This window comes from Micromonospora sediminicola (assembly GCF_900089585.1).
GTDB lineage: Bacteria > Actinomycetota > Actinomycetes > Mycobacteriales > Micromonosporaceae > Micromonospora > Micromonospora sediminicola.
Window position 1 is genome coordinate 3,910,803 of record NZ_FLRH01000003.1, and the last position, 57,671, is coordinate 3,968,473.

Annotated in this window: 49 protein-coding genes (2 of these 49 cut by a window edge); 25 read left to right on the forward strand and 24 right to left on the reverse strand. The window is 74.4% G+C overall.

What is annotated here, in order from left to right; translation table 11 throughout:
* The 6 genes from GA0070622_RS18705 to GA0070622_RS18730 all read left to right on the forward strand — a co-directional run.
* A protein-coding gene (locus GA0070622_RS18705) for an ABC transporter ATP-binding protein (RefSeq protein WP_091574518.1) crosses the window boundary here: on the forward strand, positions 1–779 show its 3' portion. The gene continues 313 nt to the left of window position 1, outside the view; only the last 779 of its 1,092 coding nucleotides appear in the window; its start codon lies beyond the left edge, outside the window; the stop codon is at positions 777–779.
* Positions 776–1,753: an ABC transporter permease gene (locus tag GA0070622_RS18710; protein ID WP_091574521.1), complete on the forward strand. Its 978-nt coding sequence runs from the start codon at positions 776–778 to the stop codon at positions 1,751–1,753. Before GA0070622_RS18705 ends, GA0070622_RS18710 begins: the two co-directional genes overlap by 4 nt.
* A 3-nt stretch (positions 1,754–1,756) precedes the next feature.
* Positions 1,757–2,812: an ABC transporter permease gene (locus tag GA0070622_RS18715; RefSeq protein ID WP_091574523.1), complete on the forward strand. Its 1,056-nt coding sequence runs from the start codon at positions 1,757–1,759 to the stop codon at positions 2,810–2,812.
* Complete coding sequence (locus tag GA0070622_RS18720) at positions 2,809–3,816, forward strand: ABC transporter ATP-binding protein (RefSeq protein ID WP_091574526.1); 1,008 nt, start codon at positions 2,809–2,811, stop codon at positions 3,814–3,816. Before GA0070622_RS18715 ends, GA0070622_RS18720 begins: the two co-directional genes overlap by 4 nt.
* Before the next feature lie 36 nt (positions 3,817–3,852).
* Positions 3,853–5,262 carry a GH1 family beta-glucosidase gene (locus GA0070622_RS18725; RefSeq protein WP_091574529.1) on the forward strand — a complete coding sequence of 470 codons (1,410 nt, stop codon included), beginning with the start codon at positions 3,853–3,855 and terminating at the stop codon, positions 5,260–5,262.
* A 153-nt stretch (positions 5,263–5,415) separates the two neighbouring features.
* On the forward strand, positions 5,416–7,305 hold the full coding sequence (locus tag GA0070622_RS18730) for an RICIN domain-containing protein (RefSeq protein ID WP_281187022.1): 1,890 nt from the start codon (positions 5,416–5,418) through the stop codon (positions 7,303–7,305).
* 89 nt (positions 7,306–7,394) lie between these two features.
* On the opposite strand, the gene GA0070622_RS18735 is transcribed toward GA0070622_RS18730, so the two are convergent.
* Entirely contained in the window at positions 7,395–8,630 is a 1,236-nt protein-coding gene (locus tag GA0070622_RS18735; RefSeq protein ID WP_091574535.1) for an ROK family transcriptional regulator, read from the reverse strand.
* Between the two features lie 138 nt (positions 8,631–8,768).
* Between GA0070622_RS18735 and GA0070622_RS18740 the strand changes: the two genes are divergently transcribed.
* Complete coding sequence (locus GA0070622_RS18740; protein ID WP_091574537.1) at positions 8,769–10,142, forward strand: glycosyl hydrolase family 18 protein; 1,374 nt, start codon at positions 8,769–8,771, stop codon at positions 10,140–10,142.
* A 50-nt stretch (positions 10,143–10,192) separates the two neighbouring features.
* Here GA0070622_RS18740 and GA0070622_RS18745 read toward each other — a convergent pair whose 3' ends face one another.
* Positions 10,193–11,662 (reverse strand): M1 family metallopeptidase, encoded by a 1,470-nt coding sequence (locus GA0070622_RS18745; RefSeq protein WP_091574539.1) that lies wholly within the window; start codon positions 11,660–11,662, stop codon positions 10,193–10,195.
* Between the two features lie 83 nt (positions 11,663–11,745).
* Between GA0070622_RS18745 and sthA the strand changes: the two genes are divergently transcribed.
* Entirely contained in the window at positions 11,746–13,149 is a 1,404-nt protein-coding gene (gene sthA / locus GA0070622_RS18750) for a Si-specific NAD(P)(+) transhydrogenase (RefSeq protein WP_091574542.1), read from the forward strand.
* Between the two features lie 65 nt (positions 13,150–13,214).
* Positions 13,215–13,850: a class I SAM-dependent methyltransferase gene (locus GA0070622_RS18755; RefSeq protein ID WP_176710557.1), complete on the forward strand. Its 636-nt coding sequence runs from the start codon at positions 13,215–13,217 to the stop codon at positions 13,848–13,850.
* Positions 13,851–14,002: 152 nt separating this feature from the next.
* On the opposite strand, the gene GA0070622_RS18760 is transcribed toward GA0070622_RS18755, so the two are convergent.
* Genes GA0070622_RS18760 through GA0070622_RS18785 form a run of 6 tightly spaced genes read right to left on the reverse strand, consistent with a single transcriptional unit; the run spans position 14,003 to position 21,209 of the window.
* On the reverse strand, positions 14,003–15,793 hold the full coding sequence (locus GA0070622_RS18760; protein WP_091574547.1) for a gamma-glutamyltransferase family protein: 1,791 nt from the start codon (positions 15,791–15,793) through the stop codon (positions 14,003–14,005).
* Between the two features lie 11 nt (positions 15,794–15,804).
* Positions 15,805–16,821 carry an ABC transporter ATP-binding protein gene (locus tag GA0070622_RS18765; RefSeq protein WP_091574551.1) on the reverse strand — a complete coding sequence of 339 codons (1,017 nt, stop codon included), beginning with the start codon at positions 16,819–16,821 and terminating at the stop codon, positions 15,805–15,807.
* Entirely contained in the window at positions 16,818–17,852 is a 1,035-nt protein-coding gene (locus tag GA0070622_RS18770) for an ABC transporter ATP-binding protein (protein WP_091574555.1), read from the reverse strand. Before GA0070622_RS18770 ends, GA0070622_RS18765 begins: the two co-directional genes overlap by 4 nt.
* Entirely contained in the window at positions 17,849–18,730 is an 882-nt protein-coding gene (locus GA0070622_RS18775) for an ABC transporter permease (RefSeq protein ID WP_091574559.1), read from the reverse strand. Before GA0070622_RS18775 ends, GA0070622_RS18770 begins: the two co-directional genes overlap by 4 nt.
* Complete coding sequence (locus tag GA0070622_RS18780; RefSeq protein ID WP_091574562.1) at positions 18,727–19,671, reverse strand: ABC transporter permease; 945 nt, start codon at positions 19,669–19,671, stop codon at positions 18,727–18,729. The genes GA0070622_RS18775 and GA0070622_RS18780 overlap by 4 nt, the downstream gene beginning before the upstream one ends.
* A complete protein-coding gene (locus GA0070622_RS18785; protein ID WP_091574565.1) occupies positions 19,671–21,209 on the reverse strand; it encodes an ABC transporter substrate-binding protein in 1,539 nt (512 codons plus the stop codon). Before GA0070622_RS18785 ends, GA0070622_RS18780 begins: the two co-directional genes overlap by 1 nt.
* 142 nt (positions 21,210–21,351) lie before the next feature.
* Here GA0070622_RS18785 and GA0070622_RS18790 point away from each other — a divergent pair, with 142 nt between their 5' ends.
* The 3 genes from GA0070622_RS18790 to GA0070622_RS18800 are packed head-to-tail and all read left to right on the forward strand — an operon-like array spanning position 21,352 to position 24,407.
* Positions 21,352–21,951 (forward strand): TetR/AcrR family transcriptional regulator, encoded by a 600-nt coding sequence (locus tag GA0070622_RS18790; protein ID WP_091574568.1) that lies wholly within the window; start codon positions 21,352–21,354, stop codon positions 21,949–21,951.
* A complete protein-coding gene (locus tag GA0070622_RS18795) occupies positions 21,948–23,576 on the forward strand; it encodes an acyl-CoA dehydrogenase family protein (protein WP_091574572.1) in 1,629 nt (542 codons plus the stop codon). Before GA0070622_RS18790 ends, GA0070622_RS18795 begins: the two co-directional genes overlap by 4 nt.
* A gap of 9 nt (positions 23,577–23,585) precedes the next feature.
* Entirely contained in the window at positions 23,586–24,407 is an 822-nt protein-coding gene (locus GA0070622_RS18800; RefSeq protein ID WP_091574576.1) for an MOSC domain-containing protein, read from the forward strand.
* A gap of 9 nt (positions 24,408–24,416) precedes the next feature.
* Here GA0070622_RS18800 and GA0070622_RS18805 read toward each other — a convergent pair whose 3' ends face one another.
* On the reverse strand, positions 24,417–24,977 hold the full coding sequence (locus GA0070622_RS18805; RefSeq protein ID WP_091574584.1) for a GNAT family N-acetyltransferase: 561 nt from the start codon (positions 24,975–24,977) through the stop codon (positions 24,417–24,419).
* A 33-nt stretch (positions 24,978–25,010) separates the two neighbouring features.
* On the opposite strand from GA0070622_RS18805, the gene GA0070622_RS18810 reads away from it, so the two are divergent.
* Positions 25,011–26,216 (forward strand): MalY/PatB family protein, encoded by a 1,206-nt coding sequence (locus tag GA0070622_RS18810; RefSeq protein WP_091574588.1) that lies wholly within the window; start codon positions 25,011–25,013, stop codon positions 26,214–26,216.
* Between the two features lie 7 nt (positions 26,217–26,223).
* On the opposite strand, the gene GA0070622_RS18815 is transcribed toward GA0070622_RS18810, so the two are convergent.
* Complete coding sequence (locus GA0070622_RS18815) at positions 26,224–27,321, reverse strand: winged helix DNA-binding domain-containing protein (RefSeq protein ID WP_091574591.1); 1,098 nt, start codon at positions 27,319–27,321, stop codon at positions 26,224–26,226.
* Between the two features lie 37 nt (positions 27,322–27,358).
* Positions 27,359–27,943: a DinB family protein gene (locus GA0070622_RS18820; RefSeq protein ID WP_091574594.1), complete on the reverse strand. Its 585-nt coding sequence runs from the start codon at positions 27,941–27,943 to the stop codon at positions 27,359–27,361.
* A gap of 89 nt (positions 27,944–28,032) precedes the next feature.
* Here GA0070622_RS18820 and GA0070622_RS18825 point away from each other — a divergent pair, with 89 nt between their 5' ends.
* A complete protein-coding gene (locus tag GA0070622_RS18825) occupies positions 28,033–29,031 on the forward strand; it encodes a WYL domain-containing protein (protein ID WP_176710506.1) in 999 nt (332 codons plus the stop codon).
* Positions 29,032–29,047: 16 nt separating this feature from the next.
* On the opposite strand, the gene GA0070622_RS18830 is transcribed toward GA0070622_RS18825, so the two are convergent.
* Positions 29,048–29,359, reverse strand: coding sequence for an NIPSNAP family protein (locus tag GA0070622_RS18830; protein WP_091574604.1), 312 nt, complete (start codon positions 29,357–29,359; stop codon positions 29,048–29,050).
* A 9-nt stretch (positions 29,360–29,368) separates the two neighbouring features.
* Positions 29,369–30,139 (reverse strand): TetR/AcrR family transcriptional regulator, encoded by a 771-nt coding sequence (locus GA0070622_RS18835; RefSeq protein ID WP_091574609.1) that lies wholly within the window; start codon positions 30,137–30,139, stop codon positions 29,369–29,371.
* Between the two features lie 274 nt (positions 30,140–30,413).
* Here GA0070622_RS18835 and helR point away from each other — a divergent pair, with 274 nt between their 5' ends.
* The gene (gene helR / locus GA0070622_RS18840; protein WP_091574613.1) at positions 30,414–32,564 is read left to right on the forward strand and encodes an RNA polymerase recycling motor ATPase HelR; all 2,151 of its coding nucleotides are present in this window, start codon (positions 30,414–30,416) and stop codon (positions 32,562–32,564) included.
* A 10-nt stretch (positions 32,565–32,574) separates the two neighbouring features.
* On the opposite strand, the gene GA0070622_RS18845 is transcribed toward helR, so the two are convergent.
* The 6 genes from GA0070622_RS18845 to GA0070622_RS18870 form a co-directional block, all read right to left on the reverse strand.
* Positions 32,575–33,402, reverse strand: coding sequence for an SWIM zinc finger family protein (locus GA0070622_RS18845; protein ID WP_176710507.1), 828 nt, complete (start codon positions 33,400–33,402; stop codon positions 32,575–32,577).
* Complete coding sequence (locus GA0070622_RS18850) at positions 33,399–36,170, reverse strand: DEAD/DEAH box helicase (protein ID WP_245666401.1); 2,772 nt, start codon at positions 36,168–36,170, stop codon at positions 33,399–33,401. The genes GA0070622_RS18845 and GA0070622_RS18850 overlap by 4 nt, the downstream gene beginning before the upstream one ends.
* A 2-nt stretch (positions 36,171–36,172) precedes the next feature.
* Positions 36,173–37,000, reverse strand: coding sequence for an ABC transporter permease (locus GA0070622_RS18855; RefSeq protein ID WP_245666403.1), 828 nt, complete (start codon positions 36,998–37,000; stop codon positions 36,173–36,175).
* The gene (locus tag GA0070622_RS18860; protein ID WP_091574617.1) at positions 36,997–37,977 is read right to left on the reverse strand and encodes an ATP-binding cassette domain-containing protein; all 981 of its coding nucleotides are present in this window, start codon (positions 37,975–37,977) and stop codon (positions 36,997–36,999) included. The genes GA0070622_RS18855 and GA0070622_RS18860 overlap by 4 nt, the downstream gene beginning before the upstream one ends.
* A gap of 69 nt (positions 37,978–38,046) precedes the next feature.
* Positions 38,047–38,694 (reverse strand): response regulator, encoded by a 648-nt coding sequence (locus GA0070622_RS18865; RefSeq protein WP_091574621.1) that lies wholly within the window; start codon positions 38,692–38,694, stop codon positions 38,047–38,049.
* Positions 38,691–39,812 (reverse strand): sensor histidine kinase, encoded by a 1,122-nt coding sequence (locus tag GA0070622_RS18870; RefSeq protein ID WP_091574626.1) that lies wholly within the window; start codon positions 39,810–39,812, stop codon positions 38,691–38,693. The genes GA0070622_RS18865 and GA0070622_RS18870 overlap by 4 nt, the downstream gene beginning before the upstream one ends.
* A gap of 119 nt (positions 39,813–39,931) precedes the next feature.
* Between GA0070622_RS18870 and GA0070622_RS18875 the strand changes: the two genes are divergently transcribed.
* Positions 39,932–40,780: an ABC transporter ATP-binding protein gene (locus GA0070622_RS18875; RefSeq protein ID WP_091574628.1), complete on the forward strand. Its 849-nt coding sequence runs from the start codon at positions 39,932–39,934 to the stop codon at positions 40,778–40,780.
* Positions 40,777–41,748, forward strand: coding sequence for an ABC transporter permease subunit (locus GA0070622_RS18880; RefSeq protein WP_091574632.1), 972 nt, complete (start codon positions 40,777–40,779; stop codon positions 41,746–41,748). Before GA0070622_RS18875 ends, GA0070622_RS18880 begins: the two co-directional genes overlap by 4 nt.
* Positions 41,749–41,789: 41 nt before the next feature.
* Here GA0070622_RS18880 and GA0070622_RS18885 read toward each other — a convergent pair whose 3' ends face one another.
* Positions 41,790–42,668, reverse strand: coding sequence for an alpha/beta fold hydrolase (locus GA0070622_RS18885; protein WP_091574635.1), 879 nt, complete (start codon positions 42,666–42,668; stop codon positions 41,790–41,792).
* Between the two features lie 73 nt (positions 42,669–42,741).
* On the opposite strand from GA0070622_RS18885, the gene GA0070622_RS18890 reads away from it, so the two are divergent.
* Positions 42,742–44,724 carry an AfsR/SARP family transcriptional regulator gene (locus tag GA0070622_RS18890; RefSeq protein ID WP_245666405.1) on the forward strand — a complete coding sequence of 661 codons (1,983 nt, stop codon included), beginning with the start codon at positions 42,742–42,744 and terminating at the stop codon, positions 44,722–44,724.
* Here GA0070622_RS18890 and GA0070622_RS18895 read toward each other — a convergent pair.
* Entirely contained in the window at positions 44,693–45,622 is a 930-nt protein-coding gene (locus GA0070622_RS18895) for a hypothetical protein (protein ID WP_091574638.1), read from the reverse strand. The two genes, GA0070622_RS18890 and GA0070622_RS18895, sit on opposite strands and share 32 nt — an antisense overlap.
* Before the next feature lie 185 nt (positions 45,623–45,807).
* Between GA0070622_RS18895 and GA0070622_RS18900 the strand changes: the two genes are divergently transcribed.
* From GA0070622_RS18900 to GA0070622_RS18930, 7 genes are all read left to right on the forward strand, one after another.
* Positions 45,808–47,199: a pyridoxal phosphate-dependent decarboxylase family protein gene (locus tag GA0070622_RS18900; RefSeq protein WP_091574642.1), complete on the forward strand. Its 1,392-nt coding sequence runs from the start codon at positions 45,808–45,810 to the stop codon at positions 47,197–47,199.
* A 5-nt stretch (positions 47,200–47,204) separates the two neighbouring features.
* The gene (locus GA0070622_RS18905; RefSeq protein WP_245666407.1) at positions 47,205–47,837 is read left to right on the forward strand and encodes a hypothetical protein; all 633 of its coding nucleotides are present in this window, start codon (positions 47,205–47,207) and stop codon (positions 47,835–47,837) included.
* Positions 47,838–48,000: 163 nt separating this feature from the next.
* Entirely contained in the window at positions 48,001–48,402 is a 402-nt protein-coding gene (locus tag GA0070622_RS18910; protein ID WP_091574645.1) for a YbaB/EbfC family nucleoid-associated protein, read from the forward strand.
* Entirely contained in the window at positions 48,389–48,709 is a 321-nt protein-coding gene (locus GA0070622_RS18915; protein ID WP_091574651.1) for a type VII secretion target, read from the forward strand. Before GA0070622_RS18910 ends, GA0070622_RS18915 begins: the two co-directional genes overlap by 14 nt.
* On the forward strand, positions 48,706–49,860 hold the full coding sequence (locus GA0070622_RS18920) for a WXG100 family type VII secretion target (protein WP_245666409.1): 1,155 nt from the start codon (positions 48,706–48,708) through the stop codon (positions 49,858–49,860). The genes GA0070622_RS18915 and GA0070622_RS18920 overlap by 4 nt, the downstream gene beginning before the upstream one ends.
* Before the next feature lie 8 nt (positions 49,861–49,868).
* Positions 49,869–50,060 (forward strand): DUF4926 domain-containing protein, encoded by a 192-nt coding sequence (locus GA0070622_RS18925; protein ID WP_218060601.1) that lies wholly within the window; start codon positions 49,869–49,871, stop codon positions 50,058–50,060.
* Positions 50,061–50,079: 19 nt separating this feature from the next.
* Entirely contained in the window at positions 50,080–50,310 is a 231-nt protein-coding gene (locus tag GA0070622_RS18930) for a hypothetical protein (protein ID WP_091574661.1), read from the forward strand.
* Between the two features lie 64 nt (positions 50,311–50,374).
* On the opposite strand, the gene GA0070622_RS18935 is transcribed toward GA0070622_RS18930, so the two are convergent.
* The 3 genes from GA0070622_RS18935 to GA0070622_RS18945 form a co-directional block, all read right to left on the reverse strand.
* Complete coding sequence (locus GA0070622_RS18935) at positions 50,375–51,061, reverse strand: hypothetical protein (protein WP_091574666.1); 687 nt, start codon at positions 51,059–51,061, stop codon at positions 50,375–50,377.
* A 162-nt stretch (positions 51,062–51,223) separates the two neighbouring features.
* Positions 51,224–57,154, reverse strand: coding sequence for a DUF4011 domain-containing protein (locus GA0070622_RS18940; RefSeq protein WP_091574669.1), 5,931 nt, complete (start codon positions 57,152–57,154; stop codon positions 51,224–51,226).
* Between the two features lie 154 nt (positions 57,155–57,308).
* Positions 57,309–57,671, reverse strand: the 3' portion of a protein-coding gene (locus GA0070622_RS18945; RefSeq protein ID WP_141684591.1) for a hypothetical protein. The gene runs 252 nt beyond the window's last position; only the last 363 of its 615 coding nucleotides appear in the window; the start codon falls outside the window, past its right edge — the gene reads right to left on this strand; it ends in the stop codon at positions 57,309–57,311.

The following is a 57,671-nucleotide window of genomic DNA, read 5'->3' on the forward strand; positions in this document are numbered from 1 at the left end:
TGCGCCGGGTGCAGTTGATCCTGCAGGACCCGTTCGCCTCGCTGAACCCGGTGCACACGGTCCGCTACCACCTCACCCGCTCGTTGCGCATCCACGGCAACGCGGGCACCGGCCCGGACGGGCTGGAGAGGGCGCTGGCCGACCTGCTCACCCGGGTCAGCCTCACCCCGCCGGAGCGCTACCTCGACGCGTTCCCGCACGAGCTGTCCGGCGGCCAGCGCCAACGCGTCGCCATCGCCCGGGCGCTCGGCGCGAACCCCGAGGTGCTGCTCGCCGACGAGCCGGTGTCGATGCTGGACGTGTCGATCCGCCTGGGCGTGCTCAACCTGTTGCAGGACCTCAAGGACCGGCTCAACCTGGCCATCCTCTACATCACCCACGACATCGCCTCGGCCCGCTACTTCGCCGACGACACGATCGTCATGTACGCGGGACGGATGGTCGAGGGCGGTGACAGCGAGACGGTCACCCAGCGGCCGGCCCACCCGTACACCCGGTTGTTGACCGACTCCGCGCCGGACCCGGAACGGATCACCGGCGCGGGCGCCGACGCCACCGGGGCCGGCGAGCGCGGGCACGGCGAGCCGCCCAGCCTGATCCACCCGCCCGCCGGCTGCCGGTTCCACCCGCGCTGCCCGCACGCCATGGCGCGGTGCGCCAGCGAGCTGCCGCCGGCGATCCCGGTCGACGACCACCCCGGGCACTGGGCGGCGTGCTGGCTGTTCGACCCGGCCACCGTCGCGGCGGAGAACGGCGTGGCCGAGGAGGCGACCCGATGAGGTTCCTGCTGCAACGGCTGGCCTTCTACCTGTTCACCGCGTGGGCGGCGATCACCCTCAACTTCTTCATCCCCCGGATGGTGCCGGGCGACCCGGTGCAGTCGCTGATCTCCCGCAACCAGGGCCGGATCAGCGCCGACGCGATCGCCTCGCTGCGGGTGCTGTTCGGGCTGGACTCCGACCGCAACCTGTGGGAGCAGTACGTCGCCTACTGGGGCCAACTCCTGCACGGCGACCTGGGGCTGTCGTTCACCTTCTTCCCGGCGCCGGTGTCCGAGGTGATCGGGAACAGCCTGCCGTGGACCGTCGGCCTGGTCGGCGTCACCACCATCGTCAGCTTCCTGCTCGGCACCGCGCTCGGCGTGGGCGCCGGCTGGCGGCGCGGCTCGTGGATCGACGGGCTGCTGCCGGCCACCACGTTCCTCTCCTCGATCCCCTACTTCTGGCTGGGCCTGGTGGCGATCGCGGTGTTCGCCGGCCCGGGCAGCTTCTTCCCCTCCTCCGGCGGCTACGAGCCGGGCCTGGTGCCGGCGTTCGACGCGTACTTCATCCCCAGCGCGCTGCAGCACAGCATCCTGCCCGCGGCGACCATCCTGGTCTCGTCGATGAGCGGCTGGATCCTCAGCATGCGCAACATGATGGTCACCGTCTCCAGCGAGGACTACATCACCGTCGCGCACGCCAAGGGGCTCTCCGAGCGCCGGGTGGCGCTCAGCTACGCCGCCCGCAACGCGCTGCTGCCCAACGTCTCCGGCTTCGCGCTGTCGCTGGGCTTCATCGTCGGCGGCACGCTGCTCGTGGAGATCGTCTTCTCCTACCCGGGCCTGGGGTTCCAGCTCTTCCAGGCCGTCGGCAGCAAGGACTACCCGCTCATGCAGGGCATCTTCCTCATCATCACCATCTCGGTGCTGGTGGCGAACCTGCTCGCCGACGTCGCGTACCTGCTCCTCGACCCGCGGACCCGAAAGAGCTGAGCGATGACACTATCCCCGTCGAGCATCGAGCAGGTCATCCCCGGCCAGGGGGCGATGGCGCAGCCGTCGGCCCGGGCCCGGCGCCGCCGGTTCCGCTTCGTCGCCAATGCCAAGGCCGCCACCGGCCTGGCCATCCTGGCGGTGTACGCGCTGCTGGCCGTCATCGGGCCGTGGATCGCGCCGTACGACCCGGACGCGCGCAGCGTCGACGTGCTCCAGGCACCGTCGGCCCGGCACTGGTTCGGCACCACCCACCTCGGGCAGGACATCTTCAGCCAGATCCTGGTCGGCGCGCGCAGCGTGGTCGTGGTCGGGCTGATCGCCGGCGTGCTGGCCACGATCCTGTCCGTCCTCATCGGCGTGACCGCCGGCTACCTGGGCGGCGCGGCCGACGAGAGCCTGTCCGCGCTGTCCAACGTGTTCCTGGTGATCCCCGCGCTGCCACTGATCATCATCGTGGCGTCGCTCGTCGACCAGGCCGGTGAGCTGCTGGTCGCGCTGATCATCGGGCTCACCTCGTGGGCGTGGGGCGCCCGGGTGCTGCGCGCCCAGACGCTGTCGTTGCGCCGCCGCGACTACGTCGAGGCGGCCCGGGCCACCGGCGAGCGGACCTGGCGGATCATCGGGTTCGAGATCCTGCCCAACCTGACCGCGATCATCGCCTCCGGCTTCGTCGGCACCGTGATCTTCGCGGTGATGTCGGAGATCACCCTGGCGTTCATCGGCATCTCGTCGGTCAGCTCCTGGAACTGGGGCACCATCCTGTTCTGGGCACAGGGCCAGCAGGCGCTCGCCCAGGGCGCGTGGTGGTGGTTCGTGCCGGCCGGGCTGGCCATCGCGCTGCTCGGCACCGCGCTCGCGCTGATCAACTTCGGCATCGACGAGTTCGTCAGCCCCCGCCTGCGCACCGGCGGCCGGACCCGGATCCGCACCGCCGACGGCCGCACGGTCCGGATGCGCGTCGGGTTCACGCCGGTGCTGGCCCCGAAGGCGGCCCCCGTGCCGATGCAGAGATCCGCGGACGTGCGGGACACCACCCGAGAGGACCAGACCGCATGAACGACAAGGTGCTGGAGATCCGTGGGTTGTGCGTCGACTACGGCGTCGGCGCGGAGGCGGTGCGGGCGGTCCGCGACGTCGACCTGACGCTGCACCGCGGTGAGGTGCTCGGCCTGGCCGGGGAGAGCGGCAGCGGCAAGTCCACCCTGGCGTACGGGCTGACCCGGCTGCTCCCCCCGCCCGGCGTGGTCAGCGGCGGCCAGGTCGTCTACCACCCGGCCGACGGACCGCCGGTGGACGTGCTGACGCTCAGCCCGGCCCGGCTGCGCGAGTTCCGGTGGGCGGAGACGTCGATCGTGTTCCAGGGCGCGATGAACTCGCTGAACCCGGTGCACAAGGTCTCCACCCAGCTGCTCGACGTGATCCGGGCGCACGAGCCGAAGAGCACCGCGGCGGGCCGGCTGGCCCGCGCGAAGGAGCTGCTGCGCCTGGTCGGCATCTCCGCGGACCGGCTGGACAGCTACCCGCACCAGCTCTCCGGCGGGATGCGGCAGCGCGTCATGATCGCGATGGCGCTGGCGCTGGAGCCGCAGGTGGTCATCATGGACGAGCCGACCACCGCGCTGGACGTGGTGATGCAGCGGCAGATCCTCGGCCAGCTCGCCGAGCTGCGCGACCGGCTCGGCTTCGCGGTGCTGTTCATCACCCACGACCTGTCGCTGCTGGTGGAGTTCTCCGACCGGATCGCCATCATGTACGGCGGCCGGATCGTCGAAGAGGCGCCCGCCGCCCGGCTGTACGCCGAGCCGCTGCACCCGTACACCGAGGGGTTGCTGCACTCGTTCCCGGCGCTGCGCGGGCCGCGCCGGGAGCTGACCGGCATCCCCGGCTCCCCGCCGGACCTGCGCGCCATGCCGTCGGGGTGCGCGTTCCACCCCCGCTGCCCGAAGGCCTTCGACCCGTGCGACGAACGCCTGCCGGTGCTGGGCCCTCCCGGCGTCGACGACCCGACCCGGGCTGTCGCGTGCTGGCTGCACCCGGCCGTCGCGCCCCTGTCCCGCTGACCCGCCCGAGCCCACCCGCTACCCGCGAGGAGAACCATGGACACCGACCTCACCCGTCCCCGTGTCGAACAGGTCGACCCGATCGACACGCTGCCGCCGAGCTTCCGGTGGGGGGTGGCGACGTCGTCGTACCAGATCGAGGGCGCGGTGGCCGAGGACGGCCGCACACCGTCGATCTGGGACACCTTCTGCCGGGTCCCCGGGGCGGTGGCCAACGGCGACCACGGCGACGTGGCCTGCGACCACTACCACCGGATGCCCGAGGACGTCGCGCTCATCGCCGACCTGGGGCTGGACACCTACCGGTTCTCGGTGGCCTGGCCGCGGGTGCAGCCGGGCGGACGCGGTCCGGCCAACCCGGCCGGGCTGGCCTTCTACGACCGGTTGGTGGACGAGCTGCTCGGCCGCGGCGTCGACCCGTGGGTGACGCTCTACCACTGGGACCTGCCGCAGGAGCTGGAGGACGCCGGCGGCTGGCCGAACCGGGACACCGCCCACCGGTTCGCCGACTACGCGGAGCTGGTCTTCGCCGCACTCGGCGACCGGGTCCGCACGTGGACCACGCTGAACGAGCCGTGGTGCTCGGCCATGCTCGGCTACGCCTACGGCGACCACGCCCCCGGCCGACGGAACCTGGGCGACGGCATCGCCGCCGCGCACCACCTGCTGCTCGGGCACGGGCTGGCGACGCGGCGGCTGCGGGCGGCGGCGCAGTCGCCGATCGAGCTGGGCCTGACCGTGAACCTGTCGACGGCCGACCCGGCGAGCGACAGCGCGGCCGACCGGGACGCCGCGCGGGCGGCCGACGGGTTGGGCAACCGGCTCTACCTGGACCCGGTGCTGCGCGGGGAGTACCCGCAGGACGTGGTGGCCGACCTGGCCGCCGAGGGGGTGCGGATCCCGGTGCGGGACGGCGACCTGGAGGTCATCGCCACCCCGATCGACGTGCTCGGGGTGAACTACTACTTCGGGCAGCTGCACTCCGGGGTGGACGAGCAGGGCCGGGAGCGCGACGACGACGGCCGGCCGGTGCGCCGGGTGGTCCGCCGGGACCTGCCGCGCACGGCGATGGACTGGGAGATCGTGCCGGAGTCGTTCACCGACCTGCTGGTGCGGCTGCACCGCGACTATCCGGGCGTGCCCATGGTGATCACCGAGAACGGCGCGGCGTTCGACGACAAGCCGGACGCGGAGGGTTTCGTGGCCGACGACGACCGGGTCGACTACCTGACCGAGCACCTGCGGGCGGTGGCCCGGGCCCGGCAGGCGGGCGCGGACCTGCGCGGCTACTTCGCCTGGTCGCTGCTGGACAACTTCGAGTGGGCGTACGGCTACGACAAGCGGTTCGGCATCGTCCGGGTGGACTACGAGACGCAGCGCCGCACCCCCAAGCGCAGCGCGCTCTGGTATCGCGACACGGTCCGGCGGGTGCGCGGGCAGCGCTGAGCCGACCACTGCGGGCGGTCGCGCGGGAGGTGTCCCGGGCGGCCGCCCCGGCGTGTCCGAAGGCAGGTCGAGCCGCTTTTTTCATGCCTTGACATAAGCCGGTGCGAACGGTTTTCTCATTCGCGGATGTCGATTGATCCGGAAGGAGCATCCGTGTCCCCCACCACCGTCGCACGTCTCGCCGGCCGCGTCGCCCTGACGCTCTGCCTCACCGCCGGCCTCGCCACCGCCGTCCCCGCCGCCCCCGCGCACGCCGCCGGCGAACGGGTCGACGTCTGGCTCACCACCACCTCCGACTCCGGCGGTCGGACGGTCACCCGGGGTCTGCAACAGCAGAGCCCGCTGGCCTTCGCCGCCACCAGCCCCGGCGCCACGCACACCGTCACCGTCGACGAGAACACCCGGTACCAGCCGTTCGAGGGCGCCGGGGCGTCCATCACCGACACCACCGCGTACCTGCTGCGCGGCGGGCCGGTCAGCGCGGCCACCCGGGACGCGGTGATGCGCAAGCTGTTCAGCCCCACCGACGGCATCGGGCTGTCCTTCGTGCGCAACCCGATCGGCGCGTCCGACCTGTCCCGCCCCGGCCACGTCTCGCTCGACGACACCTGCTGCGACCTCGGCGACTTCGGCGCGAACGGGTACGACACCAACGTCGAGCTGCTGACCGCGCAGGCCCGGCAGCTCAACCCGGCGCTGCGGGTGATGGTGGTGCCGTGGAGCGCGCCCGGCTGGATGAAGGACAACGGCCGGATGGACCAGATGGGCTGGCTGAAGTGGGAGCACTACGCCACCTACGCGCAGTACCTGGTCCGCACGATCCAGGCGTACGCGGCGCGCGGCGTCACCGTCGACTACCTGTCGGTGCAGAACGAGCCGAACTGCTGCCAGGCCGGCAACCCCACCGCGATGGACTACCCCGGCATGAGCTGGAACGCCTCCGGCCTGGCCGAGCTGACCAAGAACTTCGTCTACCCGGCGTTCCGGGCCGCCGGGATCACCACCAGGGTGCTGGTGCACGACTGGAACTACGGCGACTACGGCACCATCGGCTCCGGGCTGCTGGCCGACAGCGCGGTACGGACCGACCCGCTCTTCGGCGGCATCGCCTGGCACGGCTACTTCGGTGACCCGGCGGTCGGCAGCCAGGTACGCGGCCAGTATCCGGCGGTGCCGCAGTTCAGCACCGAGCACTCCGGCGGCACCTGGATCACCAACCAGCACAACGAGGACATGACCGACATCGTCACCTACGCGCGGAACTGGAGCCGCAGCGTGGTGAAGTGGAGCCTGGCGGTCAACCAGAACATGGGCCCGCACAACGGCGGCTGCGGCACCTGCACCGGCCTGATCACGGTGCAGGAGGGCGGCGCGCGGGCCGGCCAGGTCGACTACACCATCGAGTACTACACCACCGGGCACCTGACCAAGTTCGTCCGGCCCGGCGCGACCCGGATCGACTCCACCGCCAACGGCACCGTGCCGAACGTCGCCTACCGCAACCCGGACGGCTCCAAGGCGCTGCTCGCGCACAACGGCGGCACGTCGGCGCAGTCGGTGCGCGTGGTGTGGGGCGGGCAGTCGTTCACCTACACGCTGCCGGCCCGCACCACCGCCACGTTCACCTGGTCCGGCACGCAGTCCGGTGGCGGCGGGTCGGCGACCGGCCTGGTCACCGGCATCGGCGGCAAGTGCCTGGACGTGACCGACAACGCCAGCGCCGACGGCACCCCGGTGCAGATCTGGGGCTGCTTCGGCGGGGCCAACCAGCAGTGGACCCGCGCCGCCGACGGCACGCTGCGCGCGCTCGGCAAGTGCCTGGACGTGGCCGGCGGGGGCACCGCCGACGGCACCCGGGTGCAGCTGTGGACCTGCAACGGCAGCGCCGCCCAGCAGTGGACCTGGACCGCCGGCCGGGACCTGGTCAACCCGCAGGCGAACAAGTGCCTCGACGTCACCGGCAACACCTCCGCCGACGGGGCGAAGACGCAGATCTGGAGCTGCACCGGCGGGGCCAACCAGAAGTGGACGCTGCCGTCCTGACCCGAGCGGCCGGGCCGGCGGCAGCGCCGACCCGGCCGCTCGGCGGCGATGCCGACCCGGCCGCTCAGCGGCGATGCCGACCCGGCCGCTCAGCGGCCCCGCGTGACCCGGGCCGGGCGGACCGCCGGCTCGCGGGGCACGCCGCCCTCGCGCAGCAGCCGGGCCATCGGCAGGGTGGCCGCGCCCATCGCGACCGCGTCCGGCCCGAGCCGGCACAGCTCGATCGAGGTCTGGGCGTACGGCTGGCGCAGCGCGTGCCGCGCGGTGGCCTCGCGGATCGCCGGCAGGTGCCGCTCGCCCAGTGCCAGCCCGGCCCAGCCGCCGAGCACCACCCGCTCCGGGTTGAACAGGTTCACCAGGTTCGCCACCCCGGCGCCGAGGTAGCCGACCGTCTCGTCGATCACCGTCGCGGCGGTGCGGCCGGTGGCGCGCAGCAGCTCGCCGAAGGCGGTCTCCTCGTCGCCGCCGGCCGCCGGTCGACCCCGGTTGGCCTGCCGGAACCGGTCGAGCACCCCCTCCGCCCCGACGTACGCCTCGAGGCAGCCGAGGTTGCCGCACCGACAGCGGCGTCCCCCGTACACGATGGTGGTGTGGCCCCACTCGCCGGCGCTGCTGTGCGCGCCGCGGTAGCCGACGCCGTCGGCGACCACGCAGGCACCCACGCCGGAGCCGACCAGGGCGATCACCGCGTGGCGCACGCCCCGGCCGGCGCCGAACCACATCTCGGCCTGCCCGAGCGTCTTCGCGCCGTTGTCCACGTGCACCGGGACGTCGGTGCCGGCGCGCAGCATCGCGCCGAGCGGGACGCCGTCCCAGCCGAGGGTCTGCGCGTGCACCACGGCGTCGGCGGTCCGCTCGACCGTGCCGGCCACGGCGACGCCGAAGCCGAGCACGGCGGCCGGGTCGACGCCGGCCTGCTCGGTCACCGCGGCGAGGCCGTGCAGCAGGTGCGTGGCGACCTGGCGCGGGTCGGGCTCGGCGGCGGCGATCGGGTACTCGGCCTTGGCCAGCGCGGTCATGGCCAGGTCGAACAGCTCGACCTGCACCCGGGTCTCGCCCACGTCGGCGCCGACCAGGTAGCCGTAGCCGGGGGCCACGCGCAGCAGCACCCGGGGACGGCCGCCGTCGGACTCGACCGAGCCGGCCTCCTCGACCAGCCCTTCGGCGATCATCTCGCCGACCAGGTTGCTCACGCTGGCCAGGCTCAGCGCGGTCGACTGGCCCAGCTCGTGCCGGCTGAGCGGGCCGTCCAGCCAGATCCGGGTGAGCAGGACCGACCGGTTGGCCCGGCGCATGTCGCGCACCGTGGTGCGTCTGGCGTCCACGTCCGCCGCCGTCCTTCCCCCGGCCGCCCGCCGGGCGACCTGCATTCACGCCGTGAACCAAGTGGTGACAGACTACTGCGCATTTACATTTAACAAAGTTAACTGATAGCCTCCGGCGCATCGATGAGGAGGTATGTCATGCGACTCGGACGCGGGATGACCGCGCTACTCGGTGGCGTCGCGCTGCTCGCCGCCACCGCCGCCCTGCCGGCCACCGCCGGCGCCACGCCCACCGGCACCCGCAGCGCGCTGGTGGCGTGCGACGCGCCGGCCTGGGCCGAGGGCGTCACCTGGACCGCCGGCAGCCGGGCCAGCTACGGCGGACGGCTCTACCAGGCGCTGGTGACGCACACCCCGCCGGTCGGCGCCGGCTGGACCCCGGCCGCGGTGCCGGCGCTCTGGAGCGATCTCGGCGCCTGCACCGGCAGCACCCCGTCGCCCAGCCCCACCACGCGACCGCCGTCGCCCACCCCCACGCCCACGCCCTCCCCCACCCGGACACCGACCCCCACGCCCACCCCGACCGCCACGCCCAGCCCGACCACGCCGGGCGGTGACACCTGCGCGCTGAAGTCCCGGCCGACCGGCAAGGTGCTGCAGGGCTACTGGGAGAACTGGGACGGTGCGGCCAACGGCGTGCACCCCGGGCTCGGCTGGATCCCGATCACCGACTCCCGGATCCCCGGGCACGGCTACAACGTGCTGACCACGGCGTTCCCGGTGATCCGCGCCGACGGCACCGTGCTCTGGGAGGACGGCATGGACGCCGGGGTGAAGGTGCCCACCCCGGCGCAGGTGTGCCAGGCCAAGGCCGCCGGGCTGACCGTGCTGCTGTCCATCGGCGGGGCCGCCGCCGGCATCGACCTCAGCTCCGCCGCGGTCGCCGACCGATTCGTCGCCACCGTCGTGCCGATCCTCAAGCGCCACAACTTCGACGGCATCGACATCGACATCGAGACCGGGCTGACCGGCAGCGGGACCATCACCCAGCTCTCACCCTCGCAGTCCAACCTGATCCGGATCATCGACGGGGTGCTGGCCCAGATGCCGGCCGGTTTCGGGCTCACCATGGCGCCGGAGACCGCGTACGTCACCGGCGGCAGCGTCACCTACGGCTCGATCTGGGGCGCGTACCTGCCGATCGTGAAGAAGTACGCGGACAACGGCCGGCTCTGGTGGCTGAACATGCAGTACTACAACGGCTCGATGTACGGCTGCGCCGGCGACTCGTACCCGGCCGGCACCGTGGCCGGTTTCGTGGCCCAGACCAACTGCCTCGACGCCGGCCTGGTCGTGCAGGGCACCACCATCCGGGTGCCGCTGGACCGGCAGGTCCCCGGGCTGCCCGCGCAGACCGGCGCCGGCGGCGGCTACCTGAGCCCGGCCCTGGTGGGCCAGGCGTGGAACACCTACCAGGGCCGGCTCAAGGGGCTGATGACCTGGTCGATCAACTGGGACGGCTCGAAGGGCTGGACGTTCGGCGACAACGTCCGCGCGCTGCAGGGCCGCTGAGACGCGACGCGGGGCCCCGTCGACCCCGACGGGGCCCCGCGCGCGGGAGGTCAGCCGACGGCGATCTTCTTCGGCGTGGTCTTCGAGTCCAGCCAGGCGTTGATCAGCTTGGTGAAGTCGCGGCCGGTCTGCTTGTTGACGAAGGCGATGAACGACGCCCGGTCCTGCTGGGTGTTGCGCTGGTCCTGCACCCAGGCGCGGGCCAGGGCGAAGAACGCCTTGTCGCCCAGCTCGCGGTGGATCTCGCGGAGCATGGCCGCCGGGCAGAGGTAGACGTTGCCCTCGGCGAACCGCTTCGGGTCGGGCCGGCCGGGCGGGCCGAGCTTCTTGCGCAGGACGGCGTCGCCCTCGCGCAGGTACCGGTCCAGGCTGGCCTCGCTGAGCTTCAGCGTCTCCTGGGTGTAGAGGTCCTGGGCGTACTTCGCCCAGCCCTCGTTCAACCACAGGTCGGTCCAGGTGGTCGGCGTGATCGAGTTGCCGAACCACTGGTGGGTGTACTCGTGCAGCAGGTCGCTGCCCCAGCGGTCACGGCGGGCCTTCGTGTTCTCGATCTCGCGGCCCATCGTGATCATCTGCTGGGTCTCCATACCCGACGCCGAGTCCACCACCACACCGCCGGAGGGGAACGGGTACGGGCCGAACTTCTTCTCCAGCCACGCCAGGTACTGCGGGGACTTCTTCAGGTACGGCAGCAGCTTGTCGTCGGCGCCCTTGCGGTACCAGAAGGTCAGCGGCACGCCGCGCGGGCCCGTGGCGGTCAGCTTCTGGTACTTCCCGACCGCGAGCGTGGTCAGGTAGGTCGCCACCGGGTCGGCGCTGCGGTAGGTGAACGTGGTGCCGGACTGCCCCGCGGGGGTGCCGCTGGCGATCGCGGACCAGCCCGCCGGCACGGTCACCCGGATGTCGTAGAGCGCCTCGTCGGACGGCTGGTCGTTCGCCGGGTACCAGGTGAACGCGCCGAACGGCTCCTGCATGGTCCAGAGGCCGCCCTCCTTGGTGAGGGTGAGACCCAGGGCCTCGGTGTCCTTGCGGTGCGACGGCATCGGCGTCGTCCGCGGCCTGCCGTGGTAGGTCACCACCAACGTCACCGGCTTGTCCGCGACCACCGGGGCGGACACGGTCAGCTTCTCCTTCGCCACCGCCCCGGGAACCGTCGCGCCGTCCAGCGTCACGCCGTCGAGCTGGTAGGGCATGAAGTCGAGGACCAGGTTCGACGCGTCCTTCACCGGCCGGATCCGCAGGGTGGCGGTGCCGGTGAGGGTGGTGCTCGACGGGGCCCACTCCAGGGCCAGGTCGTAGTGCAGGACGTCCACCGCGTCGGTGCCCCGGGCGGGATAGACCGGGTCGGCCACCGGGGTGGAACGCCCGGCCTGCCAGGCGGTGTAGTCGACGGCGGCGACGGTCGGGCTCGGCGTGGCGGCGGGGGCGGACGGGGTCGCGGCCGGGGCGGCGGGATCGGTGGTGCACCCGGCGACGAGCAGCGGTCCGAGGAGCAGGATCAGGGGTACGGGGCGGCGCATCAGCGCACCATACGGCAGTGATCCACTTCCGTGGGGGCGTCGCCGGCTGGCGCCCGGCCGGACATCCTGCGACGCTGGCAGTCGTGTACGACTACGACCTGCTGGTGCTGGGCTCAGGACCGAGTGGACAGAAGGCGGCGATCGCCGCGGCCAAGCTGGGCCGGCGGGTCGCCATCGTCGACCGCCGCGACATGCTCGGCGGCGTCTGCATCAACACCGGCACCGTGCCGTCCAAGACGCTGCGCGAGGCCGTCCTCTACCTGACCGGGCTCAGCCAGCGTGACCTCTACGGCAGCAGCTACCGGGTCAAGGAGGACATCACCGTCGCCGACCTGGCCGCCCGCACCCAGCACGTGATCACCCGGCAGACCGACGTCATCCGCAACCAACTGGCCCGCAACCGGGTCGCGATGATCACCGGCACGGGCCGGTTCGCCGACCCGCACGCGGTCTGGGTCGACGCCGGCTCCGGCCGGGAGACCCGGGTCAGCTTCGACAAGGCGGTCATCGCCGCCGGCACCCGGCCGGCCCGCCCGGACAGCGTCGACTTCGACGACCGGACGATCGTCGACTCCGACGGCGTCATCAACCTCCAGGCCGTGCCCCGCAGCATGGTCGTGGTCGGCGCCGGCGTGATCGGGATGGAGTACGCGTCGCTGTTCGCCGCGCTCGGCACCAAGGTGACGGTGGTGGAACGCCGCGAGCGGATGCTCGACTTCTGCGACGAGGAGATCGTCGAGTCGCTCAAGTACCACCTGCGCGACCTGTCGGTGACCTTCCGCTTCGGCGAGGAGGTGGCCGCCGTGGAGAAGCACCGCACCGCCGCGCTCTGCGTCCTGCGCAGTGGCAAGAAGATCGTGGCCGACACGGTGATGTACTCCGCCGGACGGCAGGGGCAGACCGACGACCTGGCGCTGGAGGCGGCCGGTCTCACCGCCGACCACCGGGGCCGCATCCAGGTCGACGCCAACTACCGCACCGCGGTCGACACCATCTACGCCGTCGGTGACGTGATCGGCTTCCCGGCGCTGGCGTCGACCTCGATGGAGCAGGGCCGGCTGGCCGCGCAGCACGCCTGCGGCGAGCCGGCGCGCACCATGTCGGAGCTGCAACCGATCGGCATCTACACCATCCCGGAGATCAGCTTCGTCGGGAAGACCGAGGACGAGCTGACCGAGGCGTCCACCCCGTTCGAGGTCGGCATCGCCCGCTACCGGGAACTGGCCCGGGGGCAGATCGTCGGCGACTCCTACGGCATGTTGAAGCTGCTCGTCTCGCCGGAGGACGGGCGGCTGCTCGGGGTGCACGTCTTCGGGACCGGCGCCACCGAGATCGTCCACATCGGGCAGGCCGTGATGGGTTGCGGTGGCACCGTCGACTACCTGCTCGACGCGGTGTTCAACTACCCGACGCTGGCCGAGGCGTACAAGGTGGCGGCGCTGGACGCGGCCAACAAGATCCGCAACATCACCCGGATCGACGGCTGACCTCTCGCTCAGGTGTTGGCCACGGTCGCGACGGTCGGCGCCGGCGCCCACCGCGCGCGCGGATAATCATCGACATGAGCGTCCGATACGACGAGGTTCTCGACCCGCTGCGCCAGGCGTACGACGCTCGCGCGGCCTGGCGCGACGGGCTGACCAAGGAACCGTGGAAGGTGGCGGAGCGTCAGGCGTTCCGGGATCGTCTGGCATCAGGTGCGCGGCTGCTGGAGGTCGGCGCGGGCACCGGGCAGGACAGCGTCTTCTTCCACAAGGAGGGCCTTCACGTGGTCGCGGCCGACCTGTCGCCGGTGATGGTCGAGCACTGCCGGGCCAAGGGCATCGAGGCCCACGTGATGGACTTTCTGCACCTGGACTTCCCGCCCGGCTCCTTCGACGCGGTATTCGCGATGAACTGCCTGCTGCATGTGCCCAACCACGACCTACCCGCGGTTCTGGTCGCCATCCGGGCCGTCCTGCGTCCCGGTGGCCTCTTCTTCGTCGGGGTGTACGGCGGTGGCGAGAGCACCGAGGGTCCCATCGAGGCAGACCAGCACGTGCCGCCGCGCTTCTTCTCGTGGCGAACTGACGAACAGCTGCTCGGCTCTGCCGCCGCCGCGCGCTTCGACGTGGTGGACTTCCATCCGGTCGACACCGGTCGCGACCGCTTCCAGTCGTTGACCCTGCGACGCCCCAGCGACGACTGAGACCCCGCGGGGGACCACGCCTCGACACCCGCCCCACGATCACGGCCTCGCCGATCTTGGACGTGTGGCGCCTCGGATGTCTGTCACGTGGCCTTGTTCACGTGCCACCACGCCACGATCGAGGGAGCACGTGCACGTCCGGCCAGGCCGGGTCAGCGGCCGGTGGCGTAGCCCTGGGCGCCCCGGGGGTTGGCGGCGGCCGAGAGGACGCCGGTACGGGGGTCGCGGGCGACGGCGCACAGGCGACCCAGGCTCCACGGGTCGGACCGGCGCACCGTGTGGCCCCGGGCGCCCAGCGCCGCGAGCACGTCCGGGTCGAGACGGTCCTCGACCACCAGCACGCCCGGCTCCACCTCACGCGGGTAGAACGACGCGGGCAGGCTCGTGGTGTGCCACGCCGGCGCGTCGATAGCCTCCTGCAGCTCCTGCCCGCCGACCAGGTGGCGCAGCAGGAACAGCAGCTGCCACTGGTCCTGCTGGTCGCCGCCGGGCGTGCCGCAGGCCAGGACCGGCTCGCCGTCGCGCAGCACCAGGGTCGGGCTCAACGTGGTACGCGGGCGCCGGCCCGGCGTCAGCGTCGAGGCGAGCCCCTCCTCCAGCCAGCACATCTGCAACCGGCTGCCCAGCGGGAAGCCCAGTTCGGGGATGGTGGGCGAACTCTGCAGCCAGCCGCCGCTCGGGGTGGCCGAGATGATGTTGCCCCACCGGTCGACCACGTCGACGTGGCACGTGTCGCCGCGGGTCACGCCGTCGGCGCGGACGGTGGGTTCGCCGGTGCTCGGGTCCTGCGGGCCGGCCCGCCGGGCGCTGTCGGCGTTCAGGTGTGCCGGCAGCCGGGGCGGCGCGCCGGCCGGGCTGCCGGGACGCAGCGCGGTCGAGGCCCGGGCACCGATCAGCGCGGCCCGCTCACGGGAGTACGCCGGAGACAGCAGCGTCGCCGCCGGCGCCCCGCCGGTGTCGCCGTACCAGGCCTCGCGGTCGGCGAAGGCGAGCTTCAGCGCCTCGGCCTGGGCGTGGATCCCGTCCACGGTGGACGGATCGAGCGCCCGGGGATCGTCGAGCGCGTCCAGCACCGACAGCGTCTGCAGCAGCACCGGGCCCTGGCCCCAGAACCCGGTCTTGGCCACCGTGTGACCGCGCCAGTCGAGCCTGACCGGCTCCTCCCAGGTCGCCGACCAGCCGGCCAGGTCGGCGCCGGTGACCAGGCCGGCGTGCGACCGGCCGCTGGAGTCGCGGAACGGCAGCCGGCTGAACCGGTCGATCGCCTCGGCGACGAACCCCTCGCGCCAGGCCCGCCGGGCCGCCTCGATCTGCGCCTCCCGGTCCGCGCCGGCCGCGCCGGCGGCGTCGACGAGGCGGCGCAGCGTCCGCGCGTACGCCGGGTTGGTGACCATCTCCCCCGCCGCCGGCGCCCGGCCGTGCCGCAGCCACAGCTCGGCGGAGGTCGGCCAGTGCTCGGTGAACAGCGACCGGACCCGCTCGACGGTCTGCCCGGCCGCGCCCACGAGCGGATGGCCGGCGGCGGCGTAGCCGATCGCCGGCTCCAGCACCTCGGCCAGGGACCGGGTGCCGTGGTCACGCAGCAACAGCAGCCACGCGTCCACCGCGCCGGGCACCACGGCGGCGAGCGGGCCGGAACCGGGGACGAGGTCCAGCCCGAGCGAGCGGAAGTGCGCGACGGTCGCGCCGGCCGGGGCCGGGCCCTGACCGCAGAGCACCCGCGGGGTCGGGTCGTCCGCGGTCGCCAGGATCGCCGGCACCTCGCCGGCCGGGCCGTTGAGGTGCGGCTCGACCACGTGCAGCACGAAGCCGGCGGCGACCGCCGCGTCGAAGGCGTTCCCGCCCCGCTCCAGCACGCCCATCGCGGACTGACTGGCCAGCCAGTGCGTCGAGGAGACCATGCCGAAGGTGCCGCGCAGCGTCGGCCGGGTGGTGAAGGTCATCGCCGCCGAGCCTACGCCGCCGGCACGTCTTCGCGCGCCGGGCCGCCGTCGCGGTCCGGCTCGCCGTCGAGCGGGAACAGGCAGGCGGCCCGGTGGTCGGGACCGACCTCGGCCAGCGCCGGGTCGGTGCGGGCGCACTCGTCGCGGGCCCGGGGGCAGCGGGTACGGAAGCGGCACCCGGTCGGCGGGTCCACCGGGCTGGGGATGTCGCCGGTGAGCACGATGCGCCGGCGCTCCCGCTCCACCCGGGGATCGGCCACCGGCACCGCCGACAGCAACGCCGCCGTGTAGGGGTGCGCCGGCTGCCGGTAGATCCGCTCCGGCGGGCCGGTCTCGACGATGCGACCCAGGTACATCACGGCGATCCGGTCGCTCATGTGCTCGACGGCGGCCAGGTCGTGGGCGATGAACAGGTAGGTCAGCCCGAGGTCGCGTTGCAGGTGCCGCAGCAGGTTCATGATCTGCGCCTGCACGCTCAGGTCCAGCGAGGCGATCGGCTCGTCCAGGACGATCAGGTCCGGCTCGCCGGCCAGCGCCCGGGCCATCCCGACCCGCTGCCGCTGGCCGCCGGACAGCTCGTGCGGATGCCGGTCGGCCGTGTCGGCGCGCAGGCCGACCAGGTCCAGCAGCTCGGCCACCCGGGCCCGGCGGGCGGCGGCGGACGCGGCCAGCCGATGCACGGTCAACGGTTCGGCGATGCTGTCGCCGACGGTGCGGCGTGGGTCGAGGGACGCCTGCGGGTCCTGGAACACCATGGCCACGTGGCGGCGCATGCCGCGCAGGCGGCGCCGGGACCAGCGGGTCACGTCCGCGCCGGCCACCCGGACCCGGCCGGAGGTCGGCTCGACCAGGCGCAGCAGCGCCAGGCCGGCGGTGGACTTGCCGCTGCCCGACTCGCCGACCAGGCCGAGCGTCTCCCCCCGGCGGACGGCCAGGGTGACGCCGTCCACCGCCCGCACCACACCGGCCCGGGTCGGGAAGTGCACCGCCAGGTCGTCCAGCTCGGCCACCACGTCCGCGGCTGTCATGGGGTCTCTCCCGGATAGAAGGTGCGGACGGTGTGCCCGTCGCCGACCGGCGTCAACGGGGGCAGCTCGTGCTCGCACCGGGGGTCGGCGCGCACCGGGCAGCGCGGCCAGAACGCGCAGCCCGCTGGCAGGTCGAGCGGGCTCGGCGGCGCGCCGGGGATGGCCACCAGGTCCTCGCCCCGGCGGGACGGGTCCGGCCGGGCCGCGAGCAGCGCCCGGGTGTACGGGTGGGTGGGCGTGTCGAAGACCGCGTCGACCGGGCCCTGCTCGACGATCCGCCCGCCGTACATGACCGCGACGGTGTCGGCGATGCCGGCGACCACGCCCAGGTCGTGGGTGACCCAGACGACCGCCGTGCCCAGCCGCCGTTGCAGGTCGGCGACCAGCTCGACGATCTGCGCCTGGGTGGTGACGTCGAGCGCGGTGGTCGGCTCGTCGGCGATGAGCAGGTCCGGCTCGCAGGCCAGCGCCATGGCGATGACGACGCGCTGGCGCATGCCGCCGGAGAACTGGTGCGGGTAGGCGTCGACGCGCTGCGCGGCCGACGGGATGCCGACCAGGTCGAGCAGCTCCACCGCCCGGTCCCGGGCGGCCCGGCGGGTCAGCCCGAGGTGCGCCTCGGCCGCCTCGGTGACCTGCCGCCCCACCGGCAGCACCGGGTTGAGCGAGGTCATCGGATCCTGGAAGACGAACCCGACGTGCCGGCCGCGCAGCTGGCGACGGCGGTCCTCGGGCAGCGCGGTCAGCTCGCTGTCGAGCAGCCGTACCCGGCCGGTGACCGTGGCGGCGCGCGGCGCGAGACCGGTGGCGGCGAGCAGCGTCATGCTCTTGCCGCTGCCGGACTCGCCGACCAGCGCGAACGTCTCCCCGGCGCGGACCTGCCAGGACACCCCGGCCACGGCGTGCGCCGGACCGCGGCGGGTGCCGACGGTGACGGTGAGGTCCTCCACGGACAGCACGGGCCGGTCGCTCGCGCGGCGCTGGCTCGGCACGCTCTCCCGGCGCTCGCTCCGCTCGGTGCGGTCGCTCATGGGGTGCTCCTGCGGGCCTCGGCGAGGGTGAGCTGGCGCGGGTCGAGCACGTCCCGCAGCGCGTCGCCGACCAGGTTGAAGGCGAGCACGGTCAGGAAGATCGCCGCGCCGGGGAACACGCCCAGCCACCAGGCGTCGGTGACGAAGCCACGACCGTCGAAGAGCATCCGGCCCCAGGCCGGCGCCGGCGGTTGGATGCCGAGGCCGAGGAAGGAGAGCGCGGCCTCGGAGAGGATCGCGAACGCCAGCGACAGCGACGTCTGCACGATCAGCGGCGCGGCGATGTTCGGCAGCACGTGCCGGCGCATGATCCGCAGGTCGGACGCGCCGATGGAGACGGCGGCGCGGACGAAGACCTGCTCGCGGACGGAGAGCACGCCGGCGCGGGTGATCCGGGCGAAGATGGGCGTGTAGACCACGCCGATGGCGACCATGGCGGTGAGCAGGCCGGGGCCGAGCACCGCCACGATGGCCACCGCCAGCAGCAGCACCGGGAACGCGAACAGCACGTCCATGGCGCGCATCAGCACGCTGTCCAGCCAGCCCCGGTAGTAGCCGGCGAACAGCCCGAGCGTCACGCCGGCGACCAGCGCGATGCCGACGCTGACCACGCCGACCTCCAGCGAGACGCGGGCCGCGACGAGCACCCGGCTGAGCACGTCGCGGCCCAGCTCGTCGGTGCCGAACGGGTGCGCCCCGCTGGGCGGGCGCAGCATCTGGTCCACGTCGACGTCGTTGACGCCCGAGGGCGCCAGCCACGGCCCGGCCACGCCCACCACGACCAGCACCAGCAGCACGACCGTGCCACCGACGGCCAGCGGGTCGCGCCGCAGCGCCTCCAGCACCCGGCGTCCGGTGCTCTCCGACACGGCGCTCACTTGACCGTGATCCTCGGGTCGAGGCGGGCGTAGAGGATGTCCACCAGCAGGTTGACCAGCAGGAACAGCGCGGCGACGAGCAGCACCGCACCCTGCAGGACCGGGTAGTCGCGGGCCTGCACCGCGTCGAAGGTGAGCCGGCCGATGCCCGGCCAGGCGAACAGCACCTCGATCACGATGACGCCGCCGAGCAGGCTGGCCAGTTGCACCGCGACCACGGTGACCACCGGGATCAGCGCGTTGCGCAGCACGTGCCGCAGGATCACCACCCGGTTGCGCAGCCCCTTCGCCTCGGCGGTGCGCACGTAGTCGGCGGAGAGGACCTCCAGCACCGACGAGCGGATGAAGCGGGTGAGGATCGACGCGGTGACCAGGCCGACCGTGACCGCCGGCAGGGCCACGTGGGTCGCCCACCGGCCCGGGTCGTCGGTGAGCGCCACGTAGCCCGAGGGCGGCAGCCAGCCGAGCACGCCGGCGAAGAGCAGGATGCCCATGATGCCCATCCAGAAGTCGGGCACCGAGACGCCGAACTGACTGAACACGCGGGCGGCGTGGTCGACCGCGGAGCCGCTGCGCACCGCCGCGACGATGCCCAGCGGGAACGCGACCAGCAGCGCGAACACCACCGCGGTGACCGCGAGCGACAGCGTCGCCGGCAGGCGTTCCAGCACGATCCGGCTGACCGGCTGGCCGGTGCGGAAGCTGACCCCGAGGTCGCCGGTGAGCGCGTGCCCGAGGTAGCTCGCGTACTGCACGGGCAGCGGCTGGTCGAGGCCCGCGCGGGCGCGCAGCGCCTCGTACGTCTGTGGGTCGAAGCGGGTGCCCAGCGCCACCCGCACCGGGTCGCCCGGCACCAGTTGCAGCAGCAGGAAGACCACCAGGGTCACCCCGAGCAGCACGACCGCGGACTGGAGCACCCGCCGCAGGACGAAGCGGGCCATCACTTGGCGAGGGCGACCGAGCGGAACCGGATGGCCCGATCGGTGCGCACCTCGTAGCCGGAGACCTTCTTCGACCAGCCCTGCACGACGTCCGGGTTGTAGAGGTAGATGTAGCTGGCGTCGTCGACGATCTGCTTCGCCGCCTGGTCGTACGCCTGCTTGCGGGCGGCCTGGTCGGTCTCGGTGCGGGCCTGGTCGAGCAGCTTGTCCACGGCCGGGTTGCGGTACTTGTGGAAGTTGAACGTGCCGCCGCTGTGGTGCTGGGCGTAGTAGAACTCGTCCGGGTCGACGTTGCCCAGCCAGCCGAGCATGAACCCGTCGAAGTTGCCCTTGGCCTGCTCGTCGAGCCACTGGGCGAAGTCCAGCGTACGGATCTTGACGGTGATGCCGACGTCCTTGAGCTGGGCGGCGATGACCTGGGCGGCGGTGACGGTCTCCGGGTACTCGCTGGTGACCATCAGGTCCATGGTGAGGTTGCCGACGGCGGCCTGGGTGAGCATCTGCTTCGCCTTGGCCGGGTCGTGGGTGTACGGCGCGTACTCGTAGTAGTAGGCGCTGTCCTTCGGGATGGCCGCCTGGTTGACCGTGGCCAGGCCGAACTTGGCCGCCTTGGTGATCGCCTCCCGGTCCAGCGCGTACGCGACCGCCCGCCGCACCTCGGGGTTGTCGAACGGCTTGCGGGCCTCGTTGAGCGCCACGTACCAGTAGTCGGTGGAGGCCGCGGACCGCACCACCGGGTCGTCGCCGTCCTGCAAGGACTTCACCTGCTGCGGCGGGAGGTTGTCGGTCCACTGCACCTGGCCGCTGCGCAGGTTCTGCAACGCCACCGTGGGGTCCTTGACGAAGGTGAACGTGACGCCGTCCAGCTTCGGCTTCTCACCCCAGTAGGCGTCGTTGCGGACCAGCTTGATGCTGTCGCCGGAGGTGTAGCCGGCCACCTTGAACGGGCCGCTGCCGACGGGCTCGGTCTTGACCTTGCCGGACTCCACGTTGGACTTCTCCACGATCGCGACGCCCTTGAACCCGCCGAGGTTGGCCAGCAGGTTCGGTGTGGGCGCGCTGAGCGTCACCACCACGGTCGCCGGGTCGGGCCCGGTCACCGACTTGACGGTGGCGAACTTGTACGCGGTGTTCAGCTTCTCCTTGATGATCCGCTGGTACGAGTAGACGACGTCCTCCGAGGTCAGCGGCGAGCCGTCGGAGAACTTCGCCCCCTCGCGCAGGGTGAACGTCCAGGTGAGCTGGTCGGCGCTGGTGGTCCACTTGGTGGCCAGCGAGGGCACCATCTTCAGGTCGGCGTCCGGCTCGACGAGCGTGTCGTAGACGTTCTCCAGGACCTGGAAGCTGTAGTAGGCCGAGGTCTTGTGCGGGTCGAGCTGGTCGGGTTCGCCGCCGATCGCGGCGCTGAGGACGCCGCCGGCGCCTCCCGCGTTCCCGCCGCCACCGACGTCGACGGCCTCGCCACCGGTGCATCCGGACAGGACGCCGACGGTGAGGGTGAGTGCGGCGCCGAGCACGCCGAGCTTGTTCCTGGACACAGGCCCCCCTAGCCACTTCCCGGACAAAAGAAAGTTTCGGCGAGTCTTCTCCCCGAGCAGGATGATGTCAACGAATCCCGCCAAAATGACTGGTCGTCGCGGGCCTTGCCGGCAAGGAGTGAATGGTGGTTCAATCCTTGGCGTGGTCTACCGGAGCACCGAGCGGGTCAGGGCCCGGCTGGACGCCTCGCGCCGCCGGATCGTCGCCGCCGCGCTGGAGGTGATGGCCGAGCACGGCTACGCCGGCTGCACCGTGGCGGCCGTGGCGAGCCGCGCCGCGCTGGCCACCGGCACCGTCTACCGCCACTTCCCCACCAAGGCCGACCTGTTCGCCGAGGTGTTCCGCACCGCCTCGCAGCGCGAGGTCGACGCGGTCACCCGCGCCGCCGCGCTCGATACGACCGTCGCCGACCGGGTCACCGCGGTGGTGGAGACGTTCTGCGGCCGGGCGTTGCAGTCCCCCCGCCTGGCGTACGCGCTGCTCGCCGAGCCGGTCGACCCGGCCGTCGACGCCGAGCGGCTGGTCTTCCGCCGGGCGTACGCCCGGGTGCTCGCCGGCCACGTCGCCGAGGGGATCGCCCGCGGGGAGCTGCCGCCGCAGGATCCCGAGCTGGCCGCCACCGCCCTGGTCGGCGCGCTGGCCGAGGCGATGGTCGGCCCGTTGTCCGCCGGGGTGGCCGGCCCCGGGACCATCCCCGGCCTGACCACCTTCCTCCACCGCGCGCTGGGAGTCGCACCGTGACCACACACGAGGTCGTCAACCAGGTCCCCCCGCTGGTCGGCCACGACACCGCCGACGACCCGGCGCTGCTGGAGGGCGTGGCCCGCGAGGGCGCCGGCTGGGCCGTCGCCGAGCTGCACGACCTCGGCCGGCTGGCCGGCGGCGAGCAGGCCGCCGAGCACGGCCGGCTGGCCAACGAGCACCCGCCGGTGCTGCGCACCCACGACCGGTACGGCCACCGCGTCGACGAGGTGGAGTTCCACCCGTCCTGGCACGAGCTGATGCGCACCGCCGTCGGCCACGGCCTGCACGCCGCCCCGTGGGCCGACGGACGGCCGGGCGCGCACGTGGCCCGGGCCGCCCGCTTCCACGTGTGGCGGCCCGACGCCGGGCACGGCTGCCCGATCTCGATGACCTACGCGGCGGTGCCGGCGCTGCGGCACAGCCCCGAGCTGGCCGCGCGCTACGAGCCGCTGCTCACCACCACCGAGTACGACTTCGGGCTGCGCGCACCGCAGACCAAGCGCGGGCTGCTCGCCGGCATGTCGATGACCGAGAAGCAGGGCGGCTCGGACGTGCGCGCCAACACCACGACCGCCCGGCCCGAGCCGGACGGCAGCTACCGGCTCGTCGGGCACAAGTGGTTCACCTCCGCGCCGATGTGCGACCTGTTCCTCACCCTCGCCCAGGCGCCCGGCGGCCTCACCTGCTTCCTGGTCCCCCGCGTGCTGCCCGACGGCGCCCGCAACCCGATGCGGCTGATGCGCCTGAAGGACAAGCTCGGCAACCGCTCCAACGCCTCCGCCGAGGTCGAGTACGAGCACGCGGTGGCGTGGCGGGTCGGCGACGAGGGCCGCGGCGTACGCACCATCATCGACATGGTCAACCTGACCCGCCTGGACTGCGTGATCGGGGCGGCGGCCGGGATGCGTCAGGGCGTGACCACGGCGGTGCACCACGCCACCCACCGGCGGGCCTTCGGCCGCTATCTGGTCGACCAGCCGCTGATGCGCAACGTCCTGGCCGACCTGGCGGTGGAGTCCGAGGCCGCCACCGTGCTGATGACCCGGCTGGCCGGCGCGACCGACCGGTCGGCGCGCGGCGACGACGGCGAGACCGCGTTCAAGCGCCTCGCGCTCGCCGTCGGCAAGTACTGGGTGTGCAAGCGCTGGCCGGGGCACGCCGCCGAGGCGCTGGAGTGCCTGGGCGGCAACGGCTACGTCGAGGAGTCCGGCATGCCGCGGCTGTTCCGCGAGTCGCCGCTGAACTCCATCTGGGAGGGTTCCGGCAACGTCGCCGCGCTCGACGTGCTGCGCGCGCTGACCCGGGAGCCGCAGGTGCTGGCCGCGTACGAGGCCGAGGTGGCGGCCGCGGCCGGCGCAGACGTCCGCCTCGACGCCGCCGTGCGCCGGGTGCGCGACGAGCTGGCCGACCACACCGACCTGGAGCTGCGCGCCCGGCGGGTGGTCGAGCGGCTGGCGCTGGTGCTGCAGGGCGCGCTGCTGGTCCGCCACGGCCACCCCGCGGTAGCCGACGCGTTCTGCGCCTCCCGCCTCGCCGGCGACCACGGCCAGGCGTACGGGACGCTGCCGGGCGGCCTCGACCTCGCCGCGATCATCGACCGGGCCACCCCCAAGATCGGCTAGGGTCGCGGCATGCGGCTCGCGTCGGTGCACCTCTACCCGGTCAAGTCCCTCGGCGGCGTCGACGTCGACCGGGCCGTGGTCGAGCCGTGGGGGTTGCGCCACGACCGCCGGTGGGTGCTCCTGCAACCCGACGGCGGCACGCTGACCGCGCGTACCGCGCCCGCGATGCTCGGCCTGACCGCCGCGCCCGGCGCCGGATCGGTCACGCTGACCGACCGGGACGGCACGTCGCTGACCGTCGCCGAGCCGGTGGACGGGCCACCGGTGGCCACCGCCGTGTCCCGGCTGGACACGGTCCGGCTGGCCGGCGACGAGGCCCACGACTGGCTCTCCGCCCGCCTCGGACTCCCGGTCCGGCTGGGCTGGCTGGACGACCCGCGCCGCCGCCCGGTGTCGACCGACCACGGTGGACGCGCCGGGGACCCGCTGAACCTCTCCGACGCCGGCCCGCTGCTGGTCACCACGGCGCCGTCGCTGCGCCGGCTGCGGGACTGGATCGTCGAGGGCGCGCTGGAGCGGGGCGAGCCCGCGCCCGAGCCGCTGCCGATGGCCCGGTTCCGGCCCTCCGTGGTGCTGGACGGGCCGGTCGCGCCGTTCGTCGAGGACGGCTGGACCGGGCTGCGGATCGGCGCCGTCGACTTCCGGTTCGCCGAACGGTGCGACCGCTGCCAGCTCACGCTGATCGACCCGGTGACACTCACCAGCGGCAAGGAGCCGATCCGCACGCTCGCCCGGCACCGGCGGCAGGACGGCAGGACCTGGTTCGGCGTCCGGTTGATCCCGCTGGGCGGCGGCGAGATCCGGGTCGGCGACCCGGTGACCGCCGGCTGACCCGACGGCTCAGCCCGGGCGGGAGCGCCACTCCTCGGCCAGGATCGCGAACACGAGCTGGTCGGCCCACCCGCCCCGGAACCGGTAGCTGCGCACGTGCCGCGCCTCCCGCCGCATGCCCAGCCGGGCGGCCAGGCGGGCCGACGCCTCGTTGTCGGCGTGGCACCGGACCACCACCCGGTGCAGCCCGAACGCGCCGAACCCCCAGTCGAGCAGCGCCCCGGCCGCCTCGGTGGCCAGCCCACGGCAGCCGTGGTCCGGGTGGAACACGTACCCCAGCTCGCCGGTGCGGTCCGCCCGGCTGCGCCAGACCAGCTCCACCGCGCCGATGACCACGTCCCCGGCCACCACGGCGAGCGTCAGGCAGTCACCCTCCGCGCGCAGCGCGTCCTCCCCCGCCATCGCGACCACCGACACCCGGGACTCCTGACGGGTACGCGGCGCGGCCCCGAGCATCCAGCGGACCACGTCGGGGCGGGCCTGCCAGGCGTGCACGTCGTCGAGGTCGTCGAGGGTGACCGGGCGCAGCAGCAGTCGCGGCGTGCGCAGCGGGTACGTCGGGTGGGCCATCGGCCGATCGTAGGGACGCCTAGGGTGGGCCGCATGACGGTTTCCGCCGACGTCGACAACCCGCTCACCCAACTCACGCTCGACCAGCTCCGGCAGCGCACCAGCGTCAAGTGGCGCCTGCACCCGCCGGACGTGCTGCCGCTGTGGGTCGCCGAGCAGGACGTGCCGCTGGCGCCGCCGGTGGCCGACGCGTTGCGCCGGGCGGTCGAGCTGGGCGACACCGGCTACGCCCACGGGACCGCGTACGCGGAGGCGCTCGGCGGTTTCGCGGCCCGGCGCTGGGACTGGGCCGACTTCCCGGTCGGGCGGACCACGCTGGTGCCGGACGTGATGATGGGCGCGGTCGAGGTGCTGCGACTGGTCACCGATCCGGGTGACGCGGTGGTGGTCTGTCCGCCCGTCTACCCGCCGTTCTACGCGTTCGTCACGCACGCCGGGCGGCAGGTGGTCGAGGCGCCGCTCGGCGCCGACCTGCGGATCGACCACGCCGCGCTGGAGGAGGCGTTCCGCCGGGCCCGCGCCCTCGGCCGCCGGCCCGCGTTCCTGCTGTGCAACCCGCACAACCCGACCGGAGTGGTGCACCGCCGCGACGAGCTGGAGGCGGTCGCCGAGCTGGCCGCCCGGCACGGCGTCCGGGTGGTCGCCGACGAGATCCACGCCCCGCTGGCGCTCACCGGCGCACGGTTCACCCCGTACCTGACGGTGACCGGCGCCGAGGACGCGTTCGCCCTGGTCTCGGCGTCCAAGGCGTGGAACCTCGCCGGCCTCAAGGCGGCGCTGGCCGTCGCCGGGGAGAAGGCAGCGGACGACCTGGCCCGGATCCCCGAGGAGGTCAGCCACGGGCCGAGCCACCTCGGGGTGCTCGCGCACACCGCCGCGTTCCGCGACGGCGGGCCGTGGCTGGACGCGTTGCTCGGCGGGCTCGACGCCAACCGCGCGCTGCTCGGGTCGCTGCTGGCCGACCACCTGCCGAGCGTCTCCTGGCGTCCGCCGGAGGGCACCTACCTGGCCTGGCTGGACTGCACCCGGCTCGGCGTGCCCACCGACGCGCCGGCCGGCGGGGTGGCCAGCGACCTGGCCGGGCCGGCGCGGATGTTCCTCGACCGGGCCCGGGTGGCGCTCAGCTCCGGGCACGTCTTCGGCGCCGGCGGGACGGGCTTCGTCCGGCTCAACTTCGCCACCTCGCCCGCCGTCCTGACCGAGGCGGTGACCCGGATGGGTCGGGCCGTGGCCGGCTGAGCCGGCGTCAGCGCGGCGACGCGGCGACGCGTACCCGCTGGTTCTCCCCGTCGGAGAGGAACGACGCGACCGCCCGGCCCTCCTCGGCGGCGGCGGCGCGTTCGGCCCGGGTGAACGCGCGCAGCGGCGTGACGACCACCGTGCCCGCGTCGACGGTCCAGGTGCCCGCCACCCGGCCGTCGAGCAGCACGAACCGCGCCCCGCCGACGGACAGCAGGCGGTGGGCGTCGTCGATGATCCGGGTGCGGTCGTGGTAGCCGAGCACGGCGTTGTCGAAGGCGGGCAGGAACCGCGCCGGCGCGGGGGTGTCGGGGTCCGGGCGGGGCGCGTCGGGGAGGTCGAGCAGCACCCGACCGCGTTCGTCGCGGAAGGACACCAGCTCGTCGCGGACCGCGGCCACCGCCGCGGGCAACCCGGCGAGGCCGCACCAGGCGCGCAGGTCCGCCGAGGCGGCCGGGCCGTACGCGGCGAGGTAGCGGCGGACCAGGTCCCGCCCGACCGGGTCCGTGCCCTCCGGGGCGGGCGGGTCGACCTCCCGGCCCAGCCAGCCGGCGAGCGCGACGGTCCGCACGCCGGCCGTGGTCCGCCACAGCCCGCGCGGCGGCGCCTGCGCGGTGGGGACCAGGGCGATCAGCATCTCGCCCAGGGCCCGCCGGTCCGCCGCCGGCCACCGGTCGGCCAGCACCCGGACGACCTCGGCGGTCGTGCGGGGCGTGCCGTCGGCCAGCGCCGCCCGGCCGGCCGCGGCGAGGTCGTCGAGGTCCACCCCGTCGAGCGCGCCGCGGTAGACCCCGAGCACCCGCTGCCGCAGCATGCCGTCGTGGCGGGACCGCCACGCCAGCACGTCGTCGGCGGTGAGCAGGTGCACGGTGCGGCGCATCAGGTGGGTCCGCACCAGTCGGCGCCGCACCAGCAGGTCGGACAGGTCCGCCGGGTCGACGTCGCGCAGCCGCGACCACAGCCCGACGTACGGCTCCTGCGGCTCCTGGGCCTGCAGGCCGCACAGGTGCGCCACCGCGTCGGCGACCGGCAGGTCGGCGCGGTCGAGCAGCAGTTGCCGGGCCAACGTCGCCCGGTTCAGCGCCCGGTCGTCCAGCACGGTCATGGGGTTCGGTCCGTCCTCTCCGTCGCGCGGGGCCGGCTCAGGTGGTGGTCTGCCCGTCGAGGGTCTCGCGCAGGATGTCCGCGTGCCCGGCGTGCTGCGTGGTCTCGGCGATCACGTGGATCAGCACCGCCCGGGCGCTCATCACCGTGCCGGGCTCGTTCCAGGGCGCGTCGGGCACCGGCCGGGTCGCCGACAGGTCGTCGAGGGCGGCCACGATCTCCTCGGTGCGGGCCGCGACCCGCGCGTACCGGTCGAGGACGGCCGGCAGCGTGTCCTCGGGCAGCATCCGGAAGTCGCGCTCCCGCTCGATCGCCCACCGCGGCAGCTCCCGGGCGGTGCCGGACAGGAAGTCCTCCCAGGTCACCCCGTCGGGCAGGGCGAAGCTCATCACCTCGGGGCCCTCGACCACGAACCGCAGCCACGCCTCCTCGGTGGACGTCACGTGCTTGACGATGCCGCCCAGGCAGAGCGCGCTGACCGTCGGCCGCTCGCCGGCCTGGGCGTCGGTGAGGCCGCGCACGGTGTTGGTCAGCATGGTCCGGGCGGTGGCGAGCGCCTTGAGCAGGTCGGCCCGCTCGGCGTCGAGGGTGGTGGAGGTCGTGGTCGCGGTGGTCGTCGTCATCGGGGTCCTTCCGGTCGGGATCGGTGCGGGTCCACCGTCGCAGCCGTAGCGGTCAGGATGTGTCCGCTTCTGCGGGCAGAATGCGGGACATGTCGACGACGTCCGCCCGACTGCTCGCCCTGCTGTCCCTGCTCCAGGCGCGCCGGGACTGGCCGGGCGGGGTGCTGGCCGACCGGCTCGGGGTCAGCACGCGGACCGTGCGCCGTGACGTGGACCGGCTGCGCGAGCTGGGCTATCCGATCGGCAGCGCCAAGGGCCCGGACGGCGGTTACCGGCTGGGCGCCGGCTCGGCGCTGCCGCCGCTGCTCTTCGACGACGAGCAGGCGGTGGCGCTCACGGTGGCGTTGCAGACCGCGGCGACCACGGTCACCGGCATCGAGGAGGCCGCGGCGCGGGCGCTGACCACGGTGCGGCAGGTGATGCCGCCCCGGCTGCGCCACCGCGTGGACGCCCTGCGGGTGGTCGCGGTGGAGCGCGCCGGCCCCGCGGCGAAGCCCCGGGTCGAGCCGGGCCTGCTGATGACGCTCAGCGCCGCCGTCCACGCCCGTGAGGTGCTGCGCTTCGACTACCGGAGCGCCGCCGCGGAGCCGGCCGACGACCCGCCGCCGCGCCGGGTGCAACCGCACCACCTGGTCACCTGGAGCGGGCGCTGGTACCTCGTCGCCTGGGACCTGGACCGCGACGACTGGCGCACGTTCCGGGTGGACCGGATCAGCCCGCGTACGCCCACCGGCCCCCGGTTCACGCCCCGGGAGCTGCCCGGCGGCGACGTCGCCGCGTTCGTCGCCGGCCGGTTCCGGGGAGCCACCGGACCCGGCGACTGGCCGTGCCGGGGCGAGGTGATCCTCGACCTGCCCGCCAAGGTGGTGTCCGCGTGGACCCGTGACGGCCTGGTCGAGGAGTTGGGGCCGGACCGCTGCCGGCTGGTCCTCGGCGGCTGGTCCTGGCCCGGCCTGGCCGCCCTGTTCGGCCGCTACGACGCCGACATCGAGGTGGTCGGGCCACCGGAGCTGCGGGACGCTTTCGCGCACCTGGCCCGGCGGTACCGGGCCGCCGCCGACGGTCCGGCCACGCCCGGGGCCGGTTAGCGACGGCGGGCCCGCGTCAGTCCGTCGGCAGGAGCGGACGCATGAACGTGCGTTCGTAGCGCAGCACGCAACCCGACTCGTCGCGGATCCGGTCCGCCGCGACGAACTCCGGGTCCTCCCCGAACCGGGCACGGTAGCGCTCGTACGCGGCCAGGCTCTCGAAGCTGAACAACGCCTCGGCCCGGTCGCTCGCCCCCTCGGCGGGCAGGAAGTAGCCGTGGTGCACGCCGCCGTGCCGCGCCACCAGCCGCATCCAGGCGCGGGCGAACCGTTCGAACGCCTCGATCCGGGCGGGATCGATGGTGTAGTGCACGACACAGGTGATCACGCGACCACCCTAAGCGTCGCCGGTCCGCTCGGCGACGACCGCCGAGATGCCGTCGAGCACCCGTTGCAGGCCGAACTCGAAGGCGTGGTCCGGCCCGTAGGCGGCGCCGTGCGCCAGGCCCGCGGCCGTACCCACCCGGGCGGCGAGCGGATAGCTGCCGGAGGTCATGAACTTCTCCAGCCACGGCCCGTGCGTCTGCCACCACTGGTCGTCGGTCATCCCGGTCTCCCGCTCCAGCTCGACCACGTCGAGCGCGGCCCGGGCCGCGCTCTTCGCGTGCCCGAGCACGAGCGTGAGCACCGCGTCCATCTCCACGTCGTCGAGCCCGATGTCGGCCACCGCGTGCAGCTCGTAGTCGTACTTGGCGAGCACGTTCGGGCCGAGCACCGGCCGGGTGGTCTCGGCGCGCAGCAGCCACGGGTGGGCGCGGTAGAGCGCCAGATTGTCCCGGGCGATGCGTTCCAGCCGCCCGCGCCAGCCGCCCGGCACGTCGGCCGGGCGGGGCAGGTCGCCGAGGACGGCGTCGACCATGACGTCGAGCAGTTCGGCCTTGCCGGGCACGTAGGTGTAGACCGACATGGTGCCGACGCCGAGCGCCTCGCTGACCCGGCGCATGGTGAGCGCGTCGATGCCCTCGGCGTCGGCGATCTCAACGGCCGTGCGCACGATCCGGTCGACGCTCAGACCGGGCCCGGCGCCCCGGCTCGCCGGCTCCCTGGTGCGCCAGAGGAGGGCCAGGCTACGGGCGGGGTCGGCCTTGCGCCTGCGCTCCTTCGACATGGTGTCGCCATCGTACCGGCCCGGACGTGCCGCGATGTGGGCCGCGGCGGCCGGGAACGGGAAACAAGAACTGTTCGCGCAAAAAGAATGGCGGGATCTCCCGCCACTACCAACATATAGCGCACCCGGGGTCTTGCGGCAAGCCCCGGGTGGTGGCGCAGAATTGCCGGCCGAAGCCACGTTCCCGACGAATTGGAAAAGCCGCGAAGAGCGGAGGTACGGCCGTGCCCGCGTACCGGCGGGGGCGGATGCGCCACAGATCGGAGCCGACGAGTTGAACCCGCCCACCACCAGCGTTTTCGATCTTCCCGACCGCCTCCGCGCGAAGGCCGACCCGGCGTTGGTCGCCGCGGACGAGCGGCACTTCGCGGCCCTCGCGGAGCACCTGAGCCGGTCGATCGCCGAGCTGTCCGACCGGCTCGACGCCACCCGCCGGGCCGCCGGCGGCAAGGGCCGGCAGGCCGTCGACCGGGACCAGGAGATCCGCCGGACGACCGCGCGCCTGCGGACCCTGCGCCGCTACGGCCTGGACCTCTGCCTGGGCCGGATGGTCGGCGCGGACGGCACGGAGCCGGTGTACGTGGGGCGGCTCGGCCTCACCGACGGCGCCGGCGGCCGGCTGCTGCTCGACTGGCGCTCCCCGGCCGCCGAGCCGTTCTTCGGCGCCACCCACGCCGACCCGATGGGCCTGGCCAGCCGCCGCCGCTACCGCTGGACGCGCGGCCGGATCACCGACTACTGGGACGAGGTGTTCACCGCCGACGGGCTCGCCGGCCACGCCGCCCTCGACGACCAGTCCGCGTTCATCGCCAGCCTGGGGGCCACCCGCTCGCCCCGGATGCGCGACGTGCTCGGCACCATCCAGGCCGACCAGGACGCCATCATCCGGGCCGGCTCCCGGGGCGCGCTGGTCGTCGACGGCGGGCCGGGCACCGGCAAGACGGTGGTCGCGCTGCACCGCACCGCGTACCTGTTGCACGCCGACCCCCGCCTCGGCGAGCGTCGGGGCGGGGTGCTGGTGGTGGGCCCGCACCAGCCGTACCTGGCCTACGTCTCCGACGTGCTGCCCAGCCTCGGCGAGGAGGAGGTGCAGATCTGCACGCTGCGCGACCTGGTGCCGGAGGGCGCGGCGGCGGCCGCCGAGACCGACCCGGAGGTGGCCCGGCTGAAGTCGTCGGCGGACCTGGTGCGGGCGGTCGACGCGGCGGTGCGGTTCTACGAGGAGCCGCCGACGACCGGGACGACGGTCGCCACCGAGGACGGCGACCTGCGGCTGACCGCCGACGACTGGGCGCGGGCGTTCGAGGCGGCCGGGCCCGGCGCCCCGCACAACGAGGCGCGCGACGAGGTGTGGGCGGAACTGGTCACCATCCTGCTGGAGAAGTACGACGGCGACGAGCCGGAGGCCGTGCTGCGCCGGTCGCTGGCGACCAACCGGGAGTTGGTCACCGCGTTCGCCCGGGCGTGGCCGCTGCTCGACCCGACCGACGTCGTCGCGGACCTCTGGTCGGTGCCCGCCTACCTGCGTCGGTGCGCCCCGTGGCTGGACGTCGAGGAGATCCGGGCGCTGCGGCGCGCCGACGCCCGGGCCTGGACGGTGGCCGACCTGCCGCTGCTGGACGCGGCGCGGCGGCGGGTCGGCGACCCCGAGGCGTCCCGGCGGCGGCGACGCGACGAGGCCGTCCTCGCCGCGCAGCGGGAGCAGATGGACACGGTTGTCGACGCGCTGATCGCCACGCACGCCTACGACGACGGCGAGGGCCTGATGACCATGCTGCGCGGCGAGGACATGCGCACCAGCCTGGTCGACGAGAGCGCGTTGAGCGTCGTGGACCCGGACCTGCTGGCCGGTCCGTTCGCGCACGTCGTGGTGGACGAGGCGCAGGAGCTGACCGACGCCGAGTGGCAGATGCTGCTGTCCCGCTGCCCGTCGCGCAGCTTCACCGTCGTCGGGGACCGCGCCCAGGCCCGGCACGGGTTCGCCGAGTCGTGGCGGGACCGGCTGGAACGGGTCGGGTTCGACCGGATCGAGCTGGCCACGCTGACCGTCAACTACCGCACCCCGGCGCAGGTGATGGCGGAGGCCGAGCCGGTCATCCGGGCCGTGCTCCCGGACGCGAACGTGCCGACGTCCATCCGCACCGGCGACGTGCCGGTGCGCCACGGCGCCCGGTCGCAGCTGCGGGCGGTGGTCGACGGCTGGCTCGCCGGGCACGCCGAGGGGACCGCCTGCGTCATCGGCGACCCGACCTTCCCGGCCGGGGACCGGGTCCGGTCGCTGAGCCCGGAGCTGGCCAAGGGGCTGGAGTTCGACCTGGTGGTGCTGGTCGACCCGGCGGCGTTCGGCGACGGTGTCGAGGGGGCGGTGGACCGCTACGTGGCGATGACCCGGGCCACCCGCGAGTTGGTCGTGCTCACCGGCTGAGGACGACCGGTCACGGGTCCGCCGGGTCACCGGCGAGCAGCCGGCGGGCCCGTCGCGCGGCGTCGGCGGCCAGGGTCGCCAGCGCGGTGGCGTCGACCCCGGGCGCGTCGTGCCCGGCCAGCAGCGGCGCGAGGTCGAGCGGCGGGCCGGTCACCGCCGCCGGTGGGCCGGGCAGGGCGGCGGGCCCGGCCGCGTACGCCTGCGCGGCCGGCACGCCGGTGGCCTCGTCCGGGCCGGCGGCGGTGACGGTCCGGCGGGCGTTGCGGGCGCGCAGCTCTGCGATCAGGTCCGGCTCGGCCCGGCCCCGGGCCAGCAGCAGCACGAACGGGTCCCGGTCCAGCAGCCAGGCCGCCTGGTAGGACAGGGCGGCGGCGTGCCGGCAGGGGTGGTCCCAGGACGGGCAGTCGCACTCCGGGTCCAGGTCTCCGGGCCCGGGCAGCAGCCGCACCCCGACGGTGTCGGCGGTGTCCACCAGGTCGTGCGGCATGTCCCGGTCGAGCAGCGCGGCGATGTGCCCGGCGCGGGCGGCCACCGCGTCCAGCAGGCGGTCCCACTGGGCGCCGGTGAGGGTACGCAGCCGCACCACCGTGTCGTACGGGTGCTCCGGGTCGCCGTCGTGGACCGCCGCGCCGATCCGGCCCGGGCTGACCGTGATCGGTCCGACCTGGCCGGCGAAGGCGTACCGCCGGCCCCGGGCGAGCTGCGCCGGGTCGAGCGCGGCGTGCTCCATCGACTCGATCCACGCGTTGCCCCACCAGGTGTCGGCGAACCGGCGGCCGACCCGCCGCCCGGGCCCGAACGCGGGGAAGCTGCGGGCGGGCTGGTCCTCGCCGCTCATGCCGTCTCCTCCAGCCGCACCAGCCGGAACAGGTCGGCGTCGGACAGCTCGGTCAGGGCGGTCTCGCCGCCGGTGAGCACCGCGTCGACGAGTTCCCGCTTGGACTCCAGCAGGGCGGCGATCCGCTCCTCCAGCGTGCCCTGGGCGATCAGCCGGTGCACCTGCACCGGGCGGGTCTGCCCGATGCGGTGGGCGCGGTCGGTGGCCTGTTCCTCCACCGCCGGGTTCCACCACCTGTCGTAGTGCACCACATGGTCGGCCCGGGTCAGGTTCAGGCCGGTGCCGGCCGCCCGCAGCGAGAGCAGGAACACCGGCACGTCGCCGGCCTGGAAGCGGCGCACCATCTCCTCCCGCCCGGCGACCGGGGTGCCGCCGTGCAGCAGCTGCGCGGGTACGCCCCGCGCGGCGAGGTGCCGTTCCAGCAGCCGGGCCATCCGCACGTACTGGGTGAAGACCAGCACCGCGCCGTCCCCGGCCAGGACGGTGCCCAGCAGGTCGTCGAGGAGTTGCAGCTTCTCCGAGCGGCCGGTGAGCGGCCCGTCGACCTCGCCCAGGTAGTGCGCGGGATGGTTGCACACCTGCTTGAGCGCGACGAGCAGCTTGAGCACCCGACCCCGGCGGGTCACGCCGGTGGCCTCCCGGATCTCCGCCATCACCTCCTGGACCACCCGCCGGTAGAGCGCCGCCTGCTCGTCGGTGAGCGGCACCGGATGGTCGGTCACGGTCCTCGGCGGCAACTCCGGCGCGATGCCGGGGTCGGACTTGCGCCGGCGCAGCAGGAACGGGCGGACCAGGCGGGACAGCCGGTCCAGCGCGGCCGGGTCGCGGTCGGTCCCGATCGGGCGTGCCCAGCGGGCGCGGAACGCCCCGGCGGCGCCGAGCAGGCCGGGGGTGGTCCAGTCGAGCAGCGCCCACAGGTCCGGCAGGTCGTTCTCCACGGGTGTGCCGGTGAGCGCGACCCGAGCCTCGGCCGGGATCTCCCGCAGCGCGCCCGCGGTGTCGCTCAGGCGGTTCTTGACGTACTGGGCCTCGTCGGCGACGACCAGGCCCCACCGCAGGCCGGCCAGCGTCGCGGCGTCCCGTCGCAGGGTGCCGTAGCTGGTCAGCACGAACCCGTCGGCGACCCCGTCGAGGGTGCGCGCGGCGCCGTGGAACCGGCGTACCGGCACGCCCGGGGCGAACCGTCGGATCTCCCGCTGCCAGTTGCCGAGCACGGAGGCGGGGCAGACGACCAGGGTCGGCCCGGAGCGCCGGCGCAGGTGCAGGGCAACCACCGTGACGGTCTTGCCGAGGCCCATGTCGTCGGCGAGGCAGCCGCCGAGGCCGAGCGCGGTCATCCGGTCCAGCCAGCGCAGCCCGCGCAGCTGGTAGGCGCGCAGCGTGCCGGCCAGTCCGGGCGGCGCGGCCAGCGGCTCGGCGCCGCCGTCGGGCTCGGCGATCCGATCCCGCAGCGCGTCCAGCCAGCCGTCGGCAACCACCTCGACCCGCTCCCCCGCCACCTCCGTGCTGCCGATCAGCGCGGCGGCCAGCGCGTCGTAGCCACGCAGCGGCGGCAGCGAGCGGTCCCGGGCCCGGCGGGCCAGCTCCGGCGGGACCGCCACCCACCGGCCGCGCAGCCGGCGCACCGGCCGGCCGGTGGCCACCTGCGCCGTCTCAGCCTCGGTCAACGGTTCGCCGGCCAGCGTGAGCTGCCAGCTCAGCGGCATCGGCGCGGCCGACCGGAGGTGCCCGGCCACGTCCGCGGGCGGTCGCGGTGGCGTCGTGATCAGCGTCCGGGTTCGCAGGTCGCGGTGCAGCGCGTCCGGCCACGCGACGGTGACGCCGGCCGCGTCGAGGCGCGCCCCGGCGCCGTCGAGCAGGTCGGCGACGTCCTCGTCGAGCAGCGGCAGCGTGACCGGGTCGGCCCGGTCGAGCAGCCGCTCCAGCGGCGTCCACACCGTCGCCGCCCGGCGTACCGCACGCATCGCCTCGACCGTGGCGTTGTCCCCCAGCGGGTGGTCGTCGCCGGCCCAGAGCGCCGCCGCGTCGGTCACCACGGTGGGATCGGCGAGGCTGCGCATGCGCACGACGGCGGTGAGCGCGCCGTCCGGGTCGGCCGGCCCGGCCAGGCGCAGCGCGGTGCGCAGGCCGGTGTCCACCCCGGCGGAGACGTCCCGCGCCCAGTCGCGCAGCTCGGCCGACCCGACCGGTTCCGGACAGGCGAACCGGCCGACGCCGTCCGGGGTCCGCGCGAGCGTGTCGGCGACCGCGTCGAGGAACGCCCGGACCAGGGCCTCCGCGTCGGGCAGCAGGAGCTTCTCCGCGTCCGGGTCGACCGGCGCGGCGCGGGCCCCGGCCGGCATCGCGGCGGCGAGCGCGCGGATCCGTTCGACGTCGGCGGCGTCGAACGGGCCCACCCGCCAGGCGTCGTGGCCGTCCGGGGACACGCCGGGCAGCAGCCGGCCCCGGGCGACCAGGTGCAGGCCGGTGCGCGCCGCCGCGGACCAGAACGCGGCGGCGGGCGTGGCGTCCCCGTCGGGGCGCGGCGCGACCAGCCGGGACAGCGCCGCGCCCACCGGCACCGCGACGACCGGCACGTGCCAGGCCTCCACCGGGCCGTCCAGCGGCAGCGCGAGCGTCAACTCGCATCGCTCCCCCAGCGCGTCGTACGCCTCCGGCAGCGCGTCGCCGCCCGGGTCGTAGCAGGCGAGCGTGCCGGCGCGGGGCGGATCGGCCGGCCGGAGGACGATCCCGCACCGCCCGAGGTCCGCCTGCGGGGCCACCGTCACGCTCAGCCGCCCAGCGCGCGGTAGCGCCGCAGCGACAGCGGCAGGAACACGGCGATCAGGGCCAACGGCCAGAGCACCGCCAGCAGTGGGTGGTGCGCGGTCACCCACGAGTCGCCGCCCCAACCGGGGTTGCCGAACAGCTCGCGGGTGGCGCCCACGGTCGCCGACAACGGGTTCCACTCGGCGACCGCGCCGAGCCAGCCGGGCATGGTGGACGGCGCCACGAACGCGCTGGACAGGAAGCCGAGCGGGAACTCCAGGGTCTGCACGGCGGTGACCGCGCCCGGCCCCTTCGTCACCAGCCCGAGGTAGATGCCCACCCAGGCCAGCGCGAAGCGCAGCAGCAGGATGAGCCCGAGCGCGGCGAGCGTGTCCCCGGGACCGCCGTGTGCCCGCCAGCCGACGGCCAGGCCGGCGAGCAGCATGACCGCGAGGGTCACCACCGCGAACAGCATGTCGGCGGCGGCCCGCCCGACCAGCGGGGCCAGCCGGGACACCGGCATCGAGCGGAGCCGGTCGGTGACCCCGCGTTCGGCGTCGGCGGAGACCGCCACGGTGGTCTGGCTGATGCCGAACAGCATGGTCATGGCGAACATGCCGGGCAACAGGAACTCCCGGTAGTCGCCGCCGCCGGGCACCTGGAGCGCGCCGCCGAACAGGTAGGCGAACATCAGCAGGATGAGCACGTTGAAGGCCAGCGCGCCGAGCAGCGGGCCGGGGTCGCGGCGCCACTGCGCGAGGGCGCGCAGGGTCAGCGTCAGGCTGTCGCCGGCCAGGGACGGCCGTCCCGGGCGCAGGTCGCCGCCGGCGGGCAGGGTCGCGCTACTCACGCGGGCACCTCCAGGGTGTCGTCGCTGCGGCCGGCGGCCGACGCGGGCCGGCCGGTGAGCCGGAGGAAGACCTCGTCGAGGGTGGGGCGGCGCAGCGTCACGTCGGCCACGGTCACCCCGTCGGCGTCGAGCGCCTGCAGCACCTCGGTCAGCGCGCCGGCCCGGTCGTCGACCTGGGCGCTGACGGCGCGCCGGTCGGGGTCGACGTCCGGCTCGGCGGTGGCCACCCGGCGCAACCGCTCGGCGGCGGTGGCGAGGTCGCCGGCGTCGCGGACGACCAGGTCGATCCGGTCGCCGCCGAGGCGGGACTTGAGCGCGTCCGGGGTGCCCTCGGCGACGACCCGCCCGGCGTCGAGGACGCAGATGCGGTCGGCGAGCTGGTCGGCCTCGTCGAGGTACTGCGTGGTGAGCAGCACGGTGGTACCGGCCCGGACCAGGTCCCGGACCGCCTCCCACACCTCGTTGCGCCCGCGCGGGTCCAGCGCGGTGGTCGGTTCGTCGAGGAAGAGCACCGACGGCGCGAGGATCATGCCGGCGGCCAGGTCGAGGCGGCGGCGCATGCCGCCGGAGTAGGTGCGGACCGGTCGGTCGCCGGCGTCGGTGAGTCCGAACCGGTCCAGCAGCTCGGCGGCGCGGGCGCGGGCCCGGGCGCGGCCAAGGTGGAACAGCCGGCCGAAGATCACCAGGTTCTGCCGGCCGGTGAGCGCCTCGTCCACGGCCGGGTGCTGCCCGACCAGGCCGATGCGGTAGCGCACCTGGTCGGGCCGGCGGGCCACGTCGAAGCCGGCGACCTCGGCCCGCCCGGCCTCGACGCGCAGCAGGGTGGCCAGGGTCCGCACCGCCGTGGTCTTGCCGGCGCCGTTGGGGCCGAGCAGCCCGCAGACCGTGCCGGGTGGCACCCGCAGGTCGAAGCCGTCCAACGCGGCCGTGTCGCCGTACCGCTTGCGCAGGCCCTCCGTGATGATGGCGTGCTCCACCGTGTGCCCCCTCCGTCGACAGCCGCACTAACGTACAACGTACGGTAGTGCGTCCGCCAGTGGTGCCGGTCACTCGACGACGCGGTGCTCCCAGGCCCACACCGCGATCTCGGTGCGGTTGCGCAGACCGAGCTTGGTCTGCACCGTCGACACGTGGCTCTTGACCGTGCTCAGCGAGATGAACAGCTCGGCGCCGATCTCCAGGTTGGTCCGCCCCCGGGCGATCTCCCGCACCACCTCCACCTCCCGGGCGGACAGCGCCGGCAGCCGCGCGTCGGGCTTCGGCGCCAGCGGGGCCAGGTGCCGCAGCAGCCGCACCGTCACCGACGGCGACACCAGCGCGTCGCCCTGGTGGGCGGCGCGGACCGCCTCGACCAGCAGCGCCGGACCGGCGTCCTTGAGCAGGAACCCGGCCGCGCCCCCGCGCAGCGCGCCGTAGACGTACTCGTCGAGGTCGAAGGTGGTCACCACGACCACCCGCAGCGGGTCGACCACGCCCGGCCCGGCCAGGGCCCGGGTCACCTGGAGACCGTCCAGCCTGGGCATCCGGATGTCCACCAGGCACACGTCGGGACGTAGCCGGCGGGCCTGCGCGACCGCGTCCACGCCGTCGGCGGCCTCGGCGACCACGGCGATGTCCGGCTGGTCCTCCAGGATCAGCCGCAGCCCACCCCGGATCATCGCCTGGTCGTCGGCGAGCAGCACCCGGATGGTCACGCGGACCCCCCGTCGCGTGGCGGCAGGACGGCCCGCACCGACCATCCGCCGGCCGGGCCGGGGCCGGCGCGCAGCGTGCCGCCCAGCGCCTCGACCCGCTCCCGCATGCCGACCAGCCCGTAGCCGCCCCGGTGGGCCGCCGGCGCCGGCGGCCCGTCGTCGATCACCTCGACCACGACGCCGGCGGGCTCCTCGTCCACGGTGACGGTCACCGTCCGCGCGTGCGGGGCGTGCCGGGCCACGTTCGTCAGGGCCTCCCGGACCACCCGGTAGACGCTGCTGGTGATCTCCGGCGGCCAGGACGGCTCCGGGTCGGGCAGGCGCAGCCGCACCGGCGGCCCCTGCCGGCGGAAGCGGTCGACCAGCGCCTCGACCCGCTCCGGCCCGGCCGAGGCGGGCGGTCCGTCCTCGGTGTCGCGCAGGAGCCCGACCAGGCGGCGCATGGCCCGCAGCGCCTCGCCGCCGGCGGACTCGATGCCGGCCAGCGACTCGGTCGCCCGCGCCGCGTCCCGCCGGGCGACCAGGTTGGCTGCCTGCGCCTGCACCACCATGCCGGTCACGTGGTGGGCCACCACGTCGTGCAGCTCCCGGGCCAGCTCCCGCCGTTCGTCCCGGCGCACCCGCTCGGCCGCGGCCCGGGCCCGCTCGTCCCGCAGCCGCGCCGCGAGCCCGGCGGCGACGCCGACGAGCCAAGCCAGCGAGTACACCGCCACGACGCCGGACCCGCCCGCGCCGGGCCGCATCGCGAGCCACGCGCCGACGACCACGGCCAGCCCGGCCCCGGCGACCGCGGCGGCTGGCGCCGGCGCCAGCACGCGTACCGCCGTGCCGACCAGGACCGCCGACGCCAGCGCCAACGCCGGGCCGGGCTCGGTCGGCAGCTCGAACAGGCGGGCGACGGCGACGGCCAGCCCGGTCACCGCCAGTCCGGCCGCCGCCGTCCACGCCGGCTGCCGGCGGCGGACCAGAGCCAGCGCGCCGACCACGACGGCGGCGGCGCCGCCGACGAGCCAGTACCGCAGGCCCCAACTCGCGGCGATCGCCACCGCCTGGACACCGATCGCCGCGACCAGCGCCACCGCGAGCCCCGTCGTGGCCGCCACCCGTCTCACACCCATGCCCAGCACGGTAGGAGATCGCCGGCCGCGACGAACCGGCCGAAAGGAGGGTCACCGGCGGGCCGGGACCCTGCTCCGGACCGATGCCGGCCGCCCCCGCCGTGCCCAGGATGAGCCGCATGAACCCACCACCCGTCCTGCACGCCGAGCGGCTGACCAAACGGTACGGCCGCCGCACCGCGCTGGCCGACTGCGACCTGAGCGTCCCGCGCGGACACGTGGTCGGCCTGGTCGGCCCGAACGGCGCCGGCAAGTCCACCCTGCTGCAACTGGTCTGCGGCCTGATCACGCCGACCTCGGGCACGCTGTCGGTGCTCGGCTCGCCGCCGGCGGCGGACGCCGCCCACCTGGCCCGGGTCGGCTTCGTCGCCCAGGACACCCCCGTGTACGCCTCCCTGACCGTCGCCGAGCACCTGCGGATGGGTGCCTGGCTTAACCCGTCCTGGGACGTCGCGCTGGCCCGCCGGCGGATCACCGAGGCCGGCCTGGACCCGGGGCAGAGGGCGGGCCGGCTCTCCGGCGGCCAGCGCGCGCAGCTCGCGCTGACGATCGCCGCCGCGAAACGCCCCGAGCTGGTCGTCCTCGACGAGCCGGCCGCCGCGCTGGACCCGCTGGCGCGCCGCGACTTCCTGCGCGGTCTGGTCGACTTCGTGCGGGAACTCGGCGCCACCGCCGTGCTCTCCTCGCATCTGCTGGGTGACGTGGCGCAGGTCTGCGACCACCTGGTCGTGCTCTGCGACGGGCGGGTGCAGGTGGCCGGCCCGGTCACCGACCTGCTCGCCACGCACCACCGGGTCGACGACCCCGCCGCCGCGCCCGCCGGGGCCGAGGTGGTCTGGGCCGAACCCGGCCGCGTCGTGGTCCGGGGCCCGGCGGTACGCGGCGGCGCGCCGGTGCCGTTGGAGGAGCTGGCTCTGGCGTACCTGTCCCGGGCCGCCCACCCGGCGGGCGCGGCGGTGACCCGATGATCCGGTTCACGCTGCGCCAGTTCCGCCTGCCGGCCCTCGCCGGCCTGCTCCTGCTGGCCCTCGCCGGCGCCGGGCTGCTGCGCCTCGGCGCGGACGTCCGTGCCGTCCCCGACCCGGCCCGGCTACCCGACCGGTACGCCCAGACGATGCTCTTCCTCGCCGGCGGGTTCGCGCTGGTGCCGGCGCTGCTCGGCGCGTTCTGGGGCGCGCCGCTGGTCGCCCGTGAGCTGGAGGCCGGCACCCACCGGCTGGTGTGGAACCAGAGCGTGCCGCGCACCCGCTGGCTCACCGTCAAGCTGGTGGTCACCGGGCTGGCCGCCGCGCTCGTCGCCGGTGTGCTCAGTGCGGCCCTCACCTGGGCGGCCGCGCCGGTGGACCGGGTGGCCGGCGACCGGTTCAGCACCGTGCTGTTCGGCGCGCGCGGCCTCGCGCCGGTCGGGTACGCGGTGTTCGCCCTGGTCCTCGGCGCGGTCACCGGGCTGCTGCTGCGCCGCACCCTCCCGGCGATGGCGGTGGTGTTCCTGGTGGTCGTCGCCGTGCAGCTCGCGGTGCCGAACCTGCTGCGCCCGCACTACCTGCCGCCGGAGCGGGTCACTGTGCCGATGACCGCCGACGCGGTCAACCGGGCCCGGAACCTGGGCAGCATCACCGGCGGCCCGGTCGTCGGCGGGCTCGACGTGCCGGGGGCCTGGGTCACCGACATCAGCCCGCTGCGCACCGCCGACGGGCGGCAGCTCTCCGACGCCGCGTTCGGGGCCTGCTTCCGCGACCCGCCCCGCACCGGCGCCACCGGCACGTTCGGCGACACCGCCGTGTGCCTCGGCGCGCTCGACCTGCACGTGGACCTGGCCTACCAGCCCAACCGGCGGTTCTGGCCGTTCCAGTGGATCGAGCTGGCGCTGCACCTCGGCGCGGCCGGCCTGCTGGCGGCGCTCGGCCGGTGGCAGGTGCGGCGACGCGCCGGCTGAGCGGACGGTGCGGGCGCCGCGCGGCGCCCGCACCGCCGCGCCTACCGCTTCAGCAGCGCGCGCAACGCCGCGACGACCTCGTCCGGGGCCGACTCGGCCAGGAAGTGCCCGGCCGTGGTGGTGCGGTGCTCCAGGTCCGGCGCCCAGGCCCGCCACACCGCCTCGGCGTCGTAGCCGAGCGCCGCGCCCCAGTCCTGCTGGATCACGGTGACCGGCATGGTCAGCCGCCGACCGGCGTCCCGGTCCGCCCGGTCGTGCGCCACGTCGATCCCGGCCGAGGCCCGGTAGTCGGCCACGATCGAGTCGACCGCCTCGCGGGAGGCCCGCAGGTACTCGGCCCGCACGTCGGCCGGCATCGCCGCCGGGTCGCCGCCCCAGGCGTCGAGGAAGTGGCCGAAGAAGGCGTCCGCGCTGGCCGCGATCATCCGCTCGGGCAGGCCCGGCGGCTGGGCCATCAGGTAGAGGTGGAACGCGACCGACGCGGACGAGCCGTGCAGCACGTCCCACATGTCGAGGGTGGGCAGCACGTCCAGCGACACCAGGTGGGTGACCGCGTCCGGGTGGTCCAGGCCGGCCCGCACCGCGACCAGGGCGCCCCGGTCGTGCCCCGCCAGCGCGAACCGGTCGTGGCCGAGCGCGCGGGCCAGGGCCACCACGTCGGCGGCCATGGTCCGCTTGGCGTACGTGTCCTCGCCGCGCGCGGCCGGCTTGTCGCTGGCGCCGTAGCCGCGCAGGTCCGGGCAGATCACGGTGTGCTCGGCGGCCAGGTCGGCGGCGACGTGCCGCCACATCAGGTGGGTCTGCGGGAAGCCGTGCAGCAGCACGACCGGGCTGCCGGAGCCGCCCACGGCGACGTTCAACGCCACGCCCTCGGCGACGGTGACGCGCTGGTAGTCGAATCCTGCGATTGCGGTGGTCATCTCGGTGCCTCTCTGCTTCGTCGTACCGGCCCAGCGTGGCGGCGCCGGATGAGCAACCGATGAGCGCGGTACGGTGACCCGGGTCCGGAAGGGGGCGTCGGTGCAGGTCGGCTTCGGTGTGCTGGGGCCGGTGACGGCCTGGGACGACACCGGTGGACCGGTCGACCTGAAGGGTCCCCGCCACCGCGCCGTGCTGGCCCGGCTGGTCGTCGCCCGGGGCCGGGTGGTGCCGGTCGACCACCTCGTCGACGACCTGTGGGACGACCCGCCACCGGGCGCGGTGGGCGCGGTCCGCACGTTCGTGGCCGCGCTGCGCCGGGGCCTGGAGCCGCGGCGGGCGCCCCGCGAGCCGGCCCGGCTGCTGGTCACCGAGGGACCCGGGTACGCGCTGCGCGCCGCCCCCGACGCGGTGGACGCCTGGCGGTTCGAGGACACGGTGACCGCCGCCGCCGACGCGCTCCCCCGGACCGCGCTCGACCGCCTCGACGAGGCGCTGGGCTGGTGGCGCGGGCCCGGGTACGCCGACGTGGACCGGCCGTGGGCGCGCGCCGAACGTTTCCGGCTGGACCAGGTGCGGCTGACCGCGGTGGAGCGGCGCGCCGAGGCGCTGCTGACGCTCGACCGGGCCGCCGACGCCGTACCGGACCTCGACGCGCACGTGGCCGAGCACCCGTGGCGGGAGGACGGCTGGCGGCTGCTGGCGCTGGCCCTCTACCGGGCCGGGCGGCAGGCCGACGCGCTGGCCGTGCTGCGCCGCGCCCGCGAGCTGCTGCGCGAGCAGCTCGGCCTCGATCCGGGGCCGCGCCTGCGCCGGTTGGAGACCGACCTGCTGCGCCAGGTCGACCCGGAGCCGGCCGGGCCCGCGCGGGTCTGGGCGGAGACCGCCGCCGCGTACGAGCGCAGCGTGGTGCCCGGCGCGCGGGCCCGGATCGAGTCCACCGTCGGCCTGCTGCGCAGCCTCGCGGTGACCGGGGCGGGCGGCCTGGAGGCGGCCCGGGACCAGCGAGAGGCGGCCATCACCGCCGCCGAGCACCTGGGCGACCCGGAGTTCACCGCGCGGGTGATCGGCGGGTACGACGTGCCCGCGATCTGGACCCGGTCGGACGACCCGGAGCAGGCGGCGCGGGTGGTCGCGGCGGCCGAGCGGGCGCTGGCCGGCCTGGGCCCGGACGCGCCGGAGGCCACCCGGGCCCGGCTGCTCGCCACCGTGGCGGTCGAGTCGCGGGGTGGCGGGTCGGCGCGCGCGCCCGCGGCCGCCCGGGAGGCGGAGGCGATCGCCCGGCGCCTGGCCGACCCGGCCCTGCTGGCGCAGGCGCTCAACGGCGTGTTCATGCAGACGTTCCACCGCGCCGGGCTGGCCGCCGAGCGGGACACGATCGGCGCGGAACTGGTCACGCTCGCCGCCCGGCACGGCCTGGCCACCGTGGAGATTCTCGGGCACCTGATCCGGGTGCAGGCGCGCGGCGCGCTCGCCGACTTCACCACCGCCGACGCGCACGCCGACGCGGCGGACCGGCTCGCCGCCCGGCACGAGAGCCCGCTCGTCGGCGTGTTCACGGGCGGCTACCGGGCCATGCGGACCGCCGCCACCGGCGCCGCGTACCCGGAGGCGGAGGCGGTGTACCGGTCGTGGGCGACCGCGCTGGCCGGCTGCGGAATGCCCGGCGTGGAACGGGGACTGCTGCCGCTGGCGCTGCTCTGTCTACGGGTGTGGCACGACCTGCCCGCCGACGTCCCCGACGACACCGACTGGGGCCCGTACGCGCCGTGGGCCCGCCCGCTGGTGCTGCTCGCCGCCGGGCGGCGCGACGAGGCCGCCGGCGCGCTGCGCCGGACCCCGGAACCGCCCCGCGACCTGCTGCTGGAGGCGATGTGGTGCCTCTCCGGCCGGGCCGCCGTGACGCTCGGCGACCGGGACGTGATGCGGCGGGCCCGGGCCGCGCTCGCCCCGGCCGCGGGCGAGCTGGCCGGCGCCGGCAGCGGGATGCTCACCGTCGGACCGGTCGCCGCGCACCTGGACCGGCTCACCGCCGCCCTGTCGGAGGCGCCAGGGTGACTCCGTCGACCCCTGTCCGCCGGGTCGCCGCGCCCGCCGGGCCCGAGGCCGGGCGCCGCCGGGGCGGGTCGTCCGGCCACCGCCACCAGATGCCGTAGGCGCAGTCGGGATCCGGTCGCCGCAGGGTCACCTCGTAGACGACCTTTCCCGTGGTGAGGTCGCCGCGGGGCTCGCAGGGCGTGCGGGCCACCTCCTGGCGACTGGAACCCGATCGGGTTCTCCGCCACACCACCTGCCACGCCTCGGCGGGCGCGTCCAGCCGGTCGAACTGCACCCGCACGGACAGCCTCCGGACCCGCCGCTCCTCGCAGCTCTCCCGGTAGTAGGGCTTCATGGGCGCGTACACGTCCTCGAACACCTGCCTGATCCCGACGCTCACCCGACGACCCCGGGCGAGCGGGCCGAGCAGGTACAACCATCGGTAGACCCGCCCGTCCTCCTCAGCCACGGCGCCGTCGAGCAGGCGGTGCTCCGGGAACAGCGACGTCGCCTCCTCGACCACCCGGTTCTGTCCACTCCAGTGGGACCGGACGCCCACCAGACGGATCTGCCGGGTGGCCCGAACCCGTTGCCGCCGCGTGTAGGCGTAGCGGTGGTGATCCCGACCGTCGTCGCCCCTGACCCGGGTGACGACCAACGACCCGTCCAGTTCCTCGATCAGAAAGTCCGGCGGGCGGTAGACGCAGCGCACGTAGTAGGTCGCCACCGAGGCGGCGAACAGAAGCGCCGCGAGGACGGCGAGGGTCGCCGGTGGGAGGCGCAGCGCGACGAGCCACGTCGTCCCGACGCCGTACACCGTCACGAGCGCCGTGCCGGCGAGGACGACGAGCTGGAGCAGGTCGGAACTCTGGCGGGCGAGGCGGGCGGGGGTGCTGTCCAGCAGTCTCCGCAGACTCATCGGTCCTCCCGGGCGCCACCTCGTCGGCGGGAAAGCCACCGACGGTCCGTCCAGTCCACACAATCGCAGGAGTCGACGGGTGAGCCAGCGGTCACGGACGTCACTCAGCACTCACTCCGAGTGCCACCACCGCCCGTCGGCGCCGGCGGCACCCGGCCTTCCGGCAACGGCGCTAGGGTGCGGCGATGGACGAGCTGAGGGACCTGTTCCGCCGGGCCGCCGACCACGCGGCCGACTACCGCCGGTCGCTGCCGGACCGGCCGGTCGGACCACCGGTCGACCAGGCCGCTCTGACCCGGGCGTTCGCCGTTCCGCTGCCGACCGCGCCGACCCCGCCCGAGCGGGTGCTCGCCGACCTGGTCGCCGCCGCCGAGCCCGGTCTCGTCGCCACCGCCGGGCCGCGCTACTTCGGCTTCGTGGTCGGCGGCGCCTCGCCCGCCGCGACCGCCGCCGACATGCTCGCCGCCGGCTGGGACCAGATCGCGTTCAACCCGGTCACCTCGCCGGCCGCCGTCGCCGCCGAGACGGCCGCCGGCGGCTGGCTCAAGGACCTGCTCGGCATCCCGGCGACCGCGTCGGTCGGCTTCGTCACCGGCGGGCAGGCGGCCAACACCGCCGGCCTCGCCGCCGCCCGGCACCAGGTGCTCGCCGACGGCGGCTGGGACGTGGAACGGCGCGGGCTGACCGGCGCGCCGCCGGTCCGGGTGCTCGCCGGCGCCGAACGGCACGCCACCGTCGACCGGTCGCTGCGGCTGCTCGGCCTCGGCACCGACGCGGTACGGGAGGTGCCCGCCGGCCCGCAGGGCGCGATCGACCCGGACGCGCTGGCGGCGGCGCTGCGCGAGGCCGGTCCCGGCCCGACCGTCGTGTGCCTGCAGGCCGGCAACGTGAACACCGGCGCCTGCGACGAGCTGCGCCGGGCGTGCGACCTGGTGCACCGGCACGGCGGCTGGGTCCACGTCGACGGCGCGTTCGGGCTGTGGGCGGCGGCCGCACCGACCACCCGGCACCTGGTCGACGGGCTGGAGGCGGCCGACTCGTGGGCCTGCGACGGCCACAAGTGGCTGAACCTGCCGTACGACACCGCGTTCGCGTTCTGCGCCCGGCCCGATGTGCACGCGGCGGCCCTGTCGTACGCGGCCGCGTACCTCGTGGGTTCCGGCGGCGTGCCGGCGGGCGCGGACCTCACCGCGGAGTCCTCGCGGCGGGCCCGGGGTTTCGCGGTCTGGGCGGGCCTGCGGGAGCTGGGCCGCGACGGCGTCGCCGCCCTTGTCGAGCGGTGTTGCGCGCTGGCCCGGCGGTTCGCCGACAGGCTGACCTCGGCCGGGTTCGAGGTGGTCAACGAAGTGGTGCTCAACCAGGTGCTGGTGGGGTTCGGCGACGACGCGCGCACCGACCGGGTGGTGGCCGCCGCGCAGGTCGACGGGACGTGCTGGGTGGGCGGGACGACGTGGCGGGGGCGGCGGCTGATGCGGATCTCGGTGTCGAACGCCACCACGACGGAGGCAGACGTGGACCGGACGGTGGCGGCGCTGGTCCGGCTGGCCCACGGCGCGGGCGAGGGCGTGGTTCACTGACGGCCGTGACGTGGCGACGGGCCGCCTGCGCGGCGGTGGTGCTGGTCGTGGCCGTGGCGACCGTCGGCGGATGGCGCTGGTGGCACCAGCGTCCGCCCTACGGTCCGGAGGCGCTGCACCTGAGCTCGTCGCTGAAGTTCGTCAGCTACGACGAGGCGCAGGCGGCCCTCGGTCCGGCGTACCAGGCGCCGGTGGCGTCCGACGGTGACCAGCTGGTGATGGGCCGGGTGTCCTGGCAGACACCGCCGGCGCCGCTGGACGGCGGATACTTCGCGCTGTTCCTCATCGACAAGCGCACCGACTACAAGCCGCCGGTGTTCGGGGTGTCCGCGCCGCAGCGGAGCGTCGGCATGGGCAGCGCCGGGGTGGAGAACAGGATCCCGGACCGCTACCCGTGGTTGCGCGGGGCGGGTCACATCCGGGTGGGCGATGGGTGGCTCAGCGCGGGCACCCGACTGGCGATCGGCGACGTCGGCGCCTCGCCGGTGACGTTCGTGGCGCTCTTCCCGCACCTGGACCGGCCCCTGCGGGACCTTCCGATGGCCAGCGCGCCGGTGACGTTGCCGGACCTGCTGTTGGCGCTGGTCTACATGGGACCCGACGGGCAGGTCTACTGGGCCCAGCGGCTCCAGGGCTGAACACGCCGCCCCCAGCCGGCGAGGCGCAACAGATGCCCCCCATCCGTCCTCACGCTCCCACGTGACGCTGCTCGTCCGCCGGGGATGGCGCCACACGGGGCATACACAGAGCGCGACCGGTTGGTAGCGTGACGGTCACCGGTGTCCCTTGGGGAGGGTGGCCATGTGGGCGGACGAGGCCGCGTTGGACGCGGCGACGCGCCGGCTCGACGAGTGGGAGTCGTCCCTCGCCGACCGGGCGACCCGCGCCCGTGACCTGTCCGCGCGCACGCAGGCGCTGACCGGCACCGCCCGCAGCGCCGACGGCCTGGTCGAGGTCACCGTCGACCCGTCCGGGTCGCTGGCCGACCTCCGGCTGGACGAACGCATCCGACAGCACTCCGCCGCCCACACCGCCCGGCAGATCCTGGCGACCGCCCGAGCGGCCCGCGCCGACCTGCTGCGACACCTCACCGAGGCGACCACGCAGGCCCTCGGCGAGGACGACCCGGCCGCACGCGCGATCGTCGAGAGCCACCGGCGACGGCTCGACCCCGACCCTGGCGCGCCGGATGCCGGGCGGTGAGGGCCTCCAGGTCGACCCGGACGACCTGACCGCCCACGCCAGCCACCTGCATCGCTGCGCCGACCGCATCGACACCGCGCGCGGCGCCGGCCAGCAGGTCCGGTTGAGCGCCGACGCGTACGGGCAGCTCTGCGCGATCATGCCGCTCCTGCTCGACGGCCTCCAGCGCACCCTGACCGACGGCATCGGCACCGCCGCCGCCTCGGTCCGCGACACCGCCGACAAGGTGCGCGCCGGCGCCGAACGCTACCGCGCCTCCGACGCTCACGCCGCCCACCTCCTACACCGGGTGCGGCAGCGGCGGTGACCACCAACCCGCTGGTCGCCACCGCGACGGACGCCGGCCCCAGCGCCTGGGCCGGCGTGTGGATCTGCGAGGACATCGAACTCATCGCCCAGGGCGTCCGCACCGGCAGCTGGATCGACGGCGGCCTCGGCGTGGTCAGCGCCGGCCTGGACGCGCTCGCTCTGGTGTCCGACCCGGCCGGCGCGCTCCTGCAGTACGGCATCGCCTGGCTCATCGAGCACGTCCGGCCGCTCAGCGAGGCCCTGGACTGGCTCGCCGGCGACCCGGCCGCCATCACCGCGCACGCCCAGACTTGGCGCAACGTCGCCGCGTCGTTGCGGGAGGACGCCGCCGAGCTGGCGCACGCCGTCCGCACCGAGGTCGCCGGCTGGACCGGGACCGCCGCCACCGGCTACCGCCGCTGGGCCGGCGAGCAGCAACAGGCGATCACCGGGCTGGCGCAGGGGGCCGAGGCGATGGCCGCGATCACCGAGGGCGCCGCCGGCCTGGTCGCTGCCGTGCGACTGCTGGTCCGCGACGCCGTCGCCGCCTGCGTGTCCCGCCTGATCGTGTACGCGACCGAACTGGTCGCCTCGGCCGGGCTCGCGACGCCGCTGGTCGTCGAGCAGGTGACCACGACGGTGGCGTCCTGGGGAGCGCGGATCGCGCGGCTGGTGCGGGGGTTGTTGGCGAGCCTGCGGCGATTGATGCCGGAGGTGCGACGGCTCGGCAATCTGATCGAGAAACTGAAGGAGGCGTTAAGCCGCCTGCGACGCCAGCCCTCTGAGCCCCACCCACCGCACGAGAGCGAACCACCACGGACACCTCGTGGCCCCGACGCGCCCGATTTCAGCAATCCTGAGATCGACTCTCGGAAGATCACGGGCTACGCGATGAACCCTGAGCACCCCGTCGGCAGGAACAAGTATCGGGTCATCAACGCGGCCACCGGGCTCGGCCCGGACGACGCAGCGGTGATCGAGCAGCAGATCCGCGACGGAGTGCGGCACGGATCACCGGTCGCGGGCAAGGTCGACCAGTACGGCCATCGCTGGTCGGTGGACGTGCCCCTGACCGGTCCCTCCGGAACTATCCTGGTCCGGACCGCCTGGATCCTGGAAGCAGGTGGGTCCACACCACGTCTGGTCACCATCTCGTTCCCGCCGAAGTGAGGGCACCCGTGGAGCTGTACGACCTGGTCGAACTCAGGCACGCCATTCCGGAGGAGAACCTGCCCGCCGGGGCGGTCGGCACCATCGTGCACGTGTTCCACCGGCCCGAACTTGCGTATGAGGTGGAGTTCACCGACGAGGAGGGTCGGACCTTGAGCAGCGTGGCCCTTACACCTGATGAGATCCGGCAGCGGCCCTGATCGGGCCAAGGAGTTCGTCATGGGGATGATGGTGTCGGCCCGCCGAGTTGGGGCAGCCGCGCACGAAGTGCGCTACGAGTTCGGTTTCGCGGACAGGTTCGACCGCATCCTGGTCCTTGATCCGCGGACCTTGCGGGCGCGTGTCGAGGACGGCCACTTCGATGCCGCCGCCAGCGCCATCACCGCCAAGATCGTCAGTTCCTGGCGGGACCTCGGCGACCTTCCGCAACGGGTGCTCTTCGCCAGTTAGCGGCCCTTCAACCGGCCCATCCATCTGCAACGGCAAGCGATGCGAGCGCCAGCCGAACACGCGGTCAAGGCCAGGTGGGCGGGGGCGGGCCGAACGCGCGGCGACCGGCGCGTACCGCCAGCGTGGCGAGGGCGGCGTTCGCGCCACCACCGATCAACGCACCGATACCGAACGGCGCCACTCGGCCGAGAACGATGATTCCCTGCTTGGTCCCGTACTTGGTGACGAAGTGCTTTCCCAGGACCTTGTTGATCTGCTTCAACGTCTCGCTGGGCACCTTCGCGACCACCTGACGTCCCCAGTGCTGCCCCGTGCGCTCGGCGACCCTGCTGATGGTGGCGGAGCCGGATCCGCCGAGCATGATCCCCATGACGATCGTTCGACGGCGTTCGATCTCGTCGATGCGGACTCCGTGGACTTCGGCGATCGAGAGCGCGAAGAGGGCGCTCAGCTCGAGAGACGACAGCGCCTCGCCGGCCGAGAGCGCCAGGGCGACGCCGGTGCCGACGCCGGGCGCGGCCGCCGCCCCGCCCACGGCGGCACCCGTTCCGGTCAGTGCGCTGACGTACATCCGTTCCAGGTTTCGGATCACCTGTTCAGGCGTGGCCTCGGGGTTCCGATGGCGGGCCCGGGCGATGTTCTTGGCCACCAGTGGGCTCTGGATGGCGATGGCCTTGTCCAACAGGGCGAGGACTCGCTGCCCAGGTACGGCTTCCTCGGTAACCGGTCCGTCGAGGGCATCTGTCGCCATCCCGTGAACTCCTTCGACTGTCAGTTCCGACCGAGCCTCCATTCGATCAGCGAAGCGGACCTCTGCGCTAGATCGTTGATCTGCGGAAAGTGGACGCTGAACAGTCGCCGCCGTCGACCTGCTGGACGAAGCGATCATCGTCCGTTCGACGGCAAGGATGCGTCAGCTCAGGGTGAGGCGCCGCTCCTCGTCGAACCGGACCCGGCCGCTGGTCACCGCCACGTGCAGGCCGTACCGCAGCAGGCGGTCGATCTTCTCGGTGCGCCGCCGGTAGCCGAGGCGCTCCAAGCCGGCGCGCAGCAGCCGTTCCTCGTCGAGGCTCGGCACGCCCTGCAGGACGTGGATGAACGCGTTCGCCACCTCCTCGGGCGGCACCTCCTCGAACGCGCGGTCGTTGCTGACCTGGGTGACCCGGTACGCCTGCCAGCTGCGCGGGTCCGTTCCCTCGGGCCAGGCGTAGCGCCCGACCGTCGGGTGGTCGTACCACCGGCGGGCGTCGACGAGCGCGAGGACGGCGAGCCGCCGGTCCTCCCGGGTACGCAGGAAGCCGAACCGGGCCAGCGCCAGGCGGGCGAGGCGGTGCTGTTCGACCGGCCCCTCGACCGCGATGATCTCCCGCAGCGCCTCGCGGACCAGCCCGCGTACCCGTTGGTCGCTGGTGAGCAGGTCGAGGTCGCCCTGGTCGCCGAGCGGCGTCGGGGCGTACGGGACGAAGGGCCGGACCTCGACGGTGCCGGCGGCCGCCGGCGACGCGGTCGTGACGGCGGGGCCCGGTGCGGTGACGAGGCTCGTCACCGGTGCCGGCGCGAACGGCTCGCCGTTCTCCTCCACGCCCGACTCCGACGCGACGGGCAGGCGAGGTGACGGCACCTCGACCTCGCCGAGAGCCGGGACGGGCGCGGGCTCGGGCTCGTCGGCGCGGGAGACCGCCTCGTCGACCCGGTCGAGCAGCGTCGCCCGGTCGCGGAGCCACGCCGGCAGCCAGAACCGGACCACCGCCGACCAGCCCATGATCTGCCGCAGCAGCGCCGGCGCCGAGTCCCGGTCGGCCACCGTGGGTCGCGCGCTCCACTCGGGGCCGTCCAGCATGACCGCCACCTGCCACCGCGGCGATCCGGGCCGGCGTACGGCGATGTCCACCGTGAAGTCGGACAGGCCGTGCGCGGTACGCACCTCGTGACCGCGTTCGCGCAGCGCGTCGGCGACCTCGTCGCGGATGCGGTTGCGTCGCTCGGCCCGGTCGGTGGCCAGGTCACCCAGCCGGTCGGGGCCGGCCGTCGCCATCTCGCAGTATGCCCGCAGGTGCTGGGTGCCGACGGCGGAGGTGCGGGACAGGTCGATGTCGGCCGGGTCGAACGAGGAGTAGAGGACGACCTGCCTGCGGGCCCGGGTGATCGCGACGTTGAGCCGCCGCTCGCCGCCGACCTGGCTGAGCGGGCCGAAGTTCAGCGGGAGCTGCCCGGTCTCCGGGTTGGTGGAGAAGGCCAGCGAGAACAGGACGACGTCCCGCTCGTCACCCTGCACGTTCTCCAGGTTCTTCACGAAGATCGGCTCGGCGACGGCGCCGGAGAGGTGTTCCCGGACGATCGGGTCGCCGCTGTCCTCCAGCAGGTTGAGGATGAGATCCCGCTGCTGGATGTTGAAGGTGACCACGCCGACCGACTGCCCGGCGGTGGCCGGGTCGTGCAGGCGGCGGGTGATGTCGGCCAGGACGGCCCGCGCCTCGACCTCGTTGGTTCGGGTCCCGCCGCGGTCGTACCGGCCGTCGACCCGCCGCCAGGTGATGCCGGCGGAGCTGCTGGCGCCGGGTGACGGGAGGCTGGAGAGCTTGTTGTCGTAGTAGTAGCGGTTGGAGAACGCGATCAGCGACTCGTCGTGGCTGCGGTAGTGCCAGGACAGCCACCGCTGCGGCAGCCCGCACTCGACGGCTTCGCTGAGGATGCTCTCCAGGTCCTCCAGCACCGGCGCCTCGCCGTCGGGGGCCTCGTCGACGGTGTGGCTGGCCTGCATGATGCTGCTCGGCGGCATCTGCCGGGAGTCGCCGACGATCACCGCGGCGCGGCCACGTCCCATCGCGCCGACCGCCTCGGCGACCCGGATCTGCGACGCCTCGTCGAAGACGACCAGGTCGAACCGCCGACTCCCCGGGGCCAGGAAGTTCGCCGCCGATGCGGGACTGACCAGCACGCACGGCGTCAGCGCCAGAACGACGTCCGGGTACAGCTCGAACAACTCCCGGAACGAGCGGCCGCCGCGCTTGCGGCGCAGCTCGGCGGCGAAGTCGGCGAAGCGTCCGCGCCGGTCGGTCGGGCTGAAGGGGCGGCGGGCGACCAGCACCGACGGCAGGCGCTCGGGCAGTGCCGACCGCAGCTCGCCGGCGGCGGTCTCGAACTGGGCGATCTCGTCGTCGTGCAGCTCCGGGTCGAAGTACTGCAGGCCGCCGGCCCGCGCCCGCTCGGCGAGGGAGGCGGTGGCGACGCCCCGCCGGTACGCCTCCTCGGCGAACTGTCCGGCCACCTCGGCCCGCAGCAGTCGGTCGCGGTAGTCGGCGAGGCCGGCGGAGGCGAGCACGTCGGCGTGGCCGAGCGCGGTGGCCCAGCGGCGCAGCGGAAAGAGCTCCTCGGTCCGTAGCTCGTGCAGCCAGGTCGCGCCGTCGCGCTGCCAGGCGTCGACCCAGTGCGCGTCGGCGGCCCAGAGGGCCAGTTCCGGCTCCCCGGACCGCAGCACCCCGCGCCAGGCCCGCCAGCGGGCGGCGACCCGGTCGAGCAGGGCGGCGTCGGCGTCGGTGACACCACGCCGGAACAGCTCCCACGCCTGCGGGTGGCGGGCCAGCAGCGCCCGCCCGACGCGGGTCGCCTCGATCGACTCGGCGAGCCGACGCGGCGCGCCCGGGTCGGTGGGCAGCCACCCGGGCAGGTGCAGGCCACCCAGCGCGCCCGCCTGCCGGTGCAGCTCCGCGGCCTGCGCCTGCGCGGCGACCAGCCGGCCGGTGGTCACCTCGATCTGCTCGGCGTCGAGCGTCGCGCCGGCGACCAGGTGCACCGCCAGCCGGTCGACGACGGCCTGTCGCCGCTTGCGCTTGCCGAAGACCTTCTTCGCCGCCTCCTGCGCCTCGGCGTGCCAGGCGACCAGCTCGGGGCGGGCGTACACGTCCGGTCGGAAGGTGGCCAGCTCGCCGGCGAAGCCCTGGTGGAAACCGGCCACCTCGGCCTGGAACCGGGTCACTGCCTCGTCCCAGCGCCGGTCGCCGGCCCGCGCGGTGGTGTCCCGGTCCGGCAGCATCCCGCGTACGGCGAGCCAGGCGCCGGCCAGCAGCTCGCCGACCGCGTCCGGGGTGGGCAGCGTCCGCAGCAGCGTGGACAGCTCGGGGTGGGCGGCGAGGTCGGCGCGGACGCGTTCCAGGTCGGCGGCGATCTCGGTGAGGGCGGCGCCGTGCAGCCCGTCGAGGGTGCGGCAACCGCTGAGCGACCAGGGGTGTTCGGGTCGGATCCGCGCGGAGCGGGCGGCGGCCGGGAACTCCCGCAGCGTCCGCTCCACGTGCGTCCGCGTCTCGTCGGGCGCGTGCAGGTAGCTCACCGGGATCGGCGCGACCGGCCCGTCCCCGTACGCGAGCACCTGCTCGTACGCCGACCAGAGCGACATTCCGACGGGGTTGGCGGCGTGGACCTGCGCCGCGTACTCGGCCAGCGGCGCGAGCCGCGTCCGGTAGGCGGTCTCGACGGCGGTCCAGGTGCCGCCGTCACCCGCGTCGTACTGGTCCAGGGCGTCGCGCAGCTGCTGGCGGATCGCGTTGAGGGACTGCTTGCGCCCGTGCAGGTCGAGCGCGAACGGCCCGAGGCCGACCTGCCGGAGCCGCCGCTTGACCACCTCCAACGCCGCCTGCTTCTCGGCGACGAAGAGCACGGACCGGCCGGCGGCGACCGCTCGGGCGATCATGTTGGTGATGGTCTGCGACTTGCCGGTGCCGGGCGGCCCTTCGAGCACGAAGGACTGGCCGCGCTCGGCCATCACGATGGCCTGCATCTGCGAGCCGTCGGCGGGGATGGGCAGGTGCAGTTCCGCCTCGTCGACGGCTTCCGCACCGTGGTCCTCCGGCCGCGCCGGGTCGTCGAACGTCGCCCCGGAGGACTCGACCAGGTGCCGGACGACCGGGTTCTCCAGGAACCGGGGCCAGTGCTCGCCGAGGTCCCGCCACATCTGGAAGGTGGAGAACTGCAACAGCCGCAGGCTGGCGGTCTCGTCGATGCGGTAGTTCAGCCGGTTGCCGACCAGCCCGGCGTTGATCGCCGCGAGAGTCTTGGCCACGTCGATCCCGTGCTCGTCGCGGACCGGCTGTTCCAGCTCCGGGATCCGCACGCCGTGCTTGACCCGCAGCCACTCGATGAGGCAGTGGTTCGGGCTGGCCACCTCGGCACCGTCGATGACCATCGCGTACGGGCGGCGGCCGGTGCCGCCCTCGATGCGCACCGGCAGCAGGAACAGCGGGGCGTACGCCTCTCCCCCGGTCGCCCGGGGGTGCACGAGCGTGCCGATGGTCAGGTAGAGGTAGTTGCTGCCGGTCTCCTGCTCCATGGTGCGCGCCTCGCGCTGGATCGCCCGCATGGCGGTCTTGTAGCGCGCCTCGGTGACCGCGCCGTAGACCCGCCGATCGGTGCGAAGTTCCCGGGTGAGGATGTCGGCGTCCAGGTCCTGCGCCCGGCGCGCGCCGGCCAGCTCGTGGATGTGGCTGATGTCGTCCTGCGGGATGACCTGCACCTGGCGGCCGTCGTGGATGAGGTCGTCGAGCAGGGCCAGGGCGCCGGCCGGCACGTGCAGGTCCAGACCTCGGCCCCGCTTGGGCAGGTTGAGCAGCGGGTTGCGCAGGCTCAGGTCGAGCAGGGATTTGCGCCACTGCTGGATCCGCGCCGGCGAGCCGTCGGAGGGCTGCGGCACCTCCTCGCCGTCGTCGGCGAGCTGGCGCAGCTTGGCGGCGGCCACCCCGGCCGGCAGGTCCAGGGACGCCTCGGCGGTCGGGGCGGTCGCCGGGGCGGTGTCGACCGGCGCGACCAGCTCGTCGGTCGACGGCAGCGGCCGGATGCCGGAGCGGTGGGCCAGGTGGACGTCGACCACGCCCTGCAACCGGTGACCCTCACCGCGGAAGTGGCCGAGCCCGACCCGTACCGCCTCGGTGAACGTCGCGGTCTGCGCGCCGGGTCCGACGCGGGTCAGCTCGACCGGCACGGCACGGCCGGAGTCCACCATCGAGATCAGCAGGTTCGTCTCGGTGACCGAGGCGGCACTGAGCCGCTCCTCCTCGAGCAGGAAGCCGCCGAACGCGTGTCCCGTCGCGATGAAGACGAGCGGGTGCAGGCCGGCCGCCTCCAGGCAGGCGGCGTAGGTCACCGACAGGTCGAGGCAGTTGCCGAGCCGCCCGTCCAGCACCGCCGCCGTCGTCCGGACCTTCTGACCGCTGTTCTCGAACGACGCCGGCAGCGTCTGGTAGTGGATGTCGAGCCCGCGCAGCGCTTCGTAGACTGCGCCGGCGATGAGCGCCGCCCGTTCCGCGCCATCCTGGTAGCCCTGCAACGACCCGGAGCCGGTACGCGCCAGCAGGAGCTGCGCCGCGGACCGCAGCACCGCCTCCACCGCCCGGGTGTTCGGCTGCACGAAGGCGGCCAGGCTGTCGTAGAGGGCCGGGCTGTTGAACCACTCGTTGTGCGCGAGCACGCGCGACGGGGCGTTGAGGCTCAGCGGTGTGCCGTTCGCCTCGACGGTCAGGCGGTAGTCGACCGGGAACGCCTCGTCCGTGCGGTGGAGCAGCGCGCGGTCGGGGGTGACGTCCCGGAAGTCGTCCCAGCCGGTGCTCGCCCCCGGGCGCAGCGGCGTGCCGAGGGTACGCGTCCACGGCTCGGTCAGAGCGCCGTCGGGGCCGAGCAGGTCCAGCGTCACCGTCACGTCCGTCAGCGGCTCGGCGCCACGGTTGGTCAGCGTGAGGTGCCGGACCAGCGGCACCCGGTTGTGCACCAGGGCGGCATTGATCGCCGGCTGGACGAGCAACGCGACGGCGAGCTGGTCGTCGTCGGCGGTGAACTGCGCGAAGACGCTGTCGGACATGGGCGTTACTCCAGGTGGCGAGGCCGGGAAGCGCCCAGCCTAGCGGTCGGCCGCTCGGCGGCGACTCGCCCGGCCGATCTTGGCTGTCGTGCCGCTCGGGCATGAGGTGGGCCAGGACGAAGCGCCATCACGACAACCCCTACTCGTGGTTCGTCTACCGCTCGGGGATGGAGACGCCGTCGGCGTCCAGCGGTGAGCCGTCCAGGGCGCGGTCGGTCTCGACCGCGGTCAGTCGAACGGCCACGTCCCCGTCGGAGGTCGGGAAGCGGCTGAACGTCAGCAGGACGAATCCCGACCGCTTGTTGCCCCGTACGCCGTTGTCGAGGGGTGTGGTGCCGACGCCCTCGACCAGCCACTGGTAGACCGGCTGCGCGTCCTCGTCCCGCCAGCCCTTCAACCGGGCCTGGTGAACCGCCAGGGTCAGTTTCTCGGCCAGGTAGGCCGGGTCACACACGCTCACGATCGTCAGATCGAGTTCCTCGAACCGGTGCGCCGCACCGAACTGCCACCGGACCCG

Bases quoted from the DNA above. Each gene is read 5' to 3' on its own strand.
- GA0070622_RS18885 (WP_091574635.1), bottom strand. From the start codon at position 42,668: ATGACCACCGCAATCGCAGGATTCGACTACCAGCGCGTCACCGTCGCC.
- GA0070622_RS18800 (WP_091574576.1), top strand. From the start codon at position 23,586: ATGCGGCTCGCGTCGGTGCACCTCTACCCGGTCAAGTCCCTCGGCGGC.
- GA0070622_RS18765 (WP_091574551.1), bottom strand. From the start codon at position 16,821: ATGACAGCCGCGGACGTGGTGGCCGAGCTGGACGACCTGGCGGTGCAC.
- GA0070622_RS18845 (WP_176710507.1), bottom strand. From the start codon at position 33,402: ATGAGCGGCGAGGACCAGCCCGCCCGCAGCTTCCCCGCGTTCGGGCCC.
- GA0070622_RS18760 (WP_091574547.1), bottom strand. From the start codon at position 15,793: ATGACCTTCACCACCCGGCCGACGCTGCGCGGCACCTTCGGCATGGTC.
- GA0070622_RS18930 (WP_091574661.1), top strand. From the start codon at position 50,080: ATGGGGATGATGGTGTCGGCCCGCCGAGTTGGGGCAGCCGCGCACGAA.
- GA0070622_RS18720 (WP_091574526.1), top strand. From the start codon at position 2,809: ATGAACGACAAGGTGCTGGAGATCCGTGGGTTGTGCGTCGACTACGGC.
- GA0070622_RS18815 (WP_091574591.1), bottom strand. From the start codon at position 27,321: ATGACCGTGCTGGACGACCGGGCGCTGAACCGGGCGACGTTGGCCCGG.
- GA0070622_RS18810 (WP_091574588.1), top strand. From the start codon at position 25,011: ATGACGGTTTCCGCCGACGTCGACAACCCGCTCACCCAACTCACGCTC.
- GA0070622_RS18940 (WP_091574669.1), bottom strand. From the start codon at position 57,154: ATGTCCGACAGCGTCTTCGCGCAGTTCACCGCCGACGACGACCAGCTC.
- GA0070622_RS18820 (WP_091574594.1), bottom strand. From the start codon at position 27,943: ATGACGACGACCACCGCGACCACGACCTCCACCACCCTCGACGCCGAG.
- GA0070622_RS18835 (WP_091574609.1), bottom strand. From the start codon at position 30,139: ATGTCGAAGGAGCGCAGGCGCAAGGCCGACCCCGCCCGTAGCCTGGCC.
- GA0070622_RS18875 (WP_091574628.1), top strand. From the start codon at position 39,932: ATGAACCCACCACCCGTCCTGCACGCCGAGCGGCTGACCAAACGGTAC.
- GA0070622_RS18740 (WP_091574537.1), top strand. From the start codon at position 8,769: ATGCGACTCGGACGCGGGATGACCGCGCTACTCGGTGGCGTCGCGCTG.
- GA0070622_RS18710 (WP_091574521.1), top strand. From the start codon at position 776: ATGAGGTTCCTGCTGCAACGGCTGGCCTTCTACCTGTTCACCGCGTGG.
- GA0070622_RS18870 (WP_091574626.1), bottom strand. From the start codon at position 39,812: ATGGGTGTGAGACGGGTGGCGGCCACGACGGGGCTCGCGGTGGCGCTG.
- GA0070622_RS18935 (WP_091574666.1), bottom strand. From the start codon at position 51,061: ATGGCGACAGATGCCCTCGACGGACCGGTTACCGAGGAAGCCGTACCT.
- GA0070622_RS18880 (WP_091574632.1), top strand. From the start codon at position 40,777: ATGATCCGGTTCACGCTGCGCCAGTTCCGCCTGCCGGCCCTCGCCGGC.
- GA0070622_RS18780 (WP_091574562.1), bottom strand. From the start codon at position 19,671: ATGGCCCGCTTCGTCCTGCGGCGGGTGCTCCAGTCCGCGGTCGTGCTG.
- GA0070622_RS18770 (WP_091574555.1), bottom strand. From the start codon at position 17,852: ATGAGCGACCGCACCGAGCGGAGCGAGCGCCGGGAGAGCGTGCCGAGC.
- GA0070622_RS18805 (WP_091574584.1), bottom strand. From the start codon at position 24,977: ATGGCCCACCCGACGTACCCGCTGCGCACGCCGCGACTGCTGCTGCGC.
- GA0070622_RS18900 (WP_091574642.1), top strand. From the start codon at position 45,808: ATGGACGAGCTGAGGGACCTGTTCCGCCGGGCCGCCGACCACGCGGCC.
- GA0070622_RS18915 (WP_091574651.1), top strand. From the start codon at position 48,389: ATGCCGGGCGGTGAGGGCCTCCAGGTCGACCCGGACGACCTGACCGCC.
- GA0070622_RS18715 (WP_091574523.1), top strand. From the start codon at position 1,757: ATGACACTATCCCCGTCGAGCATCGAGCAGGTCATCCCCGGCCAGGGG.
- GA0070622_RS18910 (WP_091574645.1), top strand. From the start codon at position 48,001: ATGTGGGCGGACGAGGCCGCGTTGGACGCGGCGACGCGCCGGCTCGAC.
- GA0070622_RS18895 (WP_091574638.1), bottom strand. From the start codon at position 45,622: ATGAGTCTGCGGAGACTGCTGGACAGCACCCCCGCCCGCCTCGCCCGC.
- GA0070622_RS18745 (WP_091574539.1), bottom strand. From the start codon at position 11,662: ATGCGCCGCCCCGTACCCCTGATCCTGCTCCTCGGACCGCTGCTCGTC.
- GA0070622_RS18825 (WP_176710506.1), top strand. From the start codon at position 28,033: ATGTCGACGACGTCCGCCCGACTGCTCGCCCTGCTGTCCCTGCTCCAG.
- GA0070622_RS18725 (WP_091574529.1), top strand. From the start codon at position 3,853: ATGGACACCGACCTCACCCGTCCCCGTGTCGAACAGGTCGACCCGATC.